Source organism: Rubritalea spongiae (assembly GCF_042652385.1).
GTDB classification, from domain to species: Bacteria; Verrucomicrobiota; Verrucomicrobiia; order Verrucomicrobiales; family Akkermansiaceae; genus Rubritalea; species Rubritalea spongiae.
The window spans coordinates 457,541-514,232 of the sequence record NZ_JBHSJM010000001.1 but is presented as its reverse complement, the minus strand read 5'-3'; the positions used below and the strand labels follow the sequence as shown (position 1 = coordinate 514,232).

The window sequence follows — 56,692 nt, the reverse complement described above, 5'->3', positions numbered from 1 at the left end:
TGTGTGGGGTATATCGTGAGTCGGGAGCAATGGCCTGAGCTGAAAAAGCGCCTCGCTGAGAAGAAGGCGAGTGCATAGTGAAAACTCATTTGAAAGGGCAAGCTTAGTCTTGCTTGTTGTGGGCGCAGGGCTAGATTCGCGCCATGAGCATTCAGCAATTTGCTAACCAATTTGTTTGTGACCTCGTAGCTTACGAGCCAGGGAAACCGATCACTGAGACAGCCCGCGAGCTAGGTCTTGATCCTGAGAATATTGTCAAAGTGGCATCGAACGAGAATCCGCTCGGTCCAGCGCCGATGGCTCTCGATGCGATCCGCAATGCTGCGAGTGAGATGCATATCTATCCAGATGGTGGTGGCTATAAATTACGCTCTGCACTTGCTGAAAAATACGACCTCGGTTTAGAAAATGTAGTATTAGGAAATGGCTCGAACGAAATTATCGAGCTGCTTTGCCATTGTTTTCTCAACCCAGATGCGGAGTTGATAGCGGCTGAGCATGCATTTGTGGTTTATAAGCTGATGGCTACTCTCTTTGGTGCAGGTTATGTGGAGGTTCCAGATCCAAACTTTGTGCACGACCTCGATGCGATGGCTGACGCGATCACTGAGAAGACTCGCTTGGTATTTATCGCGAATCCTAACAATCCAACGGGGACGATCGTTGGGGAGGAGGAAATTGAGCGATTCATGGCACGTGTGCCAGAGCATGTGGTGGTGGTGTTTGATGAAGCTTATTTTGAATTCCTCCAAGACGCTCCAGATACTTTAAAATATGTCCGTGAAGGGCGCAACGTCGTGGTCTTACGCACTTTCTCTAAAGCGTATGGTCTCGCAGGTCTCCGTATCGGCTACGGTCTCGCAGCTCCACAGGTGGCAGCTATTTTACAGAAAGCACGCCAGCCATTTAACACCAACGAAGTGGCTCAGCGAGCTGCACTGGCATCACTTGAAGATACAGCTCACGTTGAGAATACAGTTTCTAATAATAGCGAAGGACTGGCATTTTATGAAGCAGCGTTTCAAGAGCGTGGCATGAACTATGTGCCATCAGTGGCTAATTTCATCCTCGTTGAAGTGGGTGATGGCGATAAAGTTTTTGATGCGATGCTGAAGCAGGGTGTGATTGTTCGTGCGATGCGTGGATACAAGCTGCCAGGTTGGTTGCGCATTTCTGTTGGAACTCCTGAAGAAAATGCACGCTGTATTGAAGTTCTCGACCAAGTACTCGCTCAATAGATGAACATTGGAGATACAGTTGCTGCCGTAGCGACAGCCCCTGGCGTGGGTGCTGTTTCACTGATCCGGGTGAGTGGTCCAGAGGCTATTCAGATTTCGGCCAAAGCATTTCGCTGTAAGAGTGGCTTAGAAAGCCAACCTGAGCGGTATGCGGTGTTAGGAAAAGTGCTGAATGCCGATGGCGTGGTGCTCGATGAGGTGCTGGCAACTGTATTTAAAGGGCCGCGTAGTTTTACGGGTGAGGATGTCGTGGAGTTCGCATGTCACGGTGGTGTGCTGGTGACACGCCGGGTATTAGAGCGTTTGTTAGAATGCGGTGCGCGCTCTGCTGAACCAGGCGAGTTCAGCCACAGAGCATTTGAAAATGGCAAGCTCGATCTGACGCAGGCTGAGGCGATCATGGATCTCATTTCGGCACAGACCGATATGGCGATGCGTGCAGCTCACGAGCAGCTTCAAGGGAAGTTAGGCGACCAATCGGAAGCGCTGCGAGAAAACTTGTTAGGCGTGGTAGCTCACGTCGAAGCGTATATTGATTTCCCAGAAGAAGACATTGATCCCGATACGGGGGCTGCGATGTTGAAACGTGTTGACGAAGTTCAGGAAGGTATCAAGAAGATGCTATCGACGGCTGAGCAAGGGCGTATCTTGCGCGAAGGTGTGCGCACTGTTATTTGTGGTGAACCGAACGTCGGTAAGTCGTCATTACTCAATGGCCTGTTAGGTTATGAGCGTGCGATTGTTTCTGATGTCGAAGGGACGACGCGTGACACTGTGGAAGAGGTGATCAATGTGAAAGGGATACCTGTACGTTTGATTGATACTGCGGGAGTTCGCGAGTCATCGGATCAGATCGAGCAACAGGGGATTGTTCGTTCGGAAAAGCAGATTGAAATGGCCGATCTCATTTTGGAAGTGGTTGATGGCAGTAAAGCGGGGAAACGCTTGTTGAATGAGGAGCAAATCCAAGGGCGGCACCATATTCTCATCATCAACAAAACTGACCTCGGTCAGGATGATGTCTGGGCTGGTTCTGGTGGGGTACGGATTTCGTGTCAGCAGGAAAATGGCTTGGACGGATTAGCCGATGCGATTTCGGATGAGCTCTTGTTGAGTGAATCGACTTGGGGTGGCCATGCGATGGCGATTAATGCGCGCCACCAAGATTGTTTGAAAAAAGCCACAGTAGCACTCAACAATGCACGCGAAGCGCTTGAGCTTCAGACGGGAGTTGAATTCGCGGCCATTGATCTCCGCGAGGCCCTTGATTCCATTGGTGAAATCGCAGGCCGGGTAGATACTGAAGAAATTCTCGGAGAGATTTTCGGGAGTTTTTGTATTGGAAAGTAGGTTTTACTCTTCGTTGATTTCGCCGTCTTCGTAGGCTTCGATGAGGTCATCGAGGGCTTTGATTTGTTGGCGAATCGCTTTGCCTTTTTCGGTGTCTTTGTTGAGGCGGACGGATTCGTAGCTGCGGATTTTTCGGACGGTGGGGATGATGTCTTCGCCTGTTCTTACTGCTGATCTTGGATCTTTAAAGCCGTGGTGCTCGGCGAGGTATTCGCCATTTTCAGAGAGAATAAGCGTGTAACCACGGTCGCCGTAGGCTTCTGAAAATGCGCCATCAATGGTGACGGCATTGCCTCCGCGTTTGACGGGGTCTTCGCCTTTGTCGACTTTGACTGGAACGTGACCGTTGACGATTAATCCATTTTCAGGGACTCCCATTTCACGGCAGATTTTATCGCAGAATTCAGCCTCATGGATAGAGGTGTACCATTGGTTTTTGGTTTCTTTATGGGAGGCTTTGTCTTCAATGAAGTAAGTCTCAAAGGTCGCCATTTTGTCTTTACCGAAGAGTGGTGACTTAGGGCCAGCCCAGAGGTAGTAGAACCAATCTTTATCGTTTTGATCTGCTTTGTGCCCTTTGCGGAATGAACGTCTAATGACCTTGTTGAAAGCATTAAATTGTTCGGTACCTCGGTGTTCTACACCATCGATTTCGAGTGGTTGGTAGTTGGCGTTTTCATCGAGTGCGAGGCAGGCGTGGAAGATGCATGCGGTGTCACGTACTTCTGCCATGGATCCACGCTCGACGATCCATTTCATGTGTTGCCAGAGTTTAGATGAGGAGATGAAAGATTCTGCGAGTCGGTCCATGCAGTGTTGCTCTTCGGCTGAGAGTTTGTTCGGGTCAGCTGGATCGATGGTTGGGAAATAGGTGTCTCGGAGTGGATAGATGGTGCCTTCGATATCGACGGTTCCTTTATCATAGTCGATGCGTTTGAGGATGTTGCGGTCGTCCATTTCCCACTCGGGGTGGCGCTCGATCATTTGGCCTTCGAGTTTGAACTGGATGATGGAAATCGCTTTCTGCATGCGCGCGATGTCGATTTCGTGGCGTTCGCCCCCGCGTTTTGGTTTGAAGAATTCAGCGGGGTCGTCATTGTAGATATTGCGCGCGAGCAGCTCGAGTGAGTTGGTGAGAATGCCGTAGCCTTCTTCTAACTGGTACATGCGGCGATAGCGTAGGGAGACGCGGAGCACGATGGCGATGAGGGCTTGGTGGCCAAGGCAGGCACCCATCCAGATGACATCGTGGTTGCCCCACACGATGCTGACTTTTGATTGGCGCATGAGGTAGTCGATGACTTTGTCGATACGAGATCCACGATCGCCAAGGTCGCCAGCTACGACGAGTTCATCGACGGCAATGTTGCGGATGAAGCGAGAGGCTGACTGCAGGAGATTGAAGTCCATTTTGCGATTCACAAGCTCTCTGATAGAAGCTGTTAGGAAATGTTCGTTGTGACCGCCAGCGGGGAAGTTGAGCAAGAGTTCGTAGATTTCACGGAACTGTTTTGGGGTGTAGTGCTTGATGTCTTTTCGGCGTTTCGAGTGGATCTCGGTACGAACGATGGAAAACTGGCGTTGAACAGTGGTGAGAACCCATTGGTAGCGTGCTTCGTCGTCACCATCGAATTGTTCGGTTTTTTTCTGAAGAAGTTCTGTGGGGTAGTAGAGGAGGTGGAGGAATTCTTGGAACTCTTCGGACTCTGTATTTCCTTTAAAAAGTTCAGCGACAACTGGGCGTAAGTGGCCAGAAGCATTGTTGATTACGTGGCGGAGCTTACGAGCCTCGCCGTGGACATCTGAAATGACGTGGATGGCTGGTTTTGGGAGCTCGAGTTGTGCCTTGAGAGCTGCGATTTCGTAGGCTGCAGCTTCGGTGGAAGGGAAAGCTTTGGATAGAATTTGTTGGATGATTTTCTCCATGCGCAATTGTTAACTAGTTTGCACAATTTGCGTAGTCGAAACTTAGGACTATTTTGTCATCTTTCCATTGAGCAGTGAGCCGATCCAAGTGTAGCGAATAGCGTAGTGGTAGCTTGCTAGGAGAATGATGAAGCTGGCGATGGTAACGATGAGGAATTTAACTGAACAATGCATTGGCCAATCGAGAATGAGGAGTTGGAGTGCGAATACGAGTGGTAGGTGTGCTAGGTAGAGCCAGTAGGAGGCGTCTGAGAGGTTGCGCATTTTTGCAGAAGGGTGCTGAAAATAGTGTTGAAACAACCCCAAGCAGCCAAAGACCATGAGCCAAGTGTAGCTGACTTGGAGTAGATCTGAGAGGTGAGAGAAATGGGGGGCGTATGAGAATGAGAGTTTTTCAGTGTAGTAGGAGGCTGGAAAAAGAAGGAAGAGCGCAATCGCGAGTTTCCATTTCCAATGGCGAGAGACAAGTGAGTCGCCTGCGTAGTAGAGGGTGATTCCGAATGCGTAAAAAATGGCGTAGTAGCTGAGAACTTCAATCTGTGGAATGAGTCCGACTGAAGATTCCGGGCCGATGAGCGGGTAGGCTTTCTGAAAAAAGCTTTGGGGGATGAGGGTGAGAGGAAGGAGCCAGAGGAGGCAAGTGGGGCTCTGGATGTAGCTGGCCTTCAGTTTGAGTTTTGGAAGTCTTGTTGCGAGGGCGAAAAGGAGGACGAAGATGCAAAGAAACCAGAGGAACCAAAGGTGGTGGAAGGTGAAATGTTGCCATGCCTGATGTGCGCTATCTTGTTGATGCCAGTAGATGGCTAAGACCCACTCAGTGAGAGCTGAGAATATGGGGGTGAAGATGAGTAGTGGGAGAAAGATCCGTTTGAAGCGGTGCTGGAGCAGCGCTTTGAGCCCACGTTTTTGGAAAAGCATGGCGGTGAAGAAGCCGCTGACGAGAAAGAAAAGCTGCATGCGGAAACCGTGGACGGCATCGAAGAGCCAAACGAAAGCTTTTGAGGAAGTGGTGTCGGCAATGGCCCAGCCGAGACCATTGTACGAGATGGAAGCATGGAGGGCTATTCCTAACAACATGGCGCAGGCTCGTAAAGCATCGAGGTCGTGGCGACGATTGTTAGGGGTAGGGATCATGGCTAAAGTGAAACTGTGCAGGCGTTGCAGGCTAGACGCGTTTCTGATCGAGGACAGATGCCTTGATCGGGTCTGAGGCAGAGAGGTGGGCGACCGCGATGGCGATAGCGTCTGCGGCATCGTGTGGTGGAGTTTCGCTTAATCCTAACAGAGCTCTTACCATGAACGCGACTTGGCCTTTATCGGCATTGCCATTTCCGACGACGGCTTTTTTAATTTTTTTGGGAGCGTACTCGTAGATTTCTAGCCCTGAATCGGCAGCAGCGATGAGAGCGGCGGCACGAGCTGCGCCCATACTGATGGCGGTGCGCACGCTTTGGACGTAAATGATGGCTTCGACAGCCACGACATCGGGTTCGTATTGGGTGATGAGATTCTGTAGTCCCGTGCGCACAGCGGAGAGCGCGCCCGATTGTGGGATTTTAGCTGGAATGCTGATGACGCCATAGTCGATAGCGTGTTGTTTGTGTTGGTCTCCCTCTACTACAGCGTAGCCTGTGTTGCGGACAGCGGGGTCGATGGCGAGAACGCGCATGAGTAAGTTTTAGCTTTTAAGAATTAGGTGTTAGGCAATGTCGTAGCGACTTCAATGTCATCGTAATGCTTAAGAGGGAGTTTTCCATGGATAGATATGGATGCCTTCTGCTTAAAATACGAATAGGGTCTATTGATGTGTGGAATAGTAGGGAGAGTAGAAATGTAGTGAGGTGTGAGTTCTGACAAGCTTGGAGGGTAGGTGCCCTGTTCTCTTTTGTAGAGGGTGCAGGCGGCTTCTAGGTTAGAAATAGCTAATGACATTTGAGATTTGAGCGCTGCAGAATGGTAGAATTCTACGCCGATGAGAAACGTATCGAGAAAAAGAGTGGTAAAAAAAGAATACTCTTTATTGTGAATGTTTTGTTCAAATTCTTCGGCAGATTGTTTTAGCTTCCCTAGATTGGTAACAAAGTCTTTATCGAAGTAGTTATTTAATTGAAAGTCTACCATTTCTGCGCGGATGCGTGCTTTGAGAGCCATAGGTAAGTAGGTCATCAGATCGGAGCATTCTAAAAAGGGATGTGGTCTGTCTTCGATAAGTGCATTAAAATATTCGATTTGAAGTAACAATTCAGTCTGCATGGCCTTTTGAAGGTTTTCTGAGGCTGCAAGTGGACGATAGAAAGTCATCAGTGATTTCGCTTTATCCAGCGGGATGGAGTCGTCCTTTATCAAGGCGAGACGGGTGTTTTCAAAGGTGAGGTCTATGGCTATAGCTACAGTTTCTGATAGAAGTGATTTACCATATTTGTAGAGAAGCTCTCGTTGCTGATCTATAGTTTCTAGGTCTGAGAGTTCGTAGTTTCCTAGTTTCCAGTGACAATAGGCTCTGAGTTGGAGTAGGTGGTGGGCTGAGCGAAAAGCGGCGATTGGGTAGATGAAGCTATTTTCTTTAAAGGCGGTTTTCGATAAGCCTTTTGCGTTTTTTATGGCAGTTGTCCAGGCGAGGAGGTCATCTTCAGTGTCAGCGAGTGAGTCTAAGATAGCGCGGTAGATGTTCTGAGCATTATCACCCTCAGGTGGTGTAATGAGTGCACTTTTAAGATCTTCAGCAATTTCAGAAGGTGACTTTGAACCATCGATGCTTGGTATAGAATGAAGCTTGGGAAGAGTGAACGGATCGTACGACATTTCATGCTCTACGAGCAGCTGATTAATGCTTTCAAAGTTGTCTAAGAAGCGCGGTGACTCACCAGTGGATTCGTCGAGGAAGGTATCGAGGTCAGTGTATACAGCTGCTTGCACTGCGCGTTGTTGTACATTTTCCCACTTTGTTTGAGCTTCAGTGAGTTGATGGTTTAACCAAGTCCAAGTGGCTACTCCGCCAAGTAGAAGAAGGGTGAAGATGGTAAAGATGAGTTTTTGCCACTTTTTGCGTAACATAAAAAAGACCCTATTGGTGCATAGACCAATAGGGTAGTACAAAATTGAGATCTGTTAGTAATGCTTGGCTAGGTGGTCTAGCGGCGGCGACGGCGCGGTGCTGGTGGACGCTTTTTGCGTACTGGCTTGGCCGGTTTGTCGTCGAGCAGAGCGGTGTAAATGTAGTCGAAGTTTTCTAACTTCTTGCGCTCGATTTTTTTGCCGATGAAGTTTTCGACGGAGTCAGCGAACTCGAGTTCGTCTGCGGTGAGAATGGTGAAGGCATCGCCTTCAGATTCTGCGCGACCGGTACGGCCGATGCGGTGAACGTAGTCTTCAGAGTTTTCTGGGACGCGGTAGTTGATGACGTGAGAAACGGAGGAGATGTCGATGCCTCGTGCAGCAACGTCTGTAGCGACAAGGATGTCGTAGGTGCCGTCTTTGAAGCCCGCTAGCGCTTTCATGCGGTCTTTCTGACCAATGTCTGAGTGCATGGCGATGACTTTTGCCTCAGTCTTTTCATTGAGTAGGCTACAGACGGAGTCGGCTTCTTTACGCGTGCGGGTAAAGACCATGACGGACTGGGTGTCGGTGCGGTTGAGAAGCTCGACGAGTAAATCATCGCGCTGGTCCATGGAAACTGGATAGAAAGCGTGCTTGATGGTAGACGCTACCTCGCGGCGAGCGATTTGGATTTCAGCAGGGTTGTCTAAGCAGAAGTCGGCAAATCCCTTGATCGCTGGAGGCATGGTAGCGGAGAAGAAGAGAGTCTGGCGGTCAGGGAGTTCCTTGAGCTTGTACTTTTCTTCGCGTTCTTCGCGTGGTTTGTTAAGCTCGGCTTTCCACGGGCAGAGGTTGACGATTTTTCTAACGATTGGGAGGAATCCCATGTCGAGCATACGGTCTACTTCATCGAGGATGAGGATTTTTACATCGGAGAAACGCATGGTTCCGCGATAGAAGTGGTCGACGAGACGACCAGGAGTGGCGACGATGACGTCTGCTTTTGCGAGTTTTTCGGTCTGTTCTCCGTAGCCAACACCACCGTAGAGGAGGGCGACTTTACAGCCCGTGTGCTTGCCGTAGGCTTCGAATTGTTCAGCTACTTGGTGAGCAAGTTCGCGAGTCGGTTCGAGTACGAGAATTTGTGGTTTGCCGAGTGGTTGTATTTTAGAAAGTGATGGGAGCGCGAAGGCTGCAGTCTTTCCCGTTCCTGTTTGCGAAGCGCCTACTACATCGCGGCCTTCTAACACGAGAGGGATGGCCTGCGCTTGGATAGGTGTAGGGTTTTCATAGCCAGCTTCGCTAACGGCTTGAACGATAGGCTCTGAGAGTCCGAGATCTTTGAAAGACATATGGGCGTGAGTAATCGGAATTTTACCTTTGTAAAAGGAAAAACGAGGATTGGGGTGGTTTTCACTCTTAATAGAGTACGGGTTTGTAGTTCAGGGGAAGCGTGCTTATCGTTTTTTCACGAATCTTTTATGTTTTGCGAATGTGAGTTCGTGATAGAGGCTTTGTTGTGGAAAGGGCGGATACCGTTTAGCGTTTGTTTAGATTCTTAGAAGGCTCCTTAGTCGTGGCTGTGTTTTATGCCTTCGGCGCATTTCGCGCAATAAGGCCAAGCGGTGGAGCCATCAACATAATGCTCTTTTTTCCAGATAGGGACTCTAGATTTGGTTTGGTCGATAATGTAGCGTGCAGCTTCGAACGCGGCATCGCGGTGGGCGGCTGAAACGGAGACACAGACAGCCATGTCGCCGATAGCGAGGTGACCGATACGGTGCTCACAGTTCGCGGAGACAATTGAGAATTTTTCCATCGCCTCTTCAATGACGCGGGTTCCCTCCTTTTCAGCGAGGCTGACGTAGGCGGAGTATTCTAGGGATTCGACGGATTTGCCTTCGTGATGGTTGCGCACCCACCCTTCGAAGCTGACGAAGCCGCCAGCAGTGGGATCGAGTGTGCGTTCGCGCAGGGCTGCGTGGTCGATAGTGGTTTCCGTGATCTTGAACATGATTATGAGTTTACCATGGGTAGAACTTGCAGCGAGAACCTGCAGCAAGTGGTGTTTCTGCAGGGTGCATTTCCACTACTCCCTGACAAGCGAGAAGCGCGGAGTAGTCGCCGGAATTATTCGGAGCTGAGGGATGGATTTGGCCATTTTCGATTTTCGCGGCAAGCAGGTGGGTGAGATGAGGTAAGGTTTTGCTTTCGGCTGCGAGTGGGAGTTCGCAGATTTCGGATGGGGCTCCTAGCATTTGTCTCAGAGCGGGCACTACGTAGCGGGCCATGCAGGCCATGACTGAGAGAGGGTTGCCTGGAAGAGCGAAGATTGGGATGTCTCTGAAGAAGTACCCGAGTGGTTTGCCTGGGCGCTGGCTGACTCCGTGGAAGAGAGGCGCGCCAGCTAGTTCTCTAAGAATCGGGGCGATGTAGTCGAATTTTCCTTTGGATACACCACCGGTGAGAATGACGGCGTCTGAAGAATCGAGTGCCTGAGTGATCGCTTGGCGAGTCGCATCCTCGTCATCGGCGATGTGGAGATGGTTGAGAGTGCCGAGTTGGTTTGAGATTATGATGGAGCGGATTGCCGTCGGGTGGCTGGCGCGAATTTGATAATCCAGTGGAGTTTGATTCGGAGGGACAACTTCATCGCCAGAGGTGATGAGAGTGATGCGCGGGAGCAGGGATACTTGCACTTGAGTGGCGCCACAGCTGGCAGCTATCGAGAGTTCTGGTGCGCGGAGGAGGCTTCCTGAATCGACAAGGACACTGCCTGGCTGATGGTCAGAGGCAGTGGTGTGGATAAAGTTACCACGGTTATATGTCTCTTCGCATTTAAGCTTCGCTTGTCCTTGAGCGATTTCGATCGCTTCAATGGGAATGACGCAGTCGCAGCCAGCTGGCAGGATGGCTCCGGTCATGATTTCGAAGCATTGGTCAGTGGCTGTGAGTTGAGCAGCTGGTTCGCCTGCAGCTTGGATGCCTGCAATTTTCCATTGCTTAAGCTTCGCGGTGGAGTCGATGGCGATCCCGTCCATCATCGCTCGATCAAATGGAGGAACTGGTCGGTCGGCACAAATAGGAGCTCTCAGAATGCGGCCAAAAGCGGCATTGAGATCGACAGCTTCGCTCTGGATCAGCGGAAGGCTTGCAGAAATAGAATCAAAAGCGGATAATGGCTGAACGAGAGATGGCATTTCTCTGACACAGAAAACTGCATCTCGATGAGCGACAACAGGAAAATACGCTTTTTTCAATTGTCAGCTGAAAAAGCCTCGCTAGCTTGCCGACCATGAATCTGACTGACACCCTGCAACGACCACTCCGCGATCTACGGATCTCGGTGACAGACCGTTGTAATTTCAGGTGTCGCTACTGTATGCCGGCGGAAATTTTCGGGCCGGATTATCAATTCTTGCCGCGTGATGAGATTTTGCGCTTTGGTGAGATCGAGACGCTGGCACGCATTTTTGTAGAAATGGGAGTGCGCAAGATTCGTTTGACTGGCGGTGAACCGCTTTTGAGACGCGATCTCGATGTCTTAGTAGAGAAGCTGGCATCGATCGATGGAGTGGAGGATATAGCGATGACGACGAATGCGTCACTTTTGGCGCGCAATGCGGAGAAGTTGAGAGCGGCGGGCTTGCACCGAGTGACGGTATCGCTGGATGCGCTGGACGATGCGATTTTTGGAAAAATGAATGGTGTCGGTGCGAAAGCGCAGAAGGTGGTGGATGGAATTGATGCTGCATTGGAGGCAGGTCTCGGCGTGAAGGTGAACGCAGTGGTGCAGAAGGGCGTAAATGAATCTGAACTTCTGCCATTAGCGAGGTTCGCAGCTGAGCGCGGTGTACCGATTCGCTACATTGAGTACATGGACACAGGGAATAGCAATGGTTGGAAACATGAGCAGGTAGTGCCATCGTACAAGGTGTTAGAGCTACTGCGGGGAGAGTTTGATTTAGTGGAGGTGGAAAATGCTAAATTAGGTGAGACTGCCAAGCGTTTCCACGTGAAAGGTCTGGATGGATTCGAGGTCGGATTTATCAGTTCGGTAAGCAAGCCATTTTGTCGTGAATGTAATCGGATTCGTATTTCTGCGCAGGGGCACTTGTACACTTGTCTGTTCGCTGCGGATGGTTACGACATTAAAACTCCGCTACGCAATGGTGAAGGGAATGAGGCTTTGCAGGCGCGAGTTCAGAGCTTGTGGGGTAAGCGAGATGATCGCTATTCAGAACTTCGCAGTGAGGGCATGGCGCCGATAGCGAAGAAGGAGATGTCTTACCTTGGTGGGTGAGAATGTTGAGTGGTGAATGGGTTCAGCCTGTGATGGTGCGACATTTTGGTTGCAATTGAATAATTGCTCGGTAGAAGCGCGCAGCGGCTAGGCGTTGACTTAGCGGCAATTCATGGAAGCCCGTAGCACGGGCAGGAAATAGATGGGGAATTCGGTGATGCTCACGTAGCTATTCCGAAGCGGTACCGCCACTGTAATACTAACAGCTGTTAGTTAAGCCAGGTTACCAGCCATGGATACCAACTTCACACCCTTGCGGATTACAAGGTGAGAACTATGAAATCATTACATACACACAGCTCAAATTTGAGCACGAAGGTGGTGGCTGGCCTCGTTGTGGCTAGCCAAGTCGTCGCTTCTGCAGAAGAAGTGAAAGAAGAAGTTGTCGCTAAATTAGATGAGACAACTGTGATCGCGACTAAGTTTGAGAAGGATTTAAGTGATGTCTCAAGCAGCGTTGCTGTGCTCGATGCTGATGCGCTCTTGAATGAAGGTAAAGTTTCGGTGCAAGATGCGATTGGGTATAGAGTTCCTGGGGTGATTGCTACCTCGACAGCAGGTCAACGAGGTCAAGCTGGCTCGCTTTTTATTCGTGGTATGACTACTAACAAGTCGCAGATGCGCTTAGACGGTGTGCGGGTGAGTGACTCAACTAGTACCTTTGCCAAATTCCTTGGTAGTTCGAACCTTTACGGACTTTCTAACATCGAAGTGCTAAAGGGTGCAGCAAGTTCAGTATACGGCGCTGGCGCTATTGGTGGTGTTGTAGCTCTTAATACAGCAAAAGGTGAGGGTAAACCTATGCACTCTTTAACAGCTGAGTATGGATCTTTTAACAGCTGGTTGGGAAATCTTAGTTCACAAGGGCAGGTCGGAGGCCTTTCTTATAACGTGGGTTTGACTGCTGAGGACACTCAGAATGATTCGAACGCGATAGTAGATGGTAATGATTTCACTCAGCTTACGTATTATTCACGCTTCGATTACGCGATCGACTCTGATTCCTCTGTTGGTTTGACGCTACGTGGTGGAGATGCTGATTCCGAAACTCCTGAACGTGGAAATCCCGTAGCGAACACTCCTCAAGTAAGTGAGTACAATAGAATTTTTGCTACTCTTTTTTACGAAAATCAAATTTCTGAAGCCTGGAACACACGTGTGACTTTGGGTTTTAGCAAAGAAGATTTTGAGAGTAGAGGTTACAGCGAAGATTATGATTGGATGACTTACTTGCCACTTGGTACGTATTCAGAATCTAACTTTGATTCTAACACCGAGCGTTATTCTATTTATTGGGATAATGAGTATGTCTGGTCTGAAGGTCACACAACAGTCGTTGGAAGTTATTTTGAAAATTCTGAGTATGAGAGTACTTACCAAGAAGCTGCTGAGCGTGATACTTTTGGTGTTTATGTGAATCATAGTTGGCAGGTTATTGATAGCCTGCAGCTCAATGGGACACTTGGTTGGGACGATCACGATGACTTCGGTGATGTGTGGACTTGGAATGCTGGAGCAAGTTATAATGTGCTCACTGACACAGCGATTAAAGCAAATGTCGGCAAAGGCTTTCGCGCTCCAACATTTGGTGAGTTAGATGGTAACGATCTGGATGCTGAATCGTCATTGAACTGGGATTTTGGAGTTGAACAAGAGATCGGCGATACGCGTGTGTCTGTGACGTGGTTTGAAAATGACATTGAAGACTTCATTGAGTTCCAAGGATTTGATCCAAGCACATTTGCAGCTGTGTACGGAAATGCAGAGGGCAAGACAAAGACCAATGGTCTTGAGCTTGGGATAGATGCTGACATTGAGGAAATTCGTTCGGTTGTTTTTGCTTCTTATACGTATTACCAGAATACACTCGATGCGATCATCCCTCAGCAGACAGCTGCAGCGGGTATAGATACAGCGATCACTTCTGATATTAATGCGGGTTTGGTGGCTACTTGGGTGGATCAGCGTACTTCCAGTGATCAAGCGGTCGATACATTGGATAGTTACTTTCTCATCGATTTGTATTCCAACTATCAGGTGACGGAGAATCTAAAGTTGCATGCGCGTATCGAGAACCTGTTTGATGAACATTATATCCTTGGCGACTTCAGTGGGATTTATGGCGAACTGAACGCTGTTCAAGGCCGTGGTCGTGGATTCTACGGAGGAGTGACTCTCACGTTCTAAGTTAGAAGTTTTTTACTTAGCTAATGAGCTGCACGATTTCGGTCGTGCAGCTTTGTTGGTTGTATGGCAATAGAAAGAGGAAGTATGCGAAAGATTCACAATGAATACCTCGAGCACAAGTTCGAGTTGCCGGAGAAGCCTGAGCGGATTGTGTCCTTGGTTTCGTCGGCGACCGAGGCGATTGATAGGATGGGATTTCATGAGCGCTTGTGTGGGGTGTCTGAGTATTGCCATCGCTATATCGATACCTCTGAGCTGCCGGTAGTGGGACAATACATGACGGCTGATTTGGAGGCGATCCAGGAACTGAAACCTGATTTAGTGCTTCTTACTACAGGTATTCAACGTCGACTAAGTAAGCGGTTGGCGGAGCAGGGCTTGCCGATTTATAACTTTTCTCTGCCTAGCAGCTTTGAAGGTATTTTAGAAAATATCCATGTGTTAGGTGGCTTGATGAATGAGTTAGCGGCTGCGAGGGAATTGACTCAAAAGCTGCGGAAACAAGCTGAGTTCCTGCGTTCGATTCACCAATTTGAGTCGCGTCCACGGGTGTATGTGGAGTTGTGGTTGGGGAGACATCGAAGGGCTGTGGGTGGGCTGAGTTATATCAGAGATATTGTTGAACTAGCTGGTGGGGAGTTAGTGTATGGTGAGCACCCAGAAGGATATTTTGAAAATGATTTTGTAGATTTAGCGAAGGAGAATGTGGATGCTTATGTGTTCTTTCATGAGCCAGAGTATTTAGTGGATGGGAAGGCATTGGTCAGAGAGCGAGCATGGAACGAAGGGCTTCCAGTGTTGATGTCGACTGTGGAGGTTGGTGATAACATGATTCAAGACGGGCCGAGTATGTTAGAGACGGTGAAGTGGCTGCATTCTGAACTTAGTCTACACTATTCATGAAGTTTACGAAGATAGTGGTTGTGCTGGCAGTTACGCTTGTTGCTTTTTGGGGCAGTGCGGTGTTTAAGCGCGTAGCGAAGGATGTTCAGGAGGAGTCTGTTGAGAGAGTCGAGGATGAGCAGATCATCGCGATGGCTCCGAGCTCTGGTGAGGTGTTATTTGAGCTGGGGTTAGGAGATCAACTGGTGGGCGTTTCGCGTTACATGCGTTACCCTAAAGCGGCAGAAGGAATTCCTAAGATTGGCGGATATTTGGATGTAGATTTGGAGAGTTTGTTAGGCTTAGAGCCAACGGTGGTTGTATTACTTAAGGAGCAAGCTGATTTGGCGAAGCAATTAGATGGATTAGGAGTACAACATATGGCTGTAGATCATATGTCGATTGGAGGGATTCAGGAATCCGTGAAGATTCTTGGGGAGAGATTTCAGAAGGAAGCGAAAGCCCAGATCGTGACTGAGAGCATTCAGCAAGCTATTAGTGAGGCTGAAAACGCGGGTGATGGTAAAGGAAAGTTGAAGGTGTTGATTTCTCTCGGAAGAAGCGCGGGTGATGGATTGATCGGGACTCTGACCGCAGCGGGAGCAAAGGGCTACCATCAAGAATTGCTGAAAGTGATTGGGGTGGAAAATGCGTATCAAGGAGGAGAGGCGTTTCCTCAGTTGAATAGGGAGCACTTGTTGCGGATGGATCCTGATATCATTATTGATCTTTTCAATAGCTCGGACTTTCGGAGTCTGGGGGAAGAGCGGATTTTGAATGATTGGCAGCAGTTAGAGGAGCTGACTGCTGTGAAAGAAGGCCAGGTGCATGTGTTAGGTGATGATGTGCATTTCATTCCAGGGCCTCGGTTCGTGGTAACTTTGCAAGTAATTGCTGAAATAGTGGAGGCTTATGCAATCGACTGATCGATCAAAGCTATTGCTCGAGTGCGTTGATGTGGGCTACTCGGTGGGTAAGGCGAAGACTTTGCTTCAGGGGGTGAGTTTTTTAGTCAATGAAGGAGAGCATTGTGCTGTAGTGGGACCGAATGGTGCGGGGAAGACGACTTTGCTGAACCTTTTGTTAGGTTTAAATGAGCTGAGCGCGGGTGACGTGCTGTATCGTGGCAATTCTATTAAAGGAAAGACGCAGCGAGAACTTGCTAAATTGGTAGCTTATGTGCCGCAGTTGTTGGCGACAGAGATTCCGTACTCGGTGTTAGAATTTGTGGCAATGGGGCGATATGCTCATGGTGGTGGTGAGGATGATGACGCTGTGGTGCGTGCCATGGAGATGGTGGATGTGGTGCAATTCAAAGACAGGGCGGTGGCTAGTTTGAGTGGTGGAGAGCGACAGAGGGTATGTATTGCAGCAGCGTTGGCGCAGGAGGCACCTTTGTTAGTGTTAGATGAACCGCTATCTCATCTCGATCCTGGGCAGCGGTTAGAGATTCGTCGAGTGATTCGTCAATTGCCTAAGAATATCACGATAATCGCAGTGACCCACGACATGGATTGGTTATTAGAGGATTTTAATCGCGTATTGTGCATTACAGGTGGAGCGCTCAAATATGATGTGGATGTGGAGGGGTTCGTGCAGCAGGAGCTTGCCGAGGAACTATTTGGGCACGGCTTAGGAGGATTGGTGGAGAAGCGTTATGGGGAGGTGAAGACGTGAAAGCTTTGAGTGTATTGTTATTGGTGTTGTTGAGTTTAGTTTTCGCTCCTTTGTCAGGGGAGTCTTGGATTTCTCCATGGAGCGATGCGGAAACGAGTCGTGTGATTTTATGGGAAGTGAGACTTCCGAGGGTGCTGTTAGCCTTTATCTGCGGTGCGGCATTGTCGCTCGGAGGCTTGGTGTTCCAGGCGATGTTTCGCAATGCTTTGGCGACTCCGTATACCTTGGGGGTGGCGAGTGGTTCGGCATTTTGCGTGGCATTGGTGAGTTTGCTGGGGTTACAGTTTAGTTTGTTAGGGATTTCAGGTTTGTCGTTGGCTGGGATGGTTGGCGCGTTTTTATCGATTGGGATTGTTTATGGTTTGTCTCGTTTGGTGGGAGGGTTTGCATCGACTAGCTTGCTGTTAGGTGGGGTGATATTAGGTTTCTTTTTCTCAAGTTTGACGATGCTGGTGCAGCATTTTAGTGATGCGACGAGCATGTATCGTCTCGTGCGTTGGGGGATGGGGAGTTTGGGGCATGCGAGTTATGAGAGCGTTCTGACGGTGTTTCCGTTTGTGGTGACTGGAGCGATGGTGATTGCCTGTTACAGAAAAGAGTTAGATCATTTAGTACTCGGTGATGTGTTAGCCAAAAGCCGTGGCGTGGAGGTGGATGTGGTTCGGCGTGGGTTATTTTTTGCAGTGTCGCTGATGGTAGCGGGAGTGGTTTCGGTGTGTGGGCCGATTGGATTTGTTGGAATCATAGTTCCGCATTTGTGTCGCAAACTGTTCGGGGTGAAGCACCAGAGCCTGTACTTTTATTCAATACTTCTTGGGGGAGTTTTTTTGGTCTGGTGTGATACTTTGGCTCGTTCGCTCACCGCGGGCTCGGATCTGCCAGTGGGAATTGTGACTGCGCTATTAGGTGGGCCATTTTTCTTAGTGGTATTGGTGCGTAAGCAAGGCCAATAGTAGGAGCTTTTTGAGTGGTATTGAATATTCTTGTCAGAGCTGTAGCTCTCAGTAATGTGTTAGATGCTTCAATTACATTTGGTAGTGGAGCATTTAACAAATCCATTAGTGAGCACTATGAAATTCAATGTAAGAGGAGTTGGAGCTGCCATTGGCGTAGCAGCCTGTTGTTTGAGTCAAGCTGGCGAACTACCGAGTGTAGAGGCGTTAGAAAAGGTGGCGAAGGCGGCGCATGCTAAGTTTAAAGACGACCAAGGTGGGAAGAATGCGGATTATATTCCAGCATTGGCTGAAGTTCCGAGTGAGTTGTTCGGAGTAGTGATCGTCACGAAGAATGGCGACGTGATCAAGGTGGGGGATGTGGATACGTCATTTTCAATCCAGTCGTGTTCGAAGGTGTTCACTATGTCATTGGTGATGCAGGAATCTGGTGAGCAGGTGATTTACGACAAAGTGAATGTGGAGCCAACGGGTGAGGCATTTAATTCGATTCAGGCGATTGAGGAAGGTGATGGGCGAGCGGATAACCCATTTGTTAATGCGGGGGCGATTGCGACTGTGAGTTTGATTAAGGCTAAGACTGCTGAGGAGCGCTGGGATAAAATTATCAAAATCTATGAGAAGTTTGCGGGAAGCAAGCTGGAGGTGCTGGCGGACATTTATAAATCGGAAGCGGAAACGAATTTTAGGAATCGGGGAATTGCGGCTGTGCTGTACAATTCTAACAACCTCTTTGCCGAACCGCTGATGGTGACCGATGTGTATACTAAGCAATGTTCTGTAGGGGTGAATGCTGAGCAGCTTGCTGTGATGGGTGGGACCTTAGCGAACAATGGGGTGAATCCTGTGACGAAGGAGAAGGTGATTGATGCGAAGTACGTTCCAAAAGTCTTGGCGGTGATGATGATGAATGGTTTCTATGATGGTTCCGGGCGCTGGGCTTGGAATGCGGGAGTTCCAGCGAAAACTGGTGTCGGTGGAGGTGTGGTGGCTGTGGTTCCTAACAAGTTAGCGATAGTTGGCTTTGCCCCACCACTGGATGAGCAAGGGAACAGTGTCCGTGCGCAGAAGGCAATTGAGTACATTGTGGATACGCTTGGTTTGAGTGTGTTTGGACCAGGGAAATAAACTGAAGCCATCATGAATTATTCTTCATCAAGTTTACAATGTGCTTTGCTTGCGAGTGTCATGTGCATACCGGTAACGGTTGTGGCTGATGACGCTCAAGAGATAGCTGAGCTTAAAAAGTCTGCTGCAGAAATGCAGCAAATGATGGCGCAGATGCAGCAGCGCATTGCAGAGTTAGAGGCGAAGCAGAAGCAACGGGTGGCGGAGCTCGCTGAGGCGAAATCGCCGCCAACTCAAGCCCCCGCAGTGGCAGTGCGGCCCCTACAGCCGGTGCTGAAGTCTGAGTCAACAGTGCAAGAAAAGGAACAAACGATTCCTCCGCAATTGTTAGGTAAGAAGGCTAAGGTGACGTATCGACGGACATTGAATGATCAGCAGGCAGCGATGACTCGTCCGCTGGATTACACCTTAGACCCAGCGTATACTGGGTTTTTCTCGGTGCCTAACACGCCGATGGTGATAAAGCTAAATGCGAAACCTAGAGTGGATATGACCTATGACAATAGGTACACGGGAGCGCCTTCGCGCTTTATTCCAGCGAAGTTCCCATTGCGTGGCGATGCCAATTTCGGCGGTAGTGGGCAGTTTAATATGAATGCGAATGGTACGCAGTTGATTGCAGACGTGCGTGCACCTTCGGAGCCTGGCAACTTACGTTTTTATTATCAGAACGATTTCTTTGGCGATGACGACAAGGACATGCGCTATCGACTGCAACATATCTACGGCCAATACTTCGGGTTGAAAGTTGGTTTTACCACGAGTGCTTGGGAGAATGGTGATGTGTGGCCTGATACGGTGGATTACGAAGGGCCAAATGCGGTGATCTTTGCGCGTCGGCCAGTGGCGCAGTTTACCCATGCAATTAATGAAAACTGGAATGCGACTGTAGGGGTAGAGAAGCCTGATTTTTTTGTTGATGCTGACCAGCGACTTGCTCGGCTCCCTGATTTTGCATTTAACACGCGATGGGAAGACGAGAAGTGGGGGCACCTTCAGTTGAGTAGTATTTTGCGAGAAATCGGCGCACGTGATGTGTCGGGAATGGATCATCGTGATTTTGGTTGGGGGCTCAATGCGGGTTTTAATTTGAATTTAGGCGAAGCGGATTCTATCCAATTCCTAGGGGTGATAGGCGAAGGTGTCGGTGGAATGGGTAACGATACGAGCTTTCTCAATAGTGACGGAGGTTTCGCAGCTGATGGTAGTTTCGAGGCCTTGCCTTATTGGAGCTTGATGGGAGCGTGGACGCACCATTGGGATGACCGCTTCAGAACCAATTTGGTGTATGGTCACGCGAACCTCGATCCAGCATCGGGTATGGACCCAGATTTTTATTCGTACAGTAATTACGGTGCAGCCAATGTGATCTGGCAGCTTGGCGATCGATGGTCGTTAGGTTTTGAGGGATTATATGGCTACAAGGAAGGTGCGAGTGGGAGAAATAGTGATGACATGTTTCGTTTTCAGATGGGCATGGTTTATTCGCTCTTTGATTAACAGATGTTATTCTGTGTGTGAGTTAGCCTCTGGCTGTTATGCTAGCCAGAGGCTTTTTTAGCATCTCGAGGATTGAATGAATGAGGCAGGTGGTTTTGAATTCGAGGAAGATGAGCGAGAGAACCATTGGAATCATTGCAGGGAATGGAATTTACCCTGAAACATTTATAGCGGCAGCTAGGAAGAAGGTAGCTGGCGTCAAGCTAGTGGCCGCTGGTTTTCATGGAGAGACGAAAGAGGATGTCGCTCAGTTGGTCGATGCGATGGATTGGTTTCGTGTGGGCCAGCTCGGGAAGCTGATTAAATTTTTCAAAAAAGAGGGTGTGACGGAAGCGATCATGGTGGGTCAGATCGCGCCTCGAAATCTGTTTGATCTACGTCCAGATATGCGGACTTTGATGCTGTTAGCTCGAGTGAAAGAGCGCAATGCCGAGACACTTTTTGGGGCAATAGCTGAGGAGTTAGAGAAGGATGGGATTACATTGATTGATGCGACGACCCATCTTGAAGAAATTCTACCTGAGCCAGGGCATGTGTGTGGGCCAAAGCTCAAGCAACGTGCGATCGAGGACGCGGAGTATGGTTTTAGGATCGCGAAGGAGACCAGTCGTTTAGACATAGGTCAGAGTGTGGTTGTACGTCATGGGACGGTGCTGGCGGTGGAAGCATTTGAGGGAACTAATGATTGTATCAAGCGTGGTGGCGAGCTGGGGCGTGGTAAGAGTTGCACTTTGGCAAAGGTTTCCAAACCGAATCAGGATTTCCGTTTTGATGTTCCTTGTCTCGGAGCTCTAACAATCGAAGCCTGTCATCAAGCAGGGGTGAATGTGATCGCTTGTGAAGCTCATAAGACTTTGATTCTTGGCATGGACGAGGTGATCGAGCTGTGCAATAGCTACGAAATTACTATTGTGGCGCTCGATGGTGAGAGCCTTTAGTGAGTTTCCTATTCGATTAGCTTGGCTAAGGTCTTGCTTGCTTCTTCTAGATTCTTTAAAAGCTGGGCCATGAAAATTAAGGCTGGAGTCGCTGGTACAGGTTCAATGGGGCGTAATCATGCTCGTTGTTATTCTTTGTTAGAAAATGCAGAACTCACAGCGATTTACGATCAAGACATTGAGCGGGCACGTGCTGTCGCTGAGGAGTTTGGTGGGCAAGCGGTATCTTCACTCGAGGAGTTAGCGGATTTGTGCCAAGCAGTGAGCGTGGCAGTACCGACAGTGGTTCACAGAGAAGTGGGGTGCACGCTGATGGATCTGGGCTGTGATGTGCTGATGGAAAAACCTATCGCCAATAGCCTCGACGATGCGCGAGCATTGATTGAAACATCGCACCAGAAGGATCGTATTCTCCAAGTCGGTCACATTGAGCGTTTTAACCCAGTGATGCGTTCACTCGAGGAGCGCTTGACCGAGCCGAAATTTATCGAAGCGCATCGTCTCTCGCCATTTCCTAACAGGAGTATGGATATTGGGGTGGTGTTAGATGTGATGATTCACGATCTTGAAATTATTTTACATTTGGTGAAGAGTCCAGTGGCTAGCATTGATGCAGTGGGGGTGAATGTGTTGACTCAACGCGAAGACATAGCAAATGCACGGATTCGTTTTGAAAATGGTTGTGTGGCGAATGTGACTGCGAGCCGGATTTCACCTGAGAAAATGCGCAAATTGCGGGTGTTCCAAGGGGATTGTTATTTATCGCTCGATTACCAAGAGCAGAGTGGCGAGATGTATTGGAAAGAGGGGATGACGATTCAGAAAAGCCAAGTGGAAGTTGAGAAAGATGAACCGTTGAAGCTTGAACTCGCGGCATTTATTGATTGTTCGGCCAAGGGGGAAACACCTGCAGTGACAGGTCAGCACGGAGCGGCAGCCTTAGACGTGGCGCTTGAGATTACCAATCTGATTAACGAGTCACTATAGTGGCATGAGATTTGCTAGATGAATGGTGCTAATGGCTTGATGTTGATATCAGTCATAGCATAAAAATAATGACCGTGGATAAAGTGGAGATTCCTAGAAAGGCGATTTATCGCATATCGATTTACAGTCGATGCCTTCGACGCCTGAGCGAAAAGGGGATCGAGACCGTGAGTTCGTCTGCACTTGCCTCAGCTGCAGGGGTGAAACCTGCTCAGCTGCGGAAGGATTTAGGATATTTTGGCCAATTTGGAACGCGCGGATTGGGCTACCCGGTAGAGGTTTTACTGAAAACCTTCCGCGAGGTATTAGGGCGTGCAACGCTACAGCCAGTGATTCTAGTAGGTGCTGGGAACTTGGGGCGCGCCTTGCTGCGCTACGAAGGTTTCTTAAAAGAAGGTTTCGAGGTACTTGGAGCCTTTGATAAGAAGGCGGAAGCGATCGATACCTCACGTGTGCCAGTTCCCGTGTATCCTGATACGGAGATGGTTAATTTTATTAAAGAGAATCACGTGCGCATGGCGATTCTCTGTGTACCTGCTGAGTTCGGACAAGGAGTGGCAAATACACTCGTTGAGGCAGGGGTTCAGGGGATTCTTAATTTCTCACCAACCATTCTTCAAGTTCCAGAAAACGTGGTGGTGACCCGTGTGGATCTAGCGATGGAGCTAGAAAATTTGAGCTTCTTTATTGATCAGTAGAGCAGTTGAGCCAGCGGTGCTGGCTGCTAGAGAGGCGTTTTATAGTGGGGGATTGAGGAGAGGAAAGGTAGCTTGACGACATGTCGGCTATGACGGAGTGACAAATGAACTGGGCGTTCGGAGATTTCGAGAGTGGGTTTGCTCGGCTCGAACACTTCTCAAGCCCCTCCTATCAGTGCTTTTTTCCAATCAGTCACCTGAGTAGTATGAACCTGACACTTCTTTGCTATTTCATGAATCGTCAGCTGCCCACGCAGTACCTCGATAGCTACTTTACTCTTAAGATGGGCACTAAATTTACGTCTTTTCATTGGTTGCTTTATCTTATTTTGATGTGGCAACCTACCCAATTTTTTCAGACTAGCACTTGCTTCGCAAGAGCATTGGCGGGGGGTGAAGGTTTAGAATTTAAGATGGGATTGGGTGTGGGGAGGAAAAAATGATTCGACTCTTGAAGTGGGATCGGGGCGTGTGTGAGGGTGGGTGCTCATTTAACGTATTTTAGGAAGTAATAGACACATGGACATTGGTATTTGGATTAGTTTAATTTTGTATTTTGGATTGATGATTTTGATCGGCGTGTACGCGGCGAAGAAATCGACCTCAAGTTCTGAGGAGTACATGCTGGGTGGGCGGAATTTGCATCCTGCTGTGGCTGCATTGTCAGCGGGTGCTTCCGACATGTCTGGCTGGCTGTTGATGGGCTTGCCTGGGGCGCTGTACGCTGCGGGAATGGTCGAAGCGTGGATTGGGATTGGTTTATTTGTTGGAGCTTTGATTAACTGGGTGGTGGTGGCGCCGCGTTTGCGGGAGCAGACCGAACGCTATGATAATGCGCTGACGATTCCTGAATTTTTAGCGAAGCGTTTTCCTTCGCGGGCGATGGCTTTGAGAATGGTTTCGGCGGTGATCGTGGTGGTGTTTTTTATTGTCTACACGGCGTCAGGATTGGTGGCTGGGGGCAAGTTGTTTGCCAGTGCGTTTGGCGACTTAATTAATATTGGGGGGATGAGTGATTATATTTTTGGGGTGTGGTTCACCTTGGCGATTGTGCTGACTTATACAGTGATTGGTGGTTTTTTAGCGGTCAGCCTAACGGACTTTGTGCAGGGCTGCATCATGATGTTGGCACTGGTGATCATGCCTGTGGTGATTTTGACTACGGGTCAGGGAGAAGGTGTGGCGACTGCGGGTGAGCGCTTGCAGGAGATTGATCCGACGTATTTGTCGTTGTTTGAGGGGATCACGATTGCCGGGTTGGTATCGGCATTAGCGTGGGGCTTGGGTTACTTTGGTCAGCCACATATCATTGTGCGATTCATGGCGGTGCGTTCGGTAGCGGATGTGGCTAAAGCGCGAAACATCGGGATGAGCTGGATGGCCATTTCGGTGCTCGGAGCCGTTGGTTTGGGGATCTTTGGACGCGCGTATATTGAGCGCAATGGGATCGCCATTGAGGATCCTGAAACGATCTTTATTGTACTAGCTGAGTTGCTGTTTCACCCGCTGGTGACTGGTTTCCTCTATGCAGCATTGTTGGCGGCGATTATGTCGACAATTTCTAGTCAGCTGCTGGTTTCTTCATCGTCTCTAACGGAGGACTTTTACCGTCTATTTTTGAATAAGGAGGCGAGTAATAAACAGCTCGTGACGGTGGGTCGCGTGAGTGTGTTGTTAGTTGGAGTGATTGCTGCACTGATGGCGAACGATCCGAATGCGCAGGTGTTAGGACTAGTTTCTAACGCATGGGCAGGATTTGGAGCAGCCTTTGGTCCGATGATTATTTTGTCGCTGACATGGAAGAAAATGTCAGGCGCTGGAGCGATTGCTGGGATGCTGACAGGAGCGGTGACTGTGATCGGATGGATCGGTCTTGGCTGGGGAGATTCATTCCTCGGCGGTCCTGGCATTTACGAGATTATTCCAGGCTTCATTTTCGCTTGGTTGGCGATCGTGGTGGTGAGTTTAAAAACTCCAACTGCCGGTGAGTATCGTCCACTGAAGGAATATTAAGCGTTTTTAAGAGGTCGTGCCGGCAATAAGTTGGCGAGAAAGTCCCATTAATAAGCTTTAGGCTATGTGTTTCGTAGGTATGAGATGTGTAGCCTTTTTGTTATGTAGCCTCGAAATGTGTGAATCGCTGTGGTAGAGTGATGAGTGGAGAATTAGCCCCTTAGAACGATGAATACCCTCAATGAAATCAACGAAGCATGGAATCGCGCGGACCGCGACAAATTAGCAGCCTTTCTCAGTGTCATCCCAGGACTCGGTCATTTATATAAACACAATTACTTGGCCGGTTTTGGGATATTGATATTGGGCAACCTGTTTGTGGCTTTCGTCACGGCGTGGTTGGCCTTAGCGACTTTTGGTCTCGCTTTGGTTATTGTCCCAGCTGTTTATATCTGCGGAGTGGCAGCTTGCGCCTACTCGGTAGAGGATCGCCACGGTAAGCACGAGCTACTGCACCCATGGAGAGTTAATACCAAATAGCATTCCAAAAGAGACAAATGATTTTTTGGAGGCTTGAAGAATTGTGCTACACGAAAAAAAAGTAGCGTCGGGCACTTTGTTGATAAATCTGCGTTTTTCTTCAGTCACGATGCCTGCATCGCTTCTTCATCGAGCTTTGATTTCTTAACAAATGGCACCGTCATGTGTCTCTTTGGAATCGCGAAGTGGTATAAGCAATAGCTTCCTAGTAGTGGGCGGGAGGAGTGATCTGAGTGTGATTATTCTGGTTCTGCGCGACGGTCACTGGTTTCAAAGCGCATGAGCTCTTTGATGAAGGTGAGCGGGATGGAGCCGGTAGGTCCGTTACGGTTTTTGGCGAGGTTGAGTTCGGCGATGCCGTCTTGTTCGTCACGTGCGTCTTGGTCTTCCGCGTAGTATGCGGTACGGAAGAGGAGACCGATCATATCAGCGTCCTGTTCGATGGATCCCGATTCACGAAGGTCAGACATACGAGGTGTGCCACCACGGTTTTCAGGACCACGGTTGAGCTGGGCGAGTACGATGACGGGAATGGAAAGTTCTTTTGCGAGCGCTTTGAGGCCGGCCGAGATCTCTGCGATTTCACGTTCACGAGAGCCTTGAGCTTGCTTGGAAGTTGACTTCATTAGCTGAAGGTAATCGATCGCAATTACTTGGATGTCTTCTTCTTTCTTCTTACGGCGGGCTTTAGCGCGGAGTTCAGAGATGGAGATGCCTGCAGTGTCATCGATGAAGAGCTTTGACTCCGCGATTTCTTGGGCTGCATTTTTAATTTTTACGAGATCGGCCTTGGTGGGGGTGAAGCCGTTTCGGAGATTGGTAATGGCGTAGCGAGCGCGAGCGAAGAGCAGACGTTGGACAATCTGCTGGGAGGTCATCTCACAGGAGAAGAACATGGAAGGAAGTTTGGCATCGAGACAGATGTGCTCGACGATGTTCATCACGAAGGATGTCTTACCCATGGATGGACGGGCGGCGATGACGAACATTTCACCAGGCTTGAGGCCATTACACATGGTGTCGAGTTGGCTGTAACCTGACTTTATTCCCATGGGAGCGCCGCCACCAGCGAGGTATTTTTCAAAGTCTTCGATGACCTTACGGACGTCTTCTTTGACTGTGGGTGCTTGTTCGATTTCTGCACCTTCGCGGATGGCGAAGATTTTTTGTTCTACCTCATCGAGAAGACCAGCCACTTCTTCTTGGTCCTCGAAAGAACGCGTGATCGCATCGGTACAGGAGGAGATGATGTTTCGCAGGATGAACTTGTCCTTAACGATGGTAAGGTGGTGATCAAAGTGAGCTGCGGTGGGAGCGTAGGTGTAGATCTCGGTGAGGGCGGATGGGCCGCCGATCTTGTCGAGGACACCTCGATCCATCAGCTTTTGAGTGAGTGATACGAGCTCGATTTCGGCTGAGCCGTCAGAGATTTCTTTGATGACTCGATAGAGAGTCTGGTGAGAGGGATGGTAAAAGTGTTCTGGGGTGAGGCCGAGTTCCTCGGAGCGCATGACGTACTCCGAAGGGTCTTGAAGCATGGAAGAGAGTAGCGATTTTTCGGGTCCTAGCGCATTTGGCAGAGAACGTTGAGCGAGTTTTTCTTCGTCACTTTGAGGTGGGCCATTTTGTAGTTCTGGACCTTTTTTGTATGGTGCTTCGGTGGACATGAGTGTTGAGACAGAGGCTTACATTCAGGCAAGTTTCTGAAGTTTCAAGTTGGTAGTTTCAAGAGATGGAGTCTTGAGATTCGGAACGGGAGGATGAGAGAAAAATGAGTGAGAAGCAATCACCAGTTGAGTGGAAGTTTATGAAATTTTGTTTTAGTGTGAATTTTGTAATTTTGTGAATAAGTGGTGAGTAATTAGGGAATAAGTTTATGAGCAATGTTGAACTCGGCATTTGACGTCTGATAGTTCAGCTCTCTAAGTATAGCGGTAGCACAATTCATGGATTCTTTTTCTCACAGTACCTTCGCCTATTTCTTTCTCAGTTTGCTTATGGAAGGTGCTCCGTTTATTTTGCTGGGGACCTTAGTGAGTGGATTTATCGATGTGTATATGCCTTCGGGAATGGTTGAGAGGTTCTTACCGAAGAGGAAATTGCCTGCGGTTCTGACCTGTGGTTTGTTAGGTTTGATTTTACCGGTGTGTGAATGTGCTGTGGTGCCAGTGATCCGGCGTTTAGTAGCAAAGGGTTTACCGGTTTCTTGTGCTTTTACGTATATGTTAGCGGCTCCGATTGTGAACCCGGTGACGATTTTAAGTACATGGAGTGCTTTTAACGAGCAGCAGGCTTTGTATGTGACGCTTTCGCGGATTGGGATTGGTTACTTGGTGGCAGTGGTTGTGGGAGTAGTTCTGATGTATGTGCCGATTGAAAAGGTGTTACGGAAGTCCTTGCTCGCAAAAGTGAGTGGAAAGGCGGAAGCTCAAGCAGAGAAAAAATGTGAGCACAATCACGAGAAGAGTGAGTGCTGCGGGCATGAGCATCACGACCATAAGGAGTGTGGTCACGATCATTCACATGGAGACCATGGAGCATCGGCCAATAAGTTAGTTGCTGCAATGCGTTCGGGAATGAAAGACTTCGTAGATGTCGCGGTGTACTTCACTATTGGTGTTTGTCTAACAACTCTCTTCAATATCATGCAAGTGGGATATTTCGAGACGATCAATAGCTTTGCGGCGGATACCATTAAGGGGACGGCTTTGTTGATGGTGTTAGCGTTTGTGTTGAGTGTCTGTAGTACGTCCGATGCATTTTTAGCGGCTTCGTTGGGAACCTTTAGTTATGCATCAAAGATGGCGTTTATGGTGTTTGGTCCGATGATGGATGTGAAGTTGCTGTTTCTCTATCAGACGGTGATGCGGAAAAAGTTTTTGGCGGTATTTTGTGTAGGATTGTTCGTGATAGTTGGAGGGATTTGTATCGCCTGGGGCGAGTCTGAGACATTATTTGAGTGGTGTAGGCAGTTTGAGATGCAATTGGAAGGGGGGGCACAATGATGATTTATCTGCAGCGTATTGTGTTTGCTCTATGTATTTTGACCTGGGGCGTGGTGATGCTTTATTTTTATCAAAGCCCGCATTTGGATGCGTATTTAGCGCCTAAGTTTCAGTCTACTCTGCTGGTGGGAGGTTTGGCGTGTAGTGTTGTTGCCTTGTTTAATTTGATCACGTTTCGGGTTGAGGCGAGTTGTGGTCACGACCATGAATGTGGTCATGAACATGAGGGCGGACATGATCACGAGGAAAGTGACTTGAATCCGTTTATGGCAATTTTGATTATCTTAGTGCCATTGCTCGCGAGTTTGTCTTGGACGACGCATGAGATTGATGAGGCGCACATAGCAAAGCAGTCAGCACAAGATCTCGATCCCGCTTCGATGCGCTTTTTGGCGGACTTGCCTCCATTTACTAAGGAGACATTGGATGAAACGCGGCAGAAGTCAGCTGATGGTTATTATCAGCTCAACTTGTTAGAGCTATTTTATTCCGCGGGTGATTCTGAGCTCGAGCGAGTGTTTTCGGATTTGCCGTTTGAAACTGAAGGTTTCTTGAGAGATGAGACGAATCGTAATCCGAATGGAAATCGGATGCGTCTTTATCGCTTATTCATGACCTGCTGTGCAGCGGATATGAAAACGATTCCGATGTCGATCGAGTTTGAAGGGGAACTCCCAAGTTATCCCGCGAATACGTGGGTAAAAGTAGGGGGGGTGATGAGCTATGAGCACATCGAAGGGGTGACTTATCCGGTGTTAAAGGTGCAGCGCATCGAGGAAGCGCAGGCACCTGCTTCAGGGAATATGTTTAAGTAAGTAGAAACTCTACTCAGCACTTTTGGTCGGAGCGGGGACGCGGAATATTTTCGCTGTTGCTGGATCAGGTTTGCCATCGGCACCTTTTTTCGCAGTAGACATGTCGCGTACAAAGTGACCCTGGCAAATGCCTTTGACGTTGATTACATTATAAGGTCTGTAAGGACTGACTACTTTGTTAGGATCCCCAGCAACAGGGTAGGCGTCGGGGTATTTCGGATTAGCGGAGGCTGCGTCACCGCTATTAGGGGTATTAGTGCATGAGTTTAAGGAAAGCAGTGCGAATGCCGTGATGGAGAAAGAAAGGAGTAGTTTCATAAGGTGTTCAGTTGTTTGATTAACTTAGGTTGGAGATGAGTACGAGTGAAAATTATGCAGCGAAGCTTTCTCCGCAGGAGCAGGTGACTTGGGCATTTGGATTGGTGACTTTAAAGCCGCCTTGTTGGAGGTCATCGGAGAAGTCGAGTTCACTGCCTGCGACGAAGAGAGCGCTCTTGGGGTCGATGACGACATTGACGGCATTGCTGTGAACGAGAATGTCGCGATCGCGTGGGCCATCGACAAGATCCATTTTATATTGAAGGCCAGAACAGCCACCTCCGACGACTGCGATGCGTAGAGCTCCATCTGCACGGCCTTGTTTCTCGAGAAGGTTGCTTAGATGGTCGGATGCGCCATCGAGAACCTTGATGAGTTTTTCGTTTCCGCGTTTGAAGTTTACTGCTGGCATGGGGGAAATATGCAGTGGAAAAGAGAAGTTTGAAGAGTGAAATTTAGAAATTTTTTGAAAATCTCTAAAAGTTGACAGGGGACTTCATTCGAATGAATCAAGTCCCCTGTCGGATCGGTAGTAGGTGTGCTTAATATTAAAGCGTTGTATATATGGCAATATCGTCACCATTTGCCAAGTAATAAATTGGATGTCAGAGGTTTGTTAGGAGTGTGGGATCATTTTTCATGACAAGCTGGGTTCCATGATGCAGGTTGTGGGCGTGGAATTATCACTCGAGGAAGTAACCAAACTAACAGGTGGCCGTGTAGTAGCGGGAGAGTCAAAAAATGGCTACAGAGGTTTAGCTGCGCTAAATGAAGCGACTGCGAACGATGTTTCCTTTCTTGGCAATGAGAAGTATTATGATGATTATTTGAGAACAAATGCAGGCTTAGTTCTGGTGCCTTCTAAGGTGAAGGAGTTTCCGGAAGGTCCAGTGTATGTGGAAGTTGAAAATCCTTCCTACGCTTTTGGATTAGTAGTGAAAAAGCTTTCAGCTAAGATGCGGTCGTTCAAGCCGGGGGTGCACCCAACAGCTTACGTGGCTGAGGATGTGAGGTACAATCCTGAGAAGGTGTCGATCAAAGCGAATGTGGTAGTGGAGTCTGGAGCAGTAATCGGAGATGGCACTGAAATTCAAGCAGGAGCGGTGATCGGGGAGTATGCAAAAATCGGAAAAGATTGTTTAATTTACTCGAATGCGACTATACGCGAGTATTGTGAATTAGGTGATCGGGTGATCATGCAGCCTGGTTCAGTGATTGGTTCGGATGGCTATGGTTATGAATTTGTGGATGGAGCGCACCAGAAAGTGGATCAGGTGGGAATTGTTGTCTTGGAGAATGATGTGGAGGTTGGTGCAAATACGACGATTGATAGAGCGCGCTTCGGAAAGACAGTGATTGGCGAAGGAACTAAGATCGATAATTTAGTTCAGATTGGCCACAATGTAGTTATAGGTAAGCATTGTTTGGTGATCGCTCTGACAGGCGTCGCAGGAAGTTCAAGTTTGGGCAACTACGTGACAGTGGCCGCTCAAGTAGGGATAGCAGGGCATCTTCATATCGCTGATAAAGCTACATTGATGGCTCGCACAGGGGTGATGAAAGATCTTGAGGGAGACCAGATTTATTGGGGGAATCCTGCACGACCAGCAAAAGATCAACTTCGGAGCATTGCAGCGTTGGCGCGATTGCCAAAGCTCATGTCCGATTTTCGTTCTCTGAAGAAAAAAGTTGAAGAGACCGAGAGCGAGTAGCTCGTTTTTGGTAGAAAATTTGAAAAGCGCACTTCAGTTTGGAGTGCGCTTTTTTAGTTAGTCTTGGCGAGTTAGCTCGACAAAGACTTCTTCGAGTGTGGACTTGTGTCGGTGGAGGGTGCGGATTGGCCAACCATGTTGAGTGGCCATGTTGGCAATTTTTTCGCGTGAGTCGGTTCCTGAGTCGCAGAGGACGGAGAAGGTGTTCCAATCTTCTTCGCTGCTTTCGGGAATGACTTTTTTGACATTGTCCATGCGCTCGATAGTGGATTGGACCACATCGGCATCGGCTTGAATTTCGAGTTCGATGCGACCGGCGGCGCGCATGTTATGGATGAGGTTTTCAGGTGTGTCCGAGGCTTTGATTTTTCCTGAATCAACGATGACGACGTGGTCGGCGACCATTTCAACTTCGCTGAGGATGTGAGTTGAGACGAGGATGGTGTGCTTCTCGCCGAGTCGTTTAATTAATTTTCTGATAGAACGGATTTGGTTAGGGTCGAGTCCATTGGTCGGCTCGTCTAATACGAGTAGGGGAGGTTGGTTGATGAGGGCATCGGCGAGTCCAACGCGTTGGCGGTAGCCTTTGGAGAGGGTTTTAATCATGCGACGGCGCATGTGTTGGAGTCCGCACATTTCGAGAGCTTCGCCTACATGGTTTCGAGCATCGCGACCACGGAGCCCTTTGAGATGGGCGCGGAATCGGAGGTATTCGCGGACGCGGACGTCATCGTAGAGAGGGACATTTTCAGGCATGTAGCCAATGGAGCGGCGCGCTTTGATAGAATCCTTAAAGATATCAAAACCATTAATGGTTGCTTTTCCGGATGTAGGAGGCAGGAAACCAGTGAGCATGCGGAGGGTGGTGGTTTTGCCAGCTCCGTTTGGACCGAGGAAGCCGACGACTTGGCCGTTGCCAACCTCAAAACTGATATTATCGACGGCTTTGAATCTACCGTAGCGCTTAGTGAGGTTTTGAACTTCGATCATAATGAATAAAATTGATTAGTTTAATGAATGAGTCATTAGATTCGTGGTGAATTTGTCAGATGTACGATTGACTCGGAGTAGTTGAACTTCTAAGTAGATGCCTGTTGCGCTGACTTAGCAATAAATGCATGTCACGCGTCAAGTATACAGCTATTTAATCCACCAAAATGAAATCATCCGTTTCTGCCCGCCTGAATGCAGACCTGCTCGACGAAAAATACGAACAGTGGTGTGACGACCCGCGTTCTGTAGAAGAAAATTGGTCAGCCTTCTTTGAAGGTTTTGAGCTAGGGAATGCACAATCTAAGAAAAAGGGGGCTAGCGCAAGCAGCGGTGCGGCATCTGTGCCCGCTGAGTCACCAGCCGTTGACGAACATTCTCTCAACTTCCGTGGTAAATGTGTATCACTTGTCTATAATTACCGAACTCTCGGTCACACACAGGCGCAGATTAATCCATTGCAGGATTCAGCTCCGCGCAATCCACGCCTTGAGCTTTCACAGTTTGGTATTAGCGAAGCAGATCTCGGTCGCGAGGCTTCTACACAGTTCTTCCGCGGTGGTCAGAAGATGAAGCTTGGTGAAATGATCGAAGGTCTTGAAGAGTGTTACTCTAGCAAGATCGGTTTCGAGTTCATGCACATCCACAATACTGAAGTGCGCAATTGGATCCGTACACGTATTGAAAACCGTTTTTCTGATAATTCTCAGGCAAATTTTGATGCGGCTAAAGCTCTCAAGTGGATTCTTGAGTCAGAGCTTTTTGAATCTTTCTTAGGTAAGAAGTTCCTTGGTGAGAAACGATTCTCGCTCGAAGGTGGTGAAGGCTTGATGGTGCTTCTCAATGCAATCCTTGAGAAATGCCCATCTAGTGATGTGAAGGAAATCGAAATTGGGATGGCTCACCGTGGCCGACTCAATGTTCTTCGCAACTTTTTGCAGAAGTCACTTACGACGATTCTTTACGAATTTACACCTGACTATGTTCCTGCGATCGTCGCGGGTGACGGTGATGTGAAGTACCACCTCGGTTACGAAAAGGTGCGTGAACTAGAAGATGGTGAAGTTCGTCTGAGTCTCGCGGCAAACCCATCACACCTCGAAGCTGTGAATGCAGTGACCGAAGGTAAGGCTCGTGCGCGTCAGCGTATCATTGGTGACGATGGTGTTGAAACTGATCGCAAGCAAGTTCTTCCAATTCTCATTCACGGTGATGCAGCGTTTGCTGGTCAGGGATCCGTGGCTGAGGTTCTGAACCTTTCTCAGCTTCCAGGTTACCGTACTGGAGGTACTGTTCACTTGATTGTAAACAACCAGATTGGTTTCACAACGATGCCTGAGGATGCGCGTTCATCTGCGTATGCTACGGATGTGGCCAAAATGATCGAAGCTCCGATTCTTCATGTGAATGGTGAAGATCCGAAGGAGCTGGTATGGGCTGCTCTTTTCGCTTTGGAATTCCGTCAGAAGTTTGGACGCGACGTGGTGATCGACATGTACTGTTATCGTCGTCAGGGTCACAACGAGACTGATCAAGCGGCATTCACCGCTCCGCACATTTACGGCAAGATTGCTAAGAAGAAGACTCTCGGCCAAGCCTACAAGGCTGAGCTGGTGGAGACGGGCACGTTATCTCAAGATGTGGCTGATGGTATTCAATCATCGATCTGGGATAAGCTTGAAGAAGGTTATCAGACGATGCGTGAAATGGAGAAACAGGGTGATCGCTCAGTGTTCTCTGGCTCAACTGCAGAGCCGCAGCCGCCATATTCTCATGCACCAGTTGACACAGGTCTTCCGTTAGAGCAAATTAAACACATCGGTGAGACTCTCACGAGTGTGCCAGAAGGATTTAACCTTCACCCGACATTGGCGAAGCGCTTTGTGCCTCGCCGTAGAGATGCGCTGGAAGCTGGAAAAGGAATCGATTGGGCTTTTGCTGAGTCGCTCGCTTTCGGTGGTCTTCTAATGGAAGGCAACGCAGTTCGCTTATCGGGTCAGGATTGCCGTCGAGGTACATTCTCACAACGTCACGCTGTATTCTACGATAACAAGACACGTGAGCGTTACTTCCCGCTCAGAAACCTTTCTGACGATCAAGCTAAGTTCTGTGTATACAACTCACTGCTTTCTGAGTTTGCGGTTTTAGGTTTCGATTACGGTTATTCGCTGGGTTACCCGACGATGCTTACTCTTTGGGAAGCGCAGTTCGGTGATTTCTCTAATGGAGCGCAGGTGATTATTGACCAATTCATCGCCTCTGCTGAGTCCAAATGGCAGACACCGAGTTCACTGGTCATGCTTCTTCCTCACGGCTATGAAGGCATGGGCCCTGAGCACTCCAGTGCGCGTCTTGAGCGTTTCCTTCAGCTTTGTGCTGAGGACAACATCCAGGTAGGTAATTTCACGACACCCGCAAACTACTTCCACGCGCTGCGTCGCCAGAAGAAGCGTGATTTCCGCAAGCCATTGATTGTGATGACTCCGAAGAGTTTACTTTCACGTGCTGAAGCAGTTTCTGATATTGATGATTTTGTAGCAGGTACTTGTTTCCAAGAAATTCTTCCCGACGACAAGGAGTTTGAAAATCCCGAGAAGGTGGATCGCATCGTCTTTTGTTCAGGCAAAGTTTACTATGATCTGGTACAGCACCGCGCTGAAAATGGCATTGAAGACACAGCGATTCTTCGCGTTGAGCAACTTTATCCATACCACGAAGAAATGGTTAAAGCGCTTTCTAGCCAGTTCCCGAATGCTGCCAAGTATGTGTGGTGTCAGGAAGAACCTAAGAACATGGGTGCATGGAGCTTCATTAATCCGCTATTGATGGAAACATTTGATACGCGCATCCGCTATGCTGGTCGCAAGGCTGCATCAAGTCCGGCTACAGGTTCTAAAGCAATGCACAAGAAGGAGCAGAAGTCGCTCCTCGACCAAGCATTTAATGTCTAATATATTCTAACTTATCATTTTACCCACACAGACACATGTCATTTGAAGTAACAATCCCAAACGCAGGTGAGTCCGTCACTTCAGCGAACGTAGCCCAGTGGCACGTAGCTGACGGGGCAAGCGTCTCCAAAGGTGACGTTCTCCTCACGATCGAAACTGACAAAGTTTCCTCAGAGCTCGAAGCTGAAGAATCCGGCACCATTCAGATCCTTGTTCAAGAAGGTGAAGAAGTAGCGATCGGAACCGTAGTTGCTAAGATCGATGCCGCAGACGCAGCACCGGCAGCAGCTGAAGAAAAAACATCCGAGCCAGAAGTTGCGACTGAAGAGTCAGCTGAGCCGAAAACTGAGTCTGCGCCAGCGTCAAGCGGTGGAGCTGAAGTCGTAGACGTTCTGGTACCTGCAGCAGGTGAATCAGTCACCTCAGCAAACGTCGCGAACTGGCATGTTTCTAATGGTGATAGTGTCGCTAAGGGCGATATCCTCGTAACTCTCGAAACTGATAAAGTTTCTACAGAGCTCGAAGCGGAAACAGCGGGAACTATCGAGATCATCACTGCTGAAGGTGAAGAGGTTGAGATCGGTACGCTGATTGCAAAAATCACTGTAGGCGGAGCCGCACCAACGAAGTCTGAAGCTCCTAAGCAAGAATCTATCCCAGCGCCAAAAACTGAGTCTAAGCCTGCGCCAGCAGCTCCATCTAAGCCAGCTGCACCAGCGCCTGCTACCAAGCCAGACCTTTCTAAGCCAGCTCCAGCCGGTGAGAAAGCTGGAGCCGCCGTTGAGGAAGGTCGTACAACTCGCAAGAAAATGTCCATGCTTCGCCGCAAAATCGCTACGCATCTTGTGAACGCGCAACAGACTGCTGCGATTCTTTCGACATTCAATGAAGTGGATATGTCTGCTATTATGAAGCTCCGCAAGGAAGTTCAGGAAGATTTCGTCAAAAAGCACGGTTGCAAGCTCGGCTTCATGTCAATCTTCGTGAAAGCTGTTTCTCAGGCTCTCAAAGATGTTCCTGCAATCAATGGTCACATTGACGGTACAGACATCGTGCAGAACAACTTTATTGATATCGGTTGTGCGATTGGCACAGAGAAAGGTCTTGTGGTTCCAGTTCTTCGCGACTGTGACAAGAAGGGTTTTGCTGATATTGAAAAAGAAATCCTCGACTACGCGGAAAAGGCACGCGAAGGAAAAATCGAGATGTCAGACCTCCAGGGTGGTGGATTCACTATCTCTAATGGTGGTGTCTACGGTTCGCTTCTTTCTACTCCGATCCTCAATGCTCCGCAGTCAGGAATCCTCGGCATGCATACTATCCAACAACGCCCAGTGGCTGTGGATGGCAAGGTTGAGATTCGCCCGATGATGTATCTCGCTTTGAGTTACGATCACCGTCTGGTCGATGGTAAGGAAGCGGTTACTTTCTTGATTCGTATCAAGGAGTGCCTTGAGAATCCTACTCGCATGATGCTTGAGATGTAAGCTCACTGAGTATGTAAAACTTCACAACAGCGTAACCTATTTGGTTGCGCTGTTTTTGTTTCTAGCGCTAGAGTCACTCCAACAATGAACTTACTAGGCGTCTTCTTTAAAGGCTTTGCGATGGGCGCGGCGAATGTCGTTCCAGGTGTATCAGGTGGAACTGTCGCATTTATTACCGGCATTTATGAGCGTCTTATCAATGCTCTGAAATCTTTTGATCTACAAGCGATCAAGCTTTTGTTCAGCGGGAAGGTTAGAGAGTTTATCCAGCATGTGGACTTTTGGTTCTTAGCGAGCCTTGGTGCAGGAGTGGTTTGTAGTGTGCTGACTCTCGCTAAGTTGTTGGAAATTGGATTTGAAAAATATCCTGTTTATGTGGCGGCACTTTTCTTTGGTTTGATTCTCGCGTCGATTCCATCGGTTGGGAAGATGGTGAAGCAATGGTCGGCCTCACGGTTTGTCTCTCTAATCATTGGTTTAGCGATGGCCTTGAGTATGGCATTTGCGCCAGCTGCGAGTGAGAATACCAATTTGTTCTATCTCATGCTCTGTGGAGTAGTGGCGATGTGTAGCATGATTATCCCAGGTGTTTCTGGATCTTTTGTACTGCTTTTGTTGGGCAACTATCAGCTGATCATGATTAACTCAGTGAACAAATTGAGTAAGGGTAATTTTGAGGAATCGCTCCCTATCATTATTCCTGTTGGAGTGGGGGCAGTTGTTGGCTTGATTGCTCTGTCGCATTTCTTGAGCTGGTTATTCAAGCGTTACCATGACAATGCGGTAGCGGTAATTACTGGGTTCGTCGCGGGATCGTTGGCAATCATTTGGCCTTGGAAGCGACCAGATGAAGTGATTATCAAGGGTGATGAGGAGAAAATTCTCAGCTATGCGAGTTACTTTCCTGAGCTCGACGGTAGTTTCGCGGTGGCACTAGTCGTCATCATTGCGGGCGCCGCTCTGATGTTACTCGTGGAAAAGCTCGGTACAGTTAAGCCTGGTCAATAAAACTTTATGTGAGAGGTGCTTTCTCTGCCCATTGGAGAAGTTCCTCATCGAGGTAGGCATCAGCAAGGACGTCCTGCGCCCAGGCTTCTGCTTGAGCGATGTGTTTGAGCAAGCGATAAGCCATGACTTGTTGAGGTTGTAATTCACTCCAAATGAGTTCAGCGAGGACACCTCGCCATTGATTGGCTTGAATTGTTTTTGGGCGCTTGAGTTGCTCTAGTACTAACTCGGAGACGAGTAAGCATTTATCGTAATCGGGCTGGCTAGGAACTGGTTCAATCTCGTAAATCTTGAGCGGTACACCAGACTGACCACTGAGCTCGCATTTGGACTTCGCGCGGCGTGCGAGGTCTTTTCCGAAGAGTGAGAGAGCTTGTAAGCGAGCTTGGTTGGTGTCGTATCCTTTGGCCATATGGCTTAGAGATTACGTAATTTGATGGTAATGGAAGCGAAAAAGACACCCGCTGTATTTGCGACCATGTCCCAAGAGGTATCTTGGTAACCAGTTTTCAGCGTATCTTCCATAATTTTTGTCGCTAGGAATTCAGCTAATTCGTTGAATGCTCCGTAGCCCATGGACGATGTAGCGCAGAGCAATAAAAGCCCGAAGGTTGGCATTAGTCTTCGTTGGTAGCGAGTGTGAATAATAGAGCAAAGTGTTTGCCAACTGACCCAAGTAACTAGGAAGAAACCGCAAAAGTGTTCTAGGTGCTGGTATCGTAGCTGGGAGATGATTCTAAAATTCTGTAGCGCTTTAGGTTCTCCAGTTTCACCCCAAGATTCAGGAACGAAGAAGATGCCACTGGCGAGGTGGAGAAGCCCCCATAAGCTGAGTAGCCATAGCAGGCTAATGCTGTAGTGGATGCGTTTATGGGCAATGCAAAGGAGTGCGACAAAGAATAGTTGGATCGCACTGTAGTAGAGAAACTCGTAGTTGTGCTGGATTACCGCTAATATTGCTAAGCCACATTGGTAGAGGAGTGTGAATGCTACAACGCCTGCGATTCTTTGTCTTTTGGGTTGAACAATCATAAGTATCTTAATCAAGAGCTAACAAAGAGTTAGAAAGTGTGTAAAGATAAAGCTGTCGCTGAAGAAGCAAGCTTGCTAGTTGTCTGAACCATGAATGTGCATCACCTTGAGCTATTTTACTTCGTTGCCAAATACGAAGGGATTACTGCAGCTGTGAGGAAAATGCCATACGGGATCCAACAGCCCGCAGTGAGTGGACAGATTTTACAGCTCGAAGAAGAGCTCGGAGTAAAGTTATTTAATCGTCGACCCTTCGCGCTGACTCCTGCAGGCGAAATGCTTTACGATTTCGCTTATCCATTTTTCACGGGCTTACCAGATATAGAGGAGAGGTTAAAAGGGGAGGATGGAAAACATCTTCGCATTGCGGCATCGGCGTCGGTGTTAGGAAATCACTTACCAGAGGTCTTGGAGCAATTAAAATTAAAGATTCCAGAGCTTCGTTTAACTTTACGTGATGTAGAGCCGGCTGAAGTGTATTCTCAACTCACGAACCAACAATCTGACATCGCCTTGACGGTACTTCACGGGAAGCTCGACGAGGGATTGCGCTCGGAGAAGCTGATGGAGATTCCCTTGGTTTTATTAGTTCCGAGTTCATGTAAGGTGACTAAACTGGAAGAGCTCATTCGTAAGAAGCAAGACGGTGTGGGGTTTGAAGCGAAGTTGCCGCTTGTTGGGCTTCCTGAAAACGAGGCTTTGAGTCAAATTTTTCAAAATGGCATAGAAGCGATGGATGTTGATTGGTTACCGAGCATGGAAGTAAATGCTCTGGATGTTATCCAGCGCTATGTGAGCCGTGGGTTTGGTGCTGGAGTTGGCGTAGGTATTCCGGGAGTGAGTCCAGTAGAAGGTGTGGACGTGATTCCCTTAGATGGATTTGACCCGCTGGTAGTAGGTGCTATTTATCAAGGGGCACCGAAGCCTATTGCCAACGAGTTCATTAATGTTGCAAAGGATTACATCGCCAAACGTATCCATTTATCTGATTAAATTTATGAAGACTTTATTTATTTTACTTTCACTTAGCATATCACTGTTAGCCTCGACTAAGTCTGTGTATCAGATTTGGCAACCATTGAGTCTTAAAGGGACAGACGTATATGGTGTTGTTGGAGTGGAAAGTAATCAGCCTGGAGTGGTGATTATGCCGAGACCAGTGGTGCTTTCTGGGGCTATTCCTGAGGATTTGGTGACAGCTATTGCGTTAGATTATCCATTGGCAAGTTCGGCGAAGAATTATTCTGAACCACATGTAAACTTGCTAGCGATTTCCAATGTAAGCCTGCGCGCTCTGTTAGAAGATGAGGGCTTACTCATTCAGTTTGACGTATCGAAAGCCCAATCGGAGAAAGATCTCGGGGTCGACTTAGAAACGGTTATTTCCATGGGGATAGAAGCCGTCCGGAAAACTGCTGTATTCAATGCGAAGACTCAGTTAGACAACCCTCTGCGCTGCATAGTAAAAGTAGTGGGCGCAGAAAAGGGCTCTTCTTTACTTAAGTTGGAAACGCAGTTTGATATTGGTCCTGGAACTGGCGAATAGGCGACTATCCAAAGTTTAAACCATTCATCGTGCCAGTCGAAGTAGCAAAGGATTCTCTTTCGAGTCCAATGTTCTGCAGCATACTGAGATAAAGGTTTGGCAGCGGATAGTTTTTGGTGCTTGAGAAGGCTAAGTGTTGGCCGTGTTTGAAGCCACCGCCGGCAAAAAGAACAGGCATGTTGCGGTTGTCATGTGAGGATGCGTTACCCAAATTTGAGGTGAGCAAGCTCATCGTGTCATCGAGTATGTCATGTTTTTTGAGTTGGCGTAGAAAGTTACCCCAATTATCAATTGTTGTTTTTTCAACGATCGAGAGCTGTTCGAGTTTCTCGGGATTTTTTCCATGATGAGAAAGAGCGTGATAGCTTTCCTCGACGCCCTCCAGAGCTCTGACATTATTGCCGGTGCAATGGAGAGTTATGAAGCGGGTAGAATCCGTCTGCAAAGCGAGTGCGACCACGTCTAGCATGGCACGCATTTGATCGGGGGCATTGTTGTTTTCAGCAAGATTAGGTTTTGCGTTTACGTTAGGTTTGGCTCGGTCGAGCCATACTTCATTGGATTCGAGTCTGGTTTCGAGTTCACGCACAGAAGTGAGCCATTCATCCATTTTGTCGCGGTCTCCTGGGCCTAACTGGCGGCTGAGGGATTTGGTTTCGCTTCTGATAATATCTAGAATCGATTTCCCTTGGGCGTTGATCATTTCTTGGCGTTTTTTTGCCGATGGAGTGTCTTCGATGAAGAGCTGAGCGAATAGTTTTCGAGCATCTGAAATAGCGGGGATCATCGATCCATTTTCGGTGTAGGAGGGCGAGCGTGAGTTGTTGGTATTGAGAACAAGCGAAGGGAAGCGCGTGTGGTGACCGAGATGTTTCGCCATTAATTGATCAATAGAAATTGTGTTATTAGTCACAGAGCCTCGCTTCATCGGGCAGGCAGAGAAAATAGAGGCTTCAGCGGCGTGGCCACCTTGAACATCTGGGTGCGAGGTGCCTGAAATGACCGTGAAGTCTTCACGTAGATCTTGGATGTCTTTGAGGTAATGTGACGGTTGATAATCGCGGCCAGTTCCCTCGGGAATAAGTAAAGGGTTATGTAGACCTAGGGCTAAGGATATTCCTACAAAACGTTTGGGTGCAGCTGGGGTGGGACCAGCGGCAAATGCGGGAACCATGGCGTCGAGCATGGGGAGGGTGAGAGCGATACCTGCGTGTTTCAGAACAGTTCTGCGAGAGAGTGGTTTACTAGTAGAAATGTACATAGGGAGTTAGGTTTATTTTTCGAGGAAGAGGCTACTGGTAAGGGTGTTGTTGATGAGTGTTCTCACGCCGTACTGATTGCTACGAGCATCACTGGCTATTTTTTTCACGACTGGGGTGTCACTGAAGCGGATTTCTCCTCCTGTTGCGTAGCGCAGAATTTGTTCAACAAAGGATTCGGCAAGTTCCTGGGGGCGTGCGAGTTGGATGTTTCTCCACTCGTTATAGTTTTTAAATGCTTCACCTTCAGGCGTGCGTCCGGACGGGTCAACTTTGGCTGACTTTCCATATTTCCCATAGAACTTACGATAATTGCCAATGGGGTCAAATTCTTCGAGAGCAAAGCCAGGTGGGTCGATCTGGAGGTGGCAGGAGATGCAGGATTTCGAATCGCTGTGTTTAGCGAGTTGGTCACGTATCGAAACGGCGCCGCGGGTGTCAGGTTCGATTGCTGGTATGTTGGGGGGTGGCGGGTCGATGTGGGTCCCTAGCAGGCGCTCATTGACGAAAACTCCGCGTAGGACAGGTGAGGTGACTGAGCCGTCAGCGGTGACTTTCAGGATGGCTGCTTGAGTTAACAGGCCAGAGCGTCCATCTGCCGGGATAGCGACTTTTTGTAAGCCTTTTCCAGGGCGTACATTGACTTCGCCGAACTTGTAATGGGTTTGAAGTCGTGTGTTGAGAAATGCGAAATCGGATCGAAGCAGGTTGTTGATAGAATGGTCGCTTCTGATGAGTTCGGAGACGAAGGCTTTGGTTTCCGCTAGGATGGAAAGTCGGAGTGTGGGGTCGTAGGTTCTGAAACGTTTCGTATCGGGTTGGGTGTCATCTATTTTGCGCAGCTCCAGCCATTGGTCAGTGAATGATTGAATGAAACGTTGTGACTTTGGAGAAGCGAGGAGTCTATCGATTTGTTGAGTGATTTCAGTTGGTTTATTCAACGAGCCGGATTCAGCGAGGCTGAGAAGCTTCGTATCTGGCACAGATTTCCACAGCATATAACTCAAGCGTGAAGCAATGGCATAGTCATCGAGTTTTCCAGGTTTCTCATGGAAAGTGAGAAAGTTCGGTGAGCATAAGATGGCGTGGAAACCTTGGCGCATGGCTGTTGGGAAGGGGGTGCCTTGATCGAGAGCCTTGCTGACGAGTTGTTGGTAGGGTGCAAGTGTGGTAGAATCTACGGGTCTGCGGAATGCTCGGTAGGCGAAGTGTGAGAGTATGCGGCGTGCTTCAGATTTAGGATTGGATGGGCCTTTATGTATTTCTTGTTCACTGAGCCCTGGGAAGAGATTTTCCATGACTTTTGATCGGTTGCCATTCGGGTGGACACGTTTGATTGTAACGCTTGTAAAGCGAATCCCGTGGCAGCCTTCGGCTTTCATGTCTCGGTCTTTAAAAATGACGGTTCCTCCGTTCTTGCCTACGATATTAGATTTTGCGGTTTTCGCACCCGCTTCTGCAGGTTTCATGATGAGACAATGATTCTTACGCACCCATGCGCGGAATGTTTGGGTAGAGGGAGATTTCGCCCCTTCAATGACTCCGACTGGATATTGAAGAGGTTCACCAGAGTTGCCTGATCCTGTGGTTAGTAAGCCCCATGTGACACCATCCGAACCTCGGTTGATTCCTGAAACGGAATGAAAGGTGATGTCGTACCAACCGTCTTCAGGAACTCTCAATTTTGGTAAACGCCCGTAGAATTGAACACGCATGGACCACGACACGACGCTGTCTCCTTGATGTTCAGGGCCCCGATAGTTTCCTTTTCCCAGACCTGAGGTGAGTTCTTTAATACCAAAATGTTTCTCAAATTTGGGTTCTTTCACGAGTATGCGCTCGAAGGCTTCATCTAGAGCCATGTCCGCGACAGCGAGGTAGTTTGAGAGGTGAAAGTGGCTGAGTTGTTGATGCTTGGCGCTATTTGTGAAGCCGTTTTCGGAGTCGGCAGTGAGATTGTCACTGAGTTTGACTCCTACTCCGAGAAGGTCGTGTAAGCTGTATTCATATTCTTCGCGTGTGAGGCGCCTAGCTTGTACGCGGCCTTCTTTTTCAATTAGTGAGCGATCGACTTGATGCAATGGACGCGCAATGTTTTTTAGAAATGTATGAAGTTCGCCTGAGTCTGGTGCTGGATTTTCCTTGGGAGGCATGACACCAGAATGCACTTTACGAAAGATTCGCTCCCACATGGCGAAGTTCTCAGGGTCGTGTGGTGCATAATCGAGATCGAGGAGGTTTAGATCTGCTTTAGCCATGCCATCGTCATGGCATTCATAGCAATGGTTTTCCAAAAATGGGCGAATGTTTGCCGCCATCTCATCTGCTGCCAAGAATGACAGGGTCAGAATCCAAATAAGAGAGCTGCGTAGCATGAGATAGTGTACGTGGGTGATACAGTTTTTTATCACTGACCGTAAGTTAGTTAAAAATTTACCTGTCATAATAGCAGGGTGAGAGACTTCTATATGCGCTGTTTTTTCAGTGAATACAATGAATAGGAGTTGCATGCTCGGGGGCAATTTGTTTTTTAAGGAACAGCTGAGCCATGAGTGAAAATAAACGATCCTTTAAACGTGTAGTCCTGAAGTTGAGCGGAGAAGCTCTCCGTGAGGTTGGTAGCCAAGATAATATTTCCCCTGAGATTGTCGGTAGGATAGCATTAGAGATCAAAGAAGCTCATGCGGCTGGAGTTGAAATTGCTATCGTTGTAGGTGGTGGAAACTTCTGGCGTGGTGCGAGCGCAAGTGCGCGTGGCATGGATAGAGCGACAGCAGATTATGTTGGTATGATGGCAACAGTGATGAATGCGCTGGCTGTTCAGAGTGCGCTTGAAGTAGAAGGTGTGCCATGTGTAGTACAGTCTGCGATCGAGATGAAAAATGTCGCTGAGCCATTTATTCGCCGCAAGGCGTCGCGCCATCTTTCGGATGGGCGTGTAGTTATTTTTGCTGCTGGTACGGGGAGCCCGTTTTTCTCTACTGATACGACTTCTGCATTGCGCGCAAGTGAAATGGGAGCATGTGCTATTCTTAAAGCAACGATGGTTGATGGTGTCTACAATGCAGATCCTAAGAAGGTGCCAGATGCAGTGCGCTACGAGCAAATTTCCTTTCGCCGTTGCCTCTCCGATCAACTAGCTGTGATGGATTCTACAGCATTCTCACTGTGCATGGACAATAACATTCCAATCATCGTATTTGACCTCAACGAGCATGGGAATATTACCAAGGCGATCACAGGGGAGCCCATTGGAACAATCGTGACTAACGAAGACTAACACTCTTAATTTAATAAACACTACTATCTACTATGGAACCAACAACTGTTCTTGAAGAAATCGAGATGGCGATGGAAGCCGCTATCGAACACATGGGCGTCGAATTTGGTGGCGTTCGTACAGGTAAAGCATCACCAGCTCTCGTGGAAAATGTCACTATCGATGTGAAGTCCTACGGTAGTAAAATGAAGCTTCGTGAACTCGCTGTCATCACGACTCCTGAGCCACGCCAAATCATGATTCAGCCATATGACGCGACTACGGTTGACGATATTGACCGTGGCATTCGTGAGGCTCAACTAGGTTTCAACCCTGTGAATGAAGGGAAGGCTCTCCGTTTACCAATTCCTGAGCTTACTGAAGAACGTCGCCAAGAAATGGTGAAGCGTGTGAAGACAATCTCTGAGGATACCAAAGTACGTCTTCGTACTTGCCGTAAAGAGGGTATGGACAAAGGTAAGAAGATGAAGAATGAGAATGTTCTTACTGAAGACAGCCTTCGTGACTTTGAAGCGGAAGTGCAGGAAATCACGAATAAGTATGTGAAAGCGGTAGACGAAGCGACAGCCGCTAAAGAAGCTGACGTGATGACTGTCTAAGGGTATTCAATTATCAGATTTTAAGCAAAAGGCGTTCTGTTTGGGACGTCTTTTTTGCGTCTGGGTGAACGTTATAATTGTCTCTCTAGGTGTAAAAGGTTTTTCTAAGGGAATAAAATTAGCCCAAGCTAATTTTAATTGTTGACGCTAGTCATGGCGAAGTGTATTCCGAGCGGCATGAAGAGAAGATTCTTTATGACGGGCGCAGTTGCGTTGGGAATAGTAGGGCTAAACAGCTGTAATAAGCAGGTTAGCATTTGGCAGGATGAAGCTAAAATCAATGTAGTGGCAACCTCGACTATGGTGACTGATCTCGTTCAGGTGATAGGTGGAGATAAGGTAGAAGTCATCGGAATGATGAAGTCAGGAGTGGATCCGCATAGTTATGAGCAGACAGCTAGTGATGTAGCGGCGATGAATACTGCGGATGTGATTTTCTATTCAGGTCTCCATCTAGAAGGTCATGTGCAAGAGGGCTTGGAGAAGCGTGCTGCGAAAGGTGATGATGTCTACGCAGTTACCAAAAACATGAGCAAAGAGGAGCTGGTTCAACCAGAAGAGGAATTTGCTAGTTATGCTGACCCACACGTCTGGGGAGACCCTGAGTTGTGGGCGAAGACGATTGATGTAGTTGTTGAGGGGCTGGCAAAAGAGTCACCTGAGTTTTCTGCTGAATTTAAAGAACGTGGCGAGAGCTATCGTGTTGAGTTGTTAAAATTAAAGGAATGGTCAAAAAATCGTATTGCTGAGGTGGCAGATGATCAGCGCGTGCTAGTGACGAGTCACGATGCTTTTTTCTACTTTGCTGAGGCCTATGACTTTGAGGTAAAAGGTTTACAGGGGCTTTCTACGGAAAATGTTTCAGGGGTGAAGGATGTGGAGGATCTCATTTCCTTCATCAAGGAACGTAAGCTGAAAATGATTTTCCCTGAGTCGAGTGTGAACAAGAAGGGGATCGAGACGGTAGCTAGTAAGGCGGGTGTAAAACTCAGTCATGAAGAGTTATTTTCTGATGCGATGGGTGAGCCTGGTGATGTGGTGGAATTGCACGGGGAGTCGTATGATCGAGGTACTTACATCGGAATGCAGAAGCACAATATCAACACGATCGTTGATGGTCTTAAGTAAGGAATTTTAGTTTTAAATTATTTTATGAAAAATGTAGTAACATACATGTTGTTGGGCAGCACTGTGAGTGCGTTTGCAGGGAATGAGCCATTGGTGGTAGTGGATGAATTTGCTGGATTGCGTGACTTGGCTGCGGATCGACCTGATGCGACAGAGAGTCCGATCACGGTGGACAAGGGCCATTGGCAGATTGAAACCAGTGCTGTTGATTATACCAAGGATTTCGACTTTCAGTCCTGGACCTGGGCTGAAACTAATTTGAAATATGGGGTGACAGACAGCATGGACATTCAGTTCGTATTTGCTCCGTATATTGAGGAAAATAATGATGGTGTGATCGAAGATGGCGCTAGTGATCTGACTATCCGTGTGAAGTATAATCTTTGGGGAAATGATGGTGGTCAGTCAGCTCTAGCTCTTTTTCCTTATGTGAAGGCTCCAATCGGTGGATCACTTTCGAATGACGAGTGGGAAGGTGGCTTCATTTTGCCCTATGCCTACGAGATCAATGAGAAGTGGGGCTTCGGCTGCCAACTCGAGTGGGAATATGTGTATAATGAAGACAAAGATGGATATGATTCTAATTTGCTTCACACCGCTGTGCTTGGATATGCGCTTACTGATGCATGGGGCATGTATGTAGAATACCTTGGGATCACTGGGAGTGAGTATCAGGCGCACGCAAGTGGTGGGCTTACTTATGGGGTGACTGAGTTTTTCCAGCTCGACCTAGGTGCTGTTGTTGGATTGAACGATGCGGCAACTGATCTCAACGCCTTCACGGGTTTTACTGTTAAATTCTAATAAAACAGAGTATTGAGTGGTAAGGTTGGTCTTGGAAGATTCGTCTGACTAACGGCTTGCTACTCACTACTTTTTAACGCAGTTAAAGACCATGTCCATTCCAGCGCTTGAGACACACGATCTCACTGTTACTTACCATAAACGCCCGGTGCTTTATGGGGTGGACTTGGCTGTGCCTGAGGGAAATCTCGTAGGTATAATCGGTCCTAATGGAGCAGGGAAGTCGACATTTATTAAATCGATTATGGGCGTGGTTCCTAGTTCTGGTGGATGGGTGAAAGTATTTGGAAAGCCATTGAAAGAGATGCTGCATCGAGTCGGTTATGTGCCACAGCGTGAGAGTGTGGACTGGGATTTTCCGGTGACGGTCATGGATGTTGCATTAATGGGGACTTATGGGAAGTTAGGTCTCTTCAAGCGTGTGGGCAAGAAGGAGAGGATGATTGCCAGTGAGGCGCTGGATAAGGTGGGTATGCTGCCGTATGCGAATCGCCAGATTGGCAACCTCAGTGGGGGGCAACAGCAACGGGTCTTTTTAGCGCGAGCTCTCGCTCAAGATAGTGACCTTTACTTCATGGATGAGCCCTTTGCTGGTGTGGATGCAGCGACAGAGCGAGCGATCATTTCGCTGCTGCAGGAAATGCGCGAGAAGGGGAAGACGGTATTGGTAGTTCACCACGATTTGCAGTCGGCCCAGCAGTATTTTGATATGCTTATGCTGTTGAATATGCGGCTTGTTGCGTTTGGTAAGACTGAGGAAATTTTCACACCGGAGTTATTGCACAAGACATATGGTGGTAAGTTGACGGTGCTTTCTGAAATGGCTGAGCGCGCCGCGCAAGTTCCTGCTGCGAAACATACGAAATAGAGGATGCTCACGATCTTGCCAGATATGTTAGCGAGTCTCAGTGTTGTTCAGTCGGCACTGTTGGCTGCGTTGTTGGTCGGGATATCGTGTGGCTTGTTAGGCAGCTATGTGGTGGTACGCAGGGTAGCTCTCGTTGGTGACGCGCTGTCACATGCGGTGTTTCCTGGTGTGGTCGCGGGGTTTATGTGGAGTGAGGATAGAAATATCTTTGTGATTTTCGGGTGTGCACTGCTGGCTGGTTTACTGGGTGTGATGATGGTGCGGGCGATCGAAAAGTCTACACGACTGAAAGCTGATGCGGCTTTGGGTATTGTATTAGCCTCCTTTTTTGCAATTGGTATTTTATGGAATTCAACGGACCAGCAGAGTGGGGTGAAGGATTTCTTGTTTGGCGATTTGGCGGTGATCTCTGCGTTAGATCTTTCTCTAATGGGAGGAGTGACTTTTGTGGTTGTGCTGTCGGTTTTTGCTTTGGTTCGTCCGTTTCAAGTGTTGAGTTTTGATGAGGGCTTTGCCGTTGGTTTGGGGTACCCTGTGAAGGTGTTGAATTTTATCTTTTTTGGATTGCTAACATTTACAGTGGTGGTGGCCTTGCAGGCCGTGGGGGTGGTGTTGGTGTCTGCGATGTTAATCACGCCGGCAGCTACTGCGTATTTGTTAAGTGATAGAATGCATCGGATGATGCTTTATGCTGTCGGGTTTGGCTGCTTTGCATGCGTTTCTGGTGGGTTAATTTCGAGTAAACTGAGTGGGATGCCTCCTGGGCCAGTGATTTCACTGATGGGAGCGTTCACTTTTGGGGTGGTGTATTTTGTGGCGCCACAGCACGGGGTGCTGGCGAAGTTGATGCGACATATACAGCAGCGTAAGCGGGTGGAGAGAGAGAATATTCTCAAAGCAATCTATAAGATGTTAGAGGATGATGACTTTACTCATGCAGGAGTAAGTCTAAAAGAACTGGCTGTCATTCGGCGGGTGACGATGGAGGAGGCCATGAAGCAAGCAGAGATGCTCGTCGAATCTAATGAGGCTACTTATGAAGAGGGGAAATCTGCAATTTATCTGACCCCAGCAGGCTGGCGCAGAGCGGCTGAGATTGTGAGGAATCACCGACTGTGGGAGCTATATTTGACGGATTTGGCGAACTATGAGGCTGATCACGTTCACGATGATGCTGAAAAGATCGAGCACATCTTAGGAGCTGATGCTGTACGGCGACTGGAGCGCGATTTGGATTTTCCAGAATTCGATCCACACGGTAAGCCGATACCATCTGTGACACGTTCGATGGAATCGAGCATTGGAAAAATGGAAGAAACAGGCTATAGAGCTAGTAAATAATTACTATGGACGAAAAACCCCAGATAAAAACAGTTCGTGTGCGTATTAGTGTGGACGAGAAAGCTAGCTCACAAAAGAAGGCGGGATTGATGCAGAACGTTCTCTCGAAGTTTGCTAAGAAGATGGGGCCACCCACTGCTAAAAATAAGAAACAGGAATAAGCGTGAGTATCTGGGAAATGCCATGGGCGTATTTTGGGATGGGAGCAGTGTGGCTGACTCTCATGTGCTTTTTTGTGGCATTGCCATGTTCTCAGCTGGGTACTTTTTTAGTGCTGAGACGAATGTCCTTAGTAGGTGACGCGATTAGTCACAGCGTGTTGCCTGGAATTGTCATCGCGTTTTTGTTTGTTGGGGATCTAGCCTCGCCGTGGTTACTGATAGGGGCTGCACTGGCTGGATTGTTAGTGACTGTGTTGATTGAGCAAATTCACCAACGTACTCGGATTAAGCAAGATTCCGCAATTGGTATAGCTTTCACTTCCTTGTTCGCTCTTGGTGTAGTCTTGATGGCGCTATTTCTTGATAAAGTCCACTTGGATCAACAATGTGTGCTAGAAGGCGCCTTGGGAGATATTTTGCATTATGACACGGTGGGGGTGTTAGGTTTGGAGGTTCCTAGTCCAGTTGTGACGATGTTTGTGGTGGCGATTGCGACTTTGTGCGTGGTTGTGCTGTTCTACAGGGTACTAATGTTGAGCTCATTTGATGCGGGGCTTGCTGCGTCATTTGGTTACAAGCCGGGTGTGGTGCACTACGCGTTGATGGCGTTTTTGTCTGTTGTTGTGGTGGCGGCTTTTCAAGCGGTGGGGGCAATTTTAGTGATTGCTTTATTAATTCTGCCGGCAGCGACTGCTTATTTATGTACGCATAGCTTGAAGAAAATGCTTTTGATTGCTGGGCTGCATGCCTTGATTTCATCAGTGGCGGGAATTTACATCCACGTCTGGACCGATGGAAGCCAAGCTGCAGCTGTGGTGGTTGCTGGTCTCGGCTTGTTCATTTTAGCTTGGTTGTTTGGGCCGGCAGATGGCGTGGTGTTAAAGGCTCTACAGCGGAGATCAGCCAAGCCTATGGAGCTGCAGAATGAAGCGAGTTAGATTGCTGCTTTAATAAAGGTCTCGGTTTTGTAGGTAGTCCTTTTCTGCGGCTGAGCGTTGTGCGTCTCTATGTTTTTCGAGTTGTTGGATTGTCTCTAATAAGATTGGTTTGTCTGCGGCTTTGATTTGAGATTTTGTGGGGTTAGTCCACGGGAATTCTTCTAGCAGCTTAATTGGGAGTTCTTGGTTGTGCCAAAGGTCGTGGTGGAGTTTAGTCACATGGAGAGCTTCGCTAGCATGCTTCGACTCAATGGTGGTGGGCGTTTCGATGCTCTGGGCGTGAGGGTTGAGCATGAATGCGGCAAAGAAAGGATTGGCGTGATTGATCTGGCGGTAGAGGCGTTTGAGACTATTGCATTGTTCATGCATCCATTGCCAAGTCGTGCGGCCAAGTAGTTCATCGTCGAGCTGATCCATTTGGTCAGGAGTCCACCATGGGATTTCTGTGCGGAAGGCGATGTAGGCTTGCGCGACTCTGCTAGAGAGTGAGTCGTCATAGCTCGAATGTGTGGCGCAGGCGTGAGCTTTGATAAAATCTTCTTGTTGGAGGTAGCTGAGAGTGAGGATTTCCCTGGCGTTACAAGGGTCAGATTCATCGAGCGGCAAGAGTTCAAGGATAGTTTCTATGGCGCTCTCGGGGTGGCCGTGGCGGTAGTAAAGTTCGCCGAGCCCGTAGAGCAGCTGGAGAAGGGTAGACGTGGTGTCTTGTTCTCGAGCGACTTCAATTCCTTTCAGATAGGTAGTTCTGGCTTGCGGGAACTTCTGGTAGGATTGTGCTAAGAGAAGCCAAGCCTCTAGGCATTTGTTACTAATTTCTAATGCTTTTTTGGCAATTTGGCGCGTGTCAGCGTGTGGGTATTTCAGGCTGTCAGTGATGAAACTATAGGCATGTTGAACTGGGTCTGTGGTGTAGAAATCGAATGTATTTGGGTCGCTCTCCATCGCTATGATTAGAGTGGGCAAAGTGAGCCCCGTGGCAAGCAGGAAGCGCGATGAAAATACTATTGAGAATTATTCTCAATAACTCTTGCTTTCGTAGGGATCAGCTTGTACCAGCGGGGGAGCAATTGAGCCAATGATTTCAAGTTTAGACATCGCAAGAACGCAACGAGGAAAGTATCGTAGCTTTCTTATAGCAACGGGGCTTAGCATTGGGCTAAGTCAAGCCGCCGAGCCAGAGAAAGTGCTGAGTCCAGCAGACGCGAGAGCGATGGTGGGCGAGTGGGTACAGGTCGAAAAGCTGATAACTGAGGAGCAAAATAATTGGGAGCGTCAGCAGGCAGCAATGTTAGATTTACTCGAGCTGTATCAGACTGAGGTTGAGTTAATCAACGAAGAGCTCGAAGCTGCGGGTGACTCGACGAGTGAGCTTGATGATAAGTCGGAGCAACTGAAGCAGCAAACTGCAGCTTATCAGAAGCAACGCGAGGTCTTGGAGTTGCAGTGTTTGAAGCACGCGAAGCGTTTCGTGGAGCTATCTCAGCGTTTTCCGCAACCTCTGCAGGATCAGATTAAGCGTGAGGTTTCTATCGTGGAGGATACTGAGAGTACCTTGCGCGAGCGTTCTATTGCTTTGTTAGATGCTCTGAAATCTGCGGGGCAGTTTAATAGAACGATTACCTATACTGACCTTGAAGAAGAAGTTGAGGGGACTACCCGCCAGTTGCGTGTTCTCTACTTGGGGCTGGGGCAAGCATTTTACGTCAGTGGAGAGAAAGCTGGTATTGGCAGGCCAGAGAAGGGCTCATGGAAATGGCAGGAAGTGCCTAATTCGAAAGCGAGTATCTCTAAGGCAATTGCTGTGTATCAAAAGACCGCACGTCCTGAACTAATTACTTTACCAGTGGAATCAAAATGAAACTAAGTGTTCTACTATTACTATTTGGGCTCGCTGTTAGTTTACAGGCTGAGGAGAAGAATGAGCATGTCATCCAACTTTCTGCGGAAGATCTGCAGGAGGACATAGATAGAGCTCTTGAGCGTCTTGCACAACAACGTGAAGAGCGTACTGAAGAGCGTGTAGCTCTCGGTGAAAAGGTGGCTAAGCTTGAGAAGCAATTGCTTGAGTTGCGTCGCAAGCGAGACATTGCGCGCTTGAGTTCAGAAGGACGCAAAGAATTGCTCTATGATCTCGAGGTGAAGAAAGCCAAGTTTGAAAAAGACTTTCACTACATGCGTGGCTTGTATCGTGACTTTGCGGTTCAGTTAGAAAACCAGCTGCAGCTAGGACAAGAAGAGGCATATCAAGAATCTATTGATCTGGCGATTGAGACTGAGTCTTCATTGATTGATCAAGCTGGAGTCGTCGATAGTGCATTGGATCGCTTAGAGTCGGTGTTAGGCGGTGAACGTCGAAGTGCTAAAGTGGTCTCGAGCGATCAGGTGATTTTAACAGGGGAGGTTCTCAATGTTGGGCCGGCTTCCTGGTTCCAACAAGAAGGTGGCTCTACAGCCGGCGTGGTCTATACTGAGAATGGTGCGTCTCGAGCTCGCTTGATTGAAAAAGAGGCTGGCAAGGTTCAGAAATTATTCAAGGGAGAGCTCGTAGAGCTCAATGTTGATGTTACGGGAGGGAAAGCGCGGGCGATTGATCAGATCCAAGGGGATTCTGGCCGGATTTTTGAGAAAGGTGGAACTTGGCTCTGGGTGATCCTTTCGATTGCGTTTGTTTCTGCCCTCTGTGGGGTGATGAAGTTGATTCAGCTGAGTAAGATTAAAGATCCGAAAAATGGTTGGGTTGCTGAGATTTTGACAGCAGTACGTGCTGGAAAGACTGAAGAAGCTGAGCAATTGGCTAAACAGGCTAAGCATCCTGTTGGTGAAGTGTTGTCAAACGCCCTAGCCTATACCTCGGCTGGAGCTGATGTGGTGGAAGAAGTCATTTATGAGCAATTGATCGGCGTGCAGTCACGCTTGCAGAAATGGTTGCCATTTATTGCCGTGACAGCTGCTACCGCGCCGCTTCTTGGTCTGCTGGGCACTGTGTCTGGAATGATTCGGATGTTTAACGTGATTACAGTGACTGGTACTGGAGACGTCAAGCCGATGGCAGGAGGTATTTCAGAAGCGCTGATCACCACGCTCTTTGGTTTGATTGTCGCGATTCCTGCGCTTATTTTACACACGATGCTTTCTCGTAAAAGTAACGGTGTGGTGCAGAATACTGAGAAGCTCGGACTGACATTCGTGAACGGACTTAGAAAACTGAACTAATGCAGTTAATGCACTCCATATTGCAAGAATGCCAAACTTTGTTAGATCAAGGCGGGGTCGTTCTATGGATCATACTCGCAGTGGGTGTGTGGCTGTACACGATGCTGTTGGCAACGTGGAGAGCGGCGGCTCCGTTATGTGATCTCATTCGCGAGGGTGTCAGTGGAGAAGATGATTCGAAGCGATTTTTGATGAATGAATATACAATTTTCCAGCTGGATAAGTTAGCTTGGGTTGATCGTCGCATTCCTGTGATTGGAGTGATGATCGGTGTTTGCACGCTTGGTGGTTTGTTAGGAACGGTGTCAGGGATGCTGGCGACGTTTGAGAATATGGCTTCAGCGAGTCAAGCGGACCCAATGCAGAAAATTGCTTCTGGAATTTCGGAAGCACTGGTCACAACGCAAGCGGGTTTGCTGGTAGCTCTGCCGGCGGCCTTCATGTTTGCTTTACTGAAGAGCAGAGTCAGTGCTGTACATGCATTGTTAGAAGAAAATTTACATGCGGATCTCGCGGTTGCGCATAGAAAGGAGACTGTATGAGACGTTTTCGTGGATTTACTCAGACTGATGAACAATCGAGTGAGATCAATATGTCTCCGTTGATCGATATTGTCTTTATCCTGTTGATTTTCTTTGTGGTGACGACGGTGTTTATTGATGATCCAGGAGTCGAAATTAACAAACCGCAGGCGAGCTCAGCTGAGCAGTTAGAGAAAGAGTCGATCTTTTTGGCAGTTACCCGTGATGGTGAAGTCTACTATGGTGGGCGCAATATCGGGGTGGAAGGTGTGACTGGGATTGTGACATCGATGCTTGGAGATGATCCAGAAATGCCAGTGATTATTCAAGGTGACGTAGAGGCGACGCATGGTCTTATCATGAAAGTAACAGATGCTGCTCAGCTCGGCGGAGCAACATCGATTTATAGCGCGACTGCAAAGTAATGAATTTGAAGAACATCCTATTCGGTACTGCGTTCACGGCTCTGTTAGTCGTTGGACTAGGAGCAACGCGCCTTATGAAAGTTGAAGAGCCGGTAGATGAGTTAGAGTTGATGGAGATTCAGCCAATAAGTTTAACTCCACCGCCAGAGCCGCCAGAGGTGGAACCCAATCAGGAGTTGACTGAAACAGCTCCTCCGCCGCCATCGTTTGCAGATTTAAGACCTAATTTGTCTATCGAGACCTTGGCTCTACCGAGTGCGGATCAGCCGGTATCTCCGGATGTGGAAGTGGATTTGTTTGCAGAAGATTTAACACCAGCCGAGTTGCCGTCGCCAGTGAAGGCGAAGCCAAAACCTAAAGTGACTAGGGCGAAGTCTACACCCAAAGCAAAGCCTCAAAAAACAAAGACTTCTATTGGAGTGGACGACTTAGATTCGACACCGCGAGTGGTACGCCTTGGACGCTTCCGTTGGCCGAGTTCAGTGAGAGACAATCAAGTGCGCGCGAAAGTGATTGTTGAGATCGGAACTGACGGTTCGGTGAAGTTACTCAGAGTGCAATCAGTTTCTCATCCAGCGTTTAAATCGATGCTCTCGAATCTTGTGCATGGCTGCCGGTTCTCGATCCCTAAATATAAAGGGAAAAGCGTGAAGGTTGCGTATGCTTGGAACTTAATTTTACAGAAACCATGATCCCTACTTTTAAAGAAAGTATTTGTTATTTGACTGCCATCGCAGGCATCGCTCCAGCTGCATTTGCTGGCGAACCATTACCCGTGTCTAAGGAATACTGGAATGATCCGAGCTTCGTTTCTTCATTTAATGGAAGTTATAAAATCAATGCACGGATCGAGCCAACAGTGAGCTCGGAACAGCGCGCTATGCTTGTACAGGTGCAAGAGCGGATGAAGAAAGGGTTGCGTGAATCAGCCTTATCGCTGTTAGTAAATAGCTCGCTCACTAAAAGTTCTGCGGCTTTGCTCTATAACCGAGGTAATATCGAGCTAGAGCTTGGTAAGTCAGAAGAGGCGATTAAAAGCTATAAGTTGGCACTCGAGAGATTCCCTTCATTTCGTCGTGCTTTTAAAAACCTTGGCACCGCGTATATCCAGTTAAGCGAGTACGATGAAGCGGAAAAGGCACTGCGTGAAGCGGTGAAGTTGGGTGAGCTCGATGGTTCGACCTTGGGCTTGTTAGGGTATTGTTATTTGCAGAATGAACAATACGCCTCCGCACTACAGGCTTATAAGATGGCTCAGCTGACTGAGCCTGATGTGATCGATTGGAAAGCGGGGCTGGCTCAATGTCTTGGAGAAGTGGGAGATGATGAAGAGGCTTTAGCGCTTTTGAAAGAAGTGGTTGAAGCTAGACCGACTGAAACAAGTTATCAGTTATTGCTGGTGAATATTCAGCTTAAATTAGAGCTTGAAGAAGACGCGATTGCTGGACTCGAGCTTTTGAGGAAACAGGGTTTGTTAGAAGGGCGCAATCTTTCCTTGCTGGCGAGTCTGTATCTTCGCGATGAAGATTTGCGCATGGCGAAGCCCGTGATTGCAGAGCTTCAGAAGTCTCTCAGTGCTGAATCTGTCGCTAGTTTTTTGAGAACTATTAATGAGGTGGTCACGATTGCCGAGTGGGAATACGCTGGGGAGTTGTTAGAGGTCGTTTCTGCTGTGGACAAGAATTCCAAAGATCAGAATACGGAGAATCGTATCAAGGCATTTGTGTTGATTCAAAAAGGTGAAGAGGGTGCTGTTGAACTTCTAGAAAAAGTGTTAGAAAGCGATCCTTTAGATGGCGAAGCTTTGCTGATGCTCGCTGGAGTCAAAGCTGGTGAGAAAGATTATGAACACGCTGCGCTTCTTTATGAGCGAGCTGAGAAAATTCCCGCAGTTCAGTATCGCGCATTAGTGGAGTCAGCTAAAGTGCTCGTCACACAGAAGCGCTATAAGTCAGCGCTCCAGCAATTGATCGCGGCACAGGAGTTACAACCTTC

General features: G+C 48.3%; 55 protein-coding genes and 1 riboswitch (2 of these 56 cut by a window edge). Of the genes, 38 read left to right on the top strand and 17 right to left on the bottom strand.

Features of this window, described 5'->3' with window-relative positions:
• From ACFPK9_RS02550 to mnmE, 3 genes are all read left to right on the top strand, one after another.
• On the top strand, positions 1–78 hold the 3' portion of the coding sequence (locus ACFPK9_RS02550; protein ID WP_377093029.1) for an SET domain-containing protein. Its footprint begins 504 nt before the window's first position; the window shows 78 of its 582 coding nt (coding positions 505–582); the start codon falls outside the window, past its left edge; it ends in the stop codon at positions 76–78.
• 65 nt (positions 79–143) lie between these two features.
• Positions 144–1,238, top strand: a complete 1,095-nt coding sequence (gene hisC / locus ACFPK9_RS02545) for a histidinol-phosphate transaminase (protein WP_377093028.1) — start codon at positions 144–146, stop codon at positions 1,236–1,238.
• Positions 1,239–2,588 carry a tRNA uridine-5-carboxymethylaminomethyl(34) synthesis GTPase MnmE gene (gene mnmE / locus ACFPK9_RS02540; RefSeq protein ID WP_377093027.1) on the top strand — a complete coding sequence of 450 codons (1,350 nt, stop codon included), beginning with the start codon at positions 1,239–1,241 and terminating at the stop codon, positions 2,586–2,588. It abuts the gene before it with no gap.
• A gap of 3 nt (positions 2,589–2,591) precedes the next feature.
• Here mnmE and ACFPK9_RS02535 read toward each other — a convergent pair whose 3' ends face one another.
• The 7 genes from ACFPK9_RS02535 to ACFPK9_RS02505 all read right to left on the bottom strand — a co-directional run bounded on the left by ACFPK9_RS02535 (position 2,592) and on the right by ACFPK9_RS02505 (position 10,750).
• Positions 2,592–4,514: a fructose-bisphosphatase class III gene (locus tag ACFPK9_RS02535; protein ID WP_377093026.1), complete on the bottom strand. Its 1,923-nt coding sequence runs from the start codon at positions 4,512–4,514 to the stop codon at positions 2,592–2,594.
• Positions 4,515–4,562: 48 nt separating this feature from the next.
• On the bottom strand, positions 4,563–5,648 hold the full coding sequence (locus ACFPK9_RS02530) for an acyltransferase family protein (protein ID WP_377093025.1): 1,086 nt from the start codon (positions 5,646–5,648) through the stop codon (positions 4,563–4,565).
• A gap of 31 nt (positions 5,649–5,679) precedes the next feature.
• Entirely contained in the window at positions 5,680–6,183 is a 504-nt protein-coding gene (gene ruvC / locus ACFPK9_RS02525) for a crossover junction endodeoxyribonuclease RuvC (RefSeq protein WP_377093023.1), read from the bottom strand.
• Positions 6,184–6,206: 23 nt separating this feature from the next.
• Positions 6,207–7,568 carry a hypothetical protein gene (locus tag ACFPK9_RS02520; protein ID WP_377093022.1) on the bottom strand — a complete coding sequence of 454 codons (1,362 nt, stop codon included), beginning with the start codon at positions 7,566–7,568 and terminating at the stop codon, positions 6,207–6,209.
• A 77-nt stretch (positions 7,569–7,645) separates the two neighbouring features.
• Entirely contained in the window at positions 7,646–8,902 is a 1,257-nt protein-coding gene (locus ACFPK9_RS02515; protein WP_377093020.1) for a DEAD/DEAH box helicase, read from the bottom strand.
• Between the two features lie 218 nt (positions 8,903–9,120).
• Positions 9,121–9,564: a molybdenum cofactor biosynthesis protein MoaE gene (locus ACFPK9_RS02510; protein WP_377093018.1), complete on the bottom strand. Its 444-nt coding sequence runs from the start codon at positions 9,562–9,564 to the stop codon at positions 9,121–9,123.
• A 10-nt stretch (positions 9,565–9,574) separates the two neighbouring features.
• Complete coding sequence (locus tag ACFPK9_RS02505; RefSeq protein ID WP_377093016.1) at positions 9,575–10,750, bottom strand: molybdopterin molybdotransferase MoeA; 1,176 nt, start codon at positions 10,748–10,750, stop codon at positions 9,575–9,577.
• Between the two features lie 95 nt (positions 10,751–10,845).
• Here ACFPK9_RS02505 and moaA point away from each other — a divergent pair, with 95 nt between their 5' ends.
• The 11 genes from moaA (at position 10,846) to ACFPK9_RS02450 (ending at position 22,803) form a co-directional block, all read left to right on the top strand.
• Positions 10,846–11,853, top strand: a complete 1,008-nt coding sequence (moaA, locus tag ACFPK9_RS02500) for a GTP 3',8-cyclase MoaA (protein ID WP_377093015.1) — start codon at positions 10,846–10,848, stop codon at positions 11,851–11,853.
• A 96-nt stretch (positions 11,854–11,949) separates the two neighbouring features.
• Positions 11,950–12,102, top strand: a riboswitch (cobalamin riboswitch).
• Between the two features lie 27 nt (positions 12,103–12,129).
• Entirely contained in the window at positions 12,130–14,040 is a 1,911-nt protein-coding gene (locus tag ACFPK9_RS02495; RefSeq protein ID WP_377093013.1) for a TonB-dependent receptor plug domain-containing protein, read from the top strand.
• 84 nt (positions 14,041–14,124) lie between these two features.
• Positions 14,125–14,943 carry an ABC transporter substrate-binding protein gene (locus ACFPK9_RS02490; RefSeq protein ID WP_377093012.1) on the top strand — a complete coding sequence of 273 codons (819 nt, stop codon included), beginning with the start codon at positions 14,125–14,127 and terminating at the stop codon, positions 14,941–14,943.
• On the top strand, positions 14,940–15,848 hold the full coding sequence (locus ACFPK9_RS02485; RefSeq protein ID WP_377093011.1) for an ABC transporter substrate-binding protein: 909 nt from the start codon (positions 14,940–14,942) through the stop codon (positions 15,846–15,848). The genes ACFPK9_RS02490 and ACFPK9_RS02485 overlap by 4 nt, the downstream gene beginning before the upstream one ends.
• On the top strand, positions 15,835–16,599 hold the full coding sequence (locus tag ACFPK9_RS02480; protein ID WP_377093009.1) for an ABC transporter ATP-binding protein: 765 nt from the start codon (positions 15,835–15,837) through the stop codon (positions 16,597–16,599). The genes ACFPK9_RS02485 and ACFPK9_RS02480 overlap by 14 nt, the downstream gene beginning before the upstream one ends.
• Positions 16,596–17,552, top strand: coding sequence for a FecCD family ABC transporter permease (locus ACFPK9_RS02475; RefSeq protein ID WP_377093008.1), 957 nt, complete (start codon positions 16,596–16,598; stop codon positions 17,550–17,552). The genes ACFPK9_RS02480 and ACFPK9_RS02475 overlap by 4 nt, the downstream gene beginning before the upstream one ends.
• Before the next feature lie 117 nt (positions 17,553–17,669).
• Positions 17,670–18,680: a glutaminase A gene (gene glsA, locus ACFPK9_RS02470; RefSeq protein ID WP_377093007.1), complete on the top strand. Its 1,011-nt coding sequence runs from the start codon at positions 17,670–17,672 to the stop codon at positions 18,678–18,680.
• A gap of 81 nt (positions 18,681–18,761) precedes the next feature.
• Positions 18,762–20,180, top strand: coding sequence for a DcaP family trimeric outer membrane transporter (locus ACFPK9_RS02465; protein ID WP_377093005.1), 1,419 nt, complete (start codon positions 18,762–18,764; stop codon positions 20,178–20,180).
• A gap of 110 nt (positions 20,181–20,290) precedes the next feature.
• Complete coding sequence (locus ACFPK9_RS02460; protein ID WP_377093003.1) at positions 20,291–21,118, top strand: LpxI family protein; 828 nt, start codon at positions 20,291–20,293, stop codon at positions 21,116–21,118.
• A gap of 69 nt (positions 21,119–21,187) precedes the next feature.
• Positions 21,188–22,105: a Gfo/Idh/MocA family oxidoreductase gene (locus tag ACFPK9_RS02455; RefSeq protein WP_377093002.1), complete on the top strand. Its 918-nt coding sequence runs from the start codon at positions 21,188–21,190 to the stop codon at positions 22,103–22,105.
• A gap of 68 nt (positions 22,106–22,173) precedes the next feature.
• Positions 22,174–22,803: a redox-sensing transcriptional repressor Rex gene (locus ACFPK9_RS02450; protein ID WP_377093001.1), complete on the top strand. Its 630-nt coding sequence runs from the start codon at positions 22,174–22,176 to the stop codon at positions 22,801–22,803.
• 158 nt (positions 22,804–22,961) lie between these two features.
• Here the strand turns inward: ACFPK9_RS02450 and ACFPK9_RS02445 are convergent, their stop codons facing one another.
• Complete coding sequence (locus ACFPK9_RS02445) at positions 22,962–23,114, bottom strand: transposase (protein ID WP_377093000.1); 153 nt, start codon at positions 23,112–23,114, stop codon at positions 22,962–22,964.
• 208 nt (positions 23,115–23,322) lie between these two features.
• Here ACFPK9_RS02445 and putP point away from each other — a divergent pair, with 208 nt between their 5' ends.
• Positions 23,323–24,816: a sodium/proline symporter PutP gene (gene putP, locus ACFPK9_RS02440; protein WP_377092999.1), complete on the top strand. Its 1,494-nt coding sequence runs from the start codon at positions 23,323–23,325 to the stop codon at positions 24,814–24,816.
• A gap of 168 nt (positions 24,817–24,984) precedes the next feature.
• Positions 24,985–25,296, top strand: coding sequence for a hypothetical protein (locus ACFPK9_RS02435; RefSeq protein ID WP_377092998.1), 312 nt, complete (start codon positions 24,985–24,987; stop codon positions 25,294–25,296).
• A 239-nt stretch (positions 25,297–25,535) separates the two neighbouring features.
• Here the strand turns inward: ACFPK9_RS02435 and dnaB are convergent, their stop codons facing one another.
• Positions 25,536–26,963 carry a replicative DNA helicase gene (gene dnaB, locus ACFPK9_RS02430; protein ID WP_377092997.1) on the bottom strand — a complete coding sequence of 476 codons (1,428 nt, stop codon included), beginning with the start codon at positions 26,961–26,963 and terminating at the stop codon, positions 25,536–25,538.
• Between the two features lie 279 nt (positions 26,964–27,242).
• On the opposite strand from dnaB, the gene ACFPK9_RS02425 reads away from it, so the two are divergent.
• Both ACFPK9_RS02425 and ACFPK9_RS02420 read left to right on the top strand, forming a co-directional pair.
• Complete coding sequence (locus ACFPK9_RS02425; RefSeq protein WP_377092995.1) at positions 27,243–28,301, top strand: permease; 1,059 nt, start codon at positions 27,243–27,245, stop codon at positions 28,299–28,301.
• Positions 28,298–29,116: a TIGR03943 family putative permease subunit gene (locus ACFPK9_RS02420; RefSeq protein WP_377092994.1), complete on the top strand. Its 819-nt coding sequence runs from the start codon at positions 28,298–28,300 to the stop codon at positions 29,114–29,116. The genes ACFPK9_RS02425 and ACFPK9_RS02420 overlap by 4 nt, the downstream gene beginning before the upstream one ends.
• 9 nt (positions 29,117–29,125) lie before the next feature.
• Here ACFPK9_RS02420 and ACFPK9_RS02415 read toward each other — a convergent pair whose 3' ends face one another.
• Positions 29,126–29,434, bottom strand: a complete 309-nt coding sequence (locus ACFPK9_RS02415; RefSeq protein WP_377092993.1) for a hypothetical protein — start codon at positions 29,432–29,434, stop codon at positions 29,126–29,128.
• 52 nt (positions 29,435–29,486) lie between these two features.
• Positions 29,487–29,846, bottom strand: a complete 360-nt coding sequence (locus ACFPK9_RS02410; protein WP_377092991.1) for a HesB/IscA family protein — start codon at positions 29,844–29,846, stop codon at positions 29,487–29,489.
• A gap of 262 nt (positions 29,847–30,108) precedes the next feature.
• Between ACFPK9_RS02410 and lpxD the strand changes: the two genes are divergently transcribed.
• Positions 30,109–31,146 (top strand): UDP-3-O-(3-hydroxymyristoyl)glucosamine N-acyltransferase, encoded by a 1,038-nt coding sequence (gene lpxD, locus ACFPK9_RS02405; RefSeq protein WP_377092990.1) that lies wholly within the window; start codon positions 30,109–30,111, stop codon positions 31,144–31,146.
• A 57-nt stretch (positions 31,147–31,203) separates the two neighbouring features.
• Here the strand turns inward: lpxD and ACFPK9_RS02400 are convergent, their stop codons facing one another.
• Positions 31,204–32,136 (bottom strand): ABC transporter ATP-binding protein, encoded by a 933-nt coding sequence (locus ACFPK9_RS02400; protein WP_377092988.1) that lies wholly within the window; start codon positions 32,134–32,136, stop codon positions 31,204–31,206.
• A 167-nt stretch (positions 32,137–32,303) separates the two neighbouring features.
• Here ACFPK9_RS02400 and ACFPK9_RS02395 point away from each other — a divergent pair, with 167 nt between their 5' ends.
• The 3 genes from ACFPK9_RS02395 to ACFPK9_RS02385 all read left to right on the top strand — a co-directional run bounded on the left by ACFPK9_RS02395 (position 32,304) and on the right by ACFPK9_RS02385 (position 37,582).
• On the top strand, positions 32,304–35,087 hold the full coding sequence (locus ACFPK9_RS02395; protein WP_377092987.1) for a 2-oxoglutarate dehydrogenase E1 component: 2,784 nt from the start codon (positions 32,304–32,306) through the stop codon (positions 35,085–35,087).
• Positions 35,088–35,122: 35 nt separating this feature from the next.
• Complete coding sequence (sucB, locus tag ACFPK9_RS02390; RefSeq protein ID WP_377092985.1) at positions 35,123–36,574, top strand: dihydrolipoyllysine-residue succinyltransferase; 1,452 nt, start codon at positions 35,123–35,125, stop codon at positions 36,572–36,574.
• Between the two features lie 84 nt (positions 36,575–36,658).
• Positions 36,659–37,582: a DUF368 domain-containing protein gene (locus ACFPK9_RS02385; RefSeq protein ID WP_377092983.1), complete on the top strand. Its 924-nt coding sequence runs from the start codon at positions 36,659–36,661 to the stop codon at positions 37,580–37,582.
• A gap of 4 nt (positions 37,583–37,586) precedes the next feature.
• Here the strand turns inward: ACFPK9_RS02385 and ACFPK9_RS02380 are convergent, their stop codons facing one another.
• On the bottom strand, positions 37,587–37,994 hold the full coding sequence (locus ACFPK9_RS02380; RefSeq protein ID WP_377092982.1) for a phnA protein: 408 nt from the start codon (positions 37,992–37,994) through the stop codon (positions 37,587–37,589).
• 5 nt (positions 37,995–37,999) lie between these two features.
• Positions 38,000–38,614, bottom strand: a complete 615-nt coding sequence (locus ACFPK9_RS02375; protein ID WP_377092981.1) for a DUF2238 domain-containing protein — start codon at positions 38,612–38,614, stop codon at positions 38,000–38,002.
• A gap of 90 nt (positions 38,615–38,704) precedes the next feature.
• Between ACFPK9_RS02375 and ACFPK9_RS02370 the strand changes: the two genes are divergently transcribed.
• Positions 38,705–39,607: a LysR family transcriptional regulator gene (locus ACFPK9_RS02370; RefSeq protein ID WP_377092979.1), complete on the top strand. Its 903-nt coding sequence runs from the start codon at positions 38,705–38,707 to the stop codon at positions 39,605–39,607.
• 4 nt (positions 39,608–39,611) lie between these two features.
• Positions 39,612–40,160, top strand: coding sequence for a hypothetical protein (locus ACFPK9_RS02365; RefSeq protein WP_377092977.1), 549 nt, complete (start codon positions 39,612–39,614; stop codon positions 40,158–40,160).
• Positions 40,161–40,164: 4 nt separating this feature from the next.
• On the opposite strand, the gene ACFPK9_RS02360 is transcribed toward ACFPK9_RS02365, so the two are convergent.
• A complete protein-coding gene (locus tag ACFPK9_RS02360) occupies positions 40,165–41,421 on the bottom strand; it encodes a DUF1552 domain-containing protein (protein WP_377092976.1) in 1,257 nt (418 codons plus the stop codon).
• A 12-nt stretch (positions 41,422–41,433) separates the two neighbouring features.
• Positions 41,434–43,752, bottom strand: coding sequence for a DUF1592 domain-containing protein (locus tag ACFPK9_RS02355; protein ID WP_377092975.1), 2,319 nt, complete (start codon positions 43,750–43,752; stop codon positions 41,434–41,436).
• 215 nt (positions 43,753–43,967) lie between these two features.
• Between ACFPK9_RS02355 and pyrH the strand changes: the two genes are divergently transcribed.
• The 8 genes from pyrH to ACFPK9_RS02315 all read left to right on the top strand — a co-directional run bounded on the left by pyrH (position 43,968) and on the right by ACFPK9_RS02315 (position 50,538).
• A complete protein-coding gene (gene pyrH / locus ACFPK9_RS02350) occupies positions 43,968–44,699 on the top strand; it encodes a UMP kinase (protein ID WP_377092974.1) in 732 nt (243 codons plus the stop codon).
• Between the two features lie 32 nt (positions 44,700–44,731).
• Positions 44,732–45,298, top strand: coding sequence for a ribosome recycling factor (gene frr / locus ACFPK9_RS02345; protein ID WP_377092973.1), 567 nt, complete (start codon positions 44,732–44,734; stop codon positions 45,296–45,298).
• Between the two features lie 195 nt (positions 45,299–45,493).
• Entirely contained in the window at positions 45,494–46,426 is a 933-nt protein-coding gene (locus ACFPK9_RS02340; protein WP_377092972.1) for a metal ABC transporter solute-binding protein, Zn/Mn family, read from the top strand.
• Between the two features lie 24 nt (positions 46,427–46,450).
• Positions 46,451–47,230 (top strand): transporter, encoded by a 780-nt coding sequence (locus ACFPK9_RS02335; RefSeq protein ID WP_377092971.1) that lies wholly within the window; start codon positions 46,451–46,453, stop codon positions 47,228–47,230.
• A gap of 91 nt (positions 47,231–47,321) precedes the next feature.
• A complete protein-coding gene (locus ACFPK9_RS02330; protein WP_377092970.1) occupies positions 47,322–48,098 on the top strand; it encodes a metal ABC transporter ATP-binding protein in 777 nt (258 codons plus the stop codon).
• A gap of 3 nt (positions 48,099–48,101) precedes the next feature.
• On the top strand, positions 48,102–49,439 hold the full coding sequence (locus ACFPK9_RS02325; protein WP_377092969.1) for a metal ABC transporter permease: 1,338 nt from the start codon (positions 48,102–48,104) through the stop codon (positions 49,437–49,439).
• A gap of 5 nt (positions 49,440–49,444) precedes the next feature.
• Positions 49,445–49,600 carry a hypothetical protein gene (locus ACFPK9_RS02320; protein WP_377092968.1) on the top strand — a complete coding sequence of 52 codons (156 nt, stop codon included), beginning with the start codon at positions 49,445–49,447 and terminating at the stop codon, positions 49,598–49,600.
• 17 nt (positions 49,601–49,617) lie between these two features.
• On the top strand, positions 49,618–50,538 hold the full coding sequence (locus ACFPK9_RS02315) for a metal ABC transporter permease (RefSeq protein ID WP_377096531.1): 921 nt from the start codon (positions 49,618–49,620) through the stop codon (positions 50,536–50,538).
• Positions 50,539–50,547: 9 nt separating this feature from the next.
• Here the strand turns inward: ACFPK9_RS02315 and ACFPK9_RS02310 are convergent, their stop codons facing one another.
• Positions 50,548–51,480: a tetratricopeptide repeat protein gene (locus tag ACFPK9_RS02310; protein ID WP_377092967.1), complete on the bottom strand. Its 933-nt coding sequence runs from the start codon at positions 51,478–51,480 to the stop codon at positions 50,548–50,550.
• Positions 51,481–51,613: 133 nt separating this feature from the next.
• Here ACFPK9_RS02310 and ACFPK9_RS02305 point away from each other — a divergent pair, with 133 nt between their 5' ends.
• The 6 genes in view from ACFPK9_RS02305 to ACFPK9_RS02280 are tightly spaced (at most 8 nt apart) and all read left to right on the top strand, a layout consistent with a single transcriptional unit that may run on beyond the window.
• Positions 51,614–52,396, top strand: a complete 783-nt coding sequence (locus tag ACFPK9_RS02305) for a DUF3450 family protein (protein ID WP_377092966.1) — start codon at positions 51,614–51,616, stop codon at positions 52,394–52,396.
• Positions 52,393–53,751, top strand: coding sequence for a MotA/TolQ/ExbB proton channel family protein (locus tag ACFPK9_RS02300; RefSeq protein ID WP_377092965.1), 1,359 nt, complete (start codon positions 52,393–52,395; stop codon positions 53,749–53,751). The genes ACFPK9_RS02305 and ACFPK9_RS02300 overlap by 4 nt, the downstream gene beginning before the upstream one ends.
• A gap of 8 nt (positions 53,752–53,759) precedes the next feature.
• Positions 53,760–54,293, top strand: coding sequence for a MotA/TolQ/ExbB proton channel family protein (locus tag ACFPK9_RS02295; protein ID WP_377092963.1), 534 nt, complete (start codon positions 53,760–53,762; stop codon positions 54,291–54,293).
• Positions 54,290–54,697, top strand: coding sequence for an ExbD/TolR family protein (locus tag ACFPK9_RS02290; RefSeq protein ID WP_377092961.1), 408 nt, complete (start codon positions 54,290–54,292; stop codon positions 54,695–54,697). Before ACFPK9_RS02295 ends, ACFPK9_RS02290 begins: the two co-directional genes overlap by 4 nt.
• Entirely contained in the window at positions 54,697–55,389 is a 693-nt protein-coding gene (locus ACFPK9_RS02285; RefSeq protein ID WP_377092960.1) for a hypothetical protein, read from the top strand. Before ACFPK9_RS02290 ends, ACFPK9_RS02285 begins: the two co-directional genes overlap by 1 nt.
• On the top strand, positions 55,386–56,692 hold the 5' portion of the coding sequence (locus ACFPK9_RS02280) for a tetratricopeptide repeat protein (RefSeq protein ID WP_377092959.1). Its footprint extends 55 nt past the window's final position; 1,307 of the gene's 1,362 nt are visible here — the first part of the coding sequence; its start codon is at positions 55,386–55,388; the stop codon falls past the right edge of the window. Before ACFPK9_RS02285 ends, ACFPK9_RS02280 begins: the two co-directional genes overlap by 4 nt.

Bases quoted from the DNA above. Each gene is read 5' to 3' on its own strand.
- hisC (WP_377093028.1), top strand. From the start codon at position 144: ATGAGCATTCAGCAATTTGCTAACCAATTTGTTTGTGACCTCGTAGCT.
- mnmE (WP_377093027.1), top strand. From the start codon at position 1,239: ATGAACATTGGAGATACAGTTGCTGCCGTAGCGACAGCCCCTGGCGTG.
- ACFPK9_RS02535 (WP_377093026.1), bottom strand. From the start codon at position 4,514: ATGGAGAAAATCATCCAACAAATTCTATCCAAAGCTTTCCCTTCCACC.
- ACFPK9_RS02530 (WP_377093025.1), bottom strand. From the start codon at position 5,648: ATGATCCCTACCCCTAACAATCGTCGCCACGACCTCGATGCTTTACGA.
- ruvC (WP_377093023.1), bottom strand. From the start codon at position 6,183: ATGCGCGTTCTCGCCATCGACCCCGCTGTCCGCAACACAGGCTACGCT.
- ACFPK9_RS02520 (WP_377093022.1), bottom strand. From the start codon at position 7,568: ATGTTACGCAAAAAGTGGCAAAAACTCATCTTTACCATCTTCACCCTT.
- ACFPK9_RS02515 (WP_377093020.1), bottom strand. From the start codon at position 8,902: ATGTCTTTCAAAGATCTCGGACTCTCAGAGCCTATCGTTCAAGCCGTT.
- ACFPK9_RS02510 (WP_377093018.1), bottom strand. From the start codon at position 9,564: ATGTTCAAGATCACGGAAACCACTATCGACCACGCAGCCCTGCGCGAA.
- ACFPK9_RS02505 (WP_377093016.1), bottom strand. From the start codon at position 10,750: ATGCCATCTCTCGTTCAGCCATTATCCGCTTTTGATTCTATTTCTGCA.
- moaA (WP_377093015.1), top strand. From the start codon at position 10,846: ATGAATCTGACTGACACCCTGCAACGACCACTCCGCGATCTACGGATC.
- ACFPK9_RS02495 (WP_377093013.1), top strand. From the start codon at position 12,130: ATGAAATCATTACATACACACAGCTCAAATTTGAGCACGAAGGTGGTG.
- ACFPK9_RS02490 (WP_377093012.1), top strand. From the start codon at position 14,125: ATGCGAAAGATTCACAATGAATACCTCGAGCACAAGTTCGAGTTGCCG.
- ACFPK9_RS02485 (WP_377093011.1), top strand. From the start codon at position 14,940: ATGAAGTTTACGAAGATAGTGGTTGTGCTGGCAGTTACGCTTGTTGCT.
- ACFPK9_RS02480 (WP_377093009.1), top strand. From the start codon at position 15,835: ATGCAATCGACTGATCGATCAAAGCTATTGCTCGAGTGCGTTGATGTG.
- glsA (WP_377093007.1), top strand. From the start codon at position 17,670: ATGAAATTCAATGTAAGAGGAGTTGGAGCTGCCATTGGCGTAGCAGCC.
- ACFPK9_RS02460 (WP_377093003.1), top strand. From the start codon at position 20,291: ATGAGCGAGAGAACCATTGGAATCATTGCAGGGAATGGAATTTACCCT.
- ACFPK9_RS02455 (WP_377093002.1), top strand. From the start codon at position 21,188: ATGAAAATTAAGGCTGGAGTCGCTGGTACAGGTTCAATGGGGCGTAAT.
- ACFPK9_RS02450 (WP_377093001.1), top strand. From the start codon at position 22,174: ATGACCGTGGATAAAGTGGAGATTCCTAGAAAGGCGATTTATCGCATA.
- ACFPK9_RS02445 (WP_377093000.1), bottom strand. From the start codon at position 23,114: ATGAAAAGACGTAAATTTAGTGCCCATCTTAAGAGTAAAGTAGCTATC.
- putP (WP_377092999.1), top strand. From the start codon at position 23,323: ATGGACATTGGTATTTGGATTAGTTTAATTTTGTATTTTGGATTGATG.
- ACFPK9_RS02435 (WP_377092998.1), top strand. From the start codon at position 24,985: ATGAATACCCTCAATGAAATCAACGAAGCATGGAATCGCGCGGACCGC.
- dnaB (WP_377092997.1), bottom strand. From the start codon at position 26,963: ATGTCCACCGAAGCACCATACAAAAAAGGTCCAGAACTACAAAATGGC.
- ACFPK9_RS02425 (WP_377092995.1), top strand. From the start codon at position 27,243: ATGGATTCTTTTTCTCACAGTACCTTCGCCTATTTCTTTCTCAGTTTG.
- ACFPK9_RS02420 (WP_377092994.1), top strand. From the start codon at position 28,298: ATGATGATTTATCTGCAGCGTATTGTGTTTGCTCTATGTATTTTGACC.
- ACFPK9_RS02415 (WP_377092993.1), bottom strand. From the start codon at position 29,434: ATGAAACTACTCCTTTCTTTCTCCATCACGGCATTCGCACTGCTTTCC.
- ACFPK9_RS02410 (WP_377092991.1), bottom strand. From the start codon at position 29,846: ATGCCAGCAGTAAACTTCAAACGCGGAAACGAAAAACTCATCAAGGTT.
- ACFPK9_RS02400 (WP_377092988.1), bottom strand. From the start codon at position 32,136: ATGATCGAAGTTCAAAACCTCACTAAGCGCTACGGTAGATTCAAAGCC.
- ACFPK9_RS02395 (WP_377092987.1), top strand. From the start codon at position 32,304: ATGAAATCATCCGTTTCTGCCCGCCTGAATGCAGACCTGCTCGACGAA.
- sucB (WP_377092985.1), top strand. From the start codon at position 35,123: ATGTCATTTGAAGTAACAATCCCAAACGCAGGTGAGTCCGTCACTTCA.
- ACFPK9_RS02385 (WP_377092983.1), top strand. From the start codon at position 36,659: ATGAACTTACTAGGCGTCTTCTTTAAAGGCTTTGCGATGGGCGCGGCG.
- ACFPK9_RS02380 (WP_377092982.1), bottom strand. From the start codon at position 37,994: ATGGCCAAAGGATACGACACCAACCAAGCTCGCTTACAAGCTCTCTCA.
- ACFPK9_RS02375 (WP_377092981.1), bottom strand. From the start codon at position 38,614: ATGATTGTTCAACCCAAAAGACAAAGAATCGCAGGCGTTGTAGCATTC.
- ACFPK9_RS02370 (WP_377092979.1), top strand. From the start codon at position 38,705: ATGAATGTGCATCACCTTGAGCTATTTTACTTCGTTGCCAAATACGAA.
- ACFPK9_RS02365 (WP_377092977.1), top strand. From the start codon at position 39,612: ATGAAGACTTTATTTATTTTACTTTCACTTAGCATATCACTGTTAGCC.
- ACFPK9_RS02360 (WP_377092976.1), bottom strand. From the start codon at position 41,421: ATGTACATTTCTACTAGTAAACCACTCTCTCGCAGAACTGTTCTGAAA.
- pyrH (WP_377092974.1), top strand. From the start codon at position 43,968: ATGAGTGAAAATAAACGATCCTTTAAACGTGTAGTCCTGAAGTTGAGC.
- frr (WP_377092973.1), top strand. From the start codon at position 44,732: ATGGAACCAACAACTGTTCTTGAAGAAATCGAGATGGCGATGGAAGCC.
- ACFPK9_RS02340 (WP_377092972.1), top strand. From the start codon at position 45,494: ATGACGGGCGCAGTTGCGTTGGGAATAGTAGGGCTAAACAGCTGTAAT.
- ACFPK9_RS02335 (WP_377092971.1), top strand. From the start codon at position 46,451: ATGAAAAATGTAGTAACATACATGTTGTTGGGCAGCACTGTGAGTGCG.
- ACFPK9_RS02330 (WP_377092970.1), top strand. From the start codon at position 47,322: ATGTCCATTCCAGCGCTTGAGACACACGATCTCACTGTTACTTACCAT.
- ACFPK9_RS02325 (WP_377092969.1), top strand. From the start codon at position 48,102: ATGCTCACGATCTTGCCAGATATGTTAGCGAGTCTCAGTGTTGTTCAG.
- ACFPK9_RS02320 (WP_377092968.1), top strand. From the start codon at position 49,445: ATGGACGAAAAACCCCAGATAAAAACAGTTCGTGTGCGTATTAGTGTG.
- ACFPK9_RS02315 (WP_377096531.1), top strand. From the start codon at position 49,618: ATGCCATGGGCGTATTTTGGGATGGGAGCAGTGTGGCTGACTCTCATG.
- ACFPK9_RS02310 (WP_377092967.1), bottom strand. From the start codon at position 51,480: ATGGAGAGCGACCCAAATACATTCGATTTCTACACCACAGACCCAGTT.
- ACFPK9_RS02305 (WP_377092966.1), top strand. From the start codon at position 51,614: ATGATTTCAAGTTTAGACATCGCAAGAACGCAACGAGGAAAGTATCGT.
- ACFPK9_RS02300 (WP_377092965.1), top strand. From the start codon at position 52,393: ATGAAACTAAGTGTTCTACTATTACTATTTGGGCTCGCTGTTAGTTTA.
- ACFPK9_RS02295 (WP_377092963.1), top strand. From the start codon at position 53,760: ATGCACTCCATATTGCAAGAATGCCAAACTTTGTTAGATCAAGGCGGG.
- ACFPK9_RS02290 (WP_377092961.1), top strand. From the start codon at position 54,290: ATGAGACGTTTTCGTGGATTTACTCAGACTGATGAACAATCGAGTGAG.
- ACFPK9_RS02285 (WP_377092960.1), top strand. From the start codon at position 54,697: ATGAATTTGAAGAACATCCTATTCGGTACTGCGTTCACGGCTCTGTTA.